The sequence below is a fragment of the Pseudarthrobacter kochi genome, from assembly GCF_055412805.1.
In genome coordinates this window covers 56280-110773 of record NZ_JBVAYV010000004.1, presented here as the reverse complement: position 1 = coordinate 110773, position 54494 = coordinate 56280, and the positions used below count along the sequence as shown (strand labels likewise).

Annotated in this window: 57 protein-coding genes and 2 pseudogenes (2 of these 59 cut by a window edge); 17 read left to right on the top strand and 42 right to left on the bottom strand. The window is 68.6% G+C overall.

Annotated elements, in window-relative coordinates; genetic code table 11:
• A protein-coding gene (locus tag ACZY0Y_RS03710) for an aminotransferase-like domain-containing protein (protein WP_463956844.1) crosses the window boundary here: on the top strand, positions 1-375 show its final stretch. The gene continues 918 nt to the left of window position 1, outside the view; 375 of the gene's 1293 nt are visible here — the last part of the coding sequence; its start codon lies beyond the left edge, outside the window; the stop codon is at positions 373-375.
• Positions 376-427: 52 nt separating this feature from the next.
• Positions 428-859 carry a universal stress protein gene (locus ACZY0Y_RS03705; RefSeq protein WP_463886465.1) on the top strand — a complete coding sequence of 144 codons (432 nt, stop codon included), beginning with the start codon at positions 428-430 and terminating at the stop codon, positions 857-859.
• Positions 860-990: 131 nt separating this feature from the next.
• Here the strand turns inward: ACZY0Y_RS03705 and ACZY0Y_RS03700 are convergent, their stop codons facing one another.
• Positions 991-1317: a YegP family protein gene (locus ACZY0Y_RS03700; RefSeq protein WP_463956843.1), complete on the bottom strand. Its 327-nt coding sequence runs from the start codon at positions 1315-1317 to the stop codon at positions 991-993.
• Positions 1318-1456: 139 nt separating this feature from the next.
• Positions 1457-3055, bottom strand: coding sequence for an AMP-binding protein (locus tag ACZY0Y_RS03695; protein WP_463956842.1), 1599 nt, complete (start codon positions 3053-3055; stop codon positions 1457-1459).
• Between the two features lie 219 nt (positions 3056-3274).
• Between ACZY0Y_RS03695 and ACZY0Y_RS03690 the strand changes: the two genes are divergently transcribed.
• Entirely contained in the window at positions 3275-3613 is a 339-nt protein-coding gene (locus ACZY0Y_RS03690) for a hypothetical protein (protein WP_463884241.1), read from the top strand.
• A gap of 129 nt (positions 3614-3742) precedes the next feature.
• On the opposite strand, the gene ACZY0Y_RS03685 is transcribed toward ACZY0Y_RS03690, so the two are convergent.
• From ACZY0Y_RS03685 to ACZY0Y_RS03670, 4 genes are all read right to left on the bottom strand, one after another.
• Complete coding sequence (locus tag ACZY0Y_RS03685; RefSeq protein WP_463956841.1) at positions 3743-5230, bottom strand: dihydrolipoamide acetyltransferase family protein; 1488 nt, start codon at positions 5228-5230, stop codon at positions 3743-3745.
• Between the two features lie 53 nt (positions 5231-5283).
• Positions 5284-6264: an alpha-ketoacid dehydrogenase subunit beta gene (locus ACZY0Y_RS03680; RefSeq protein ID WP_463956840.1), complete on the bottom strand. Its 981-nt coding sequence runs from the start codon at positions 6262-6264 to the stop codon at positions 5284-5286.
• Positions 6264-7511 carry a pyruvate dehydrogenase (acetyl-transferring) E1 component subunit alpha gene (gene pdhA / locus ACZY0Y_RS03675; RefSeq protein WP_463956839.1) on the bottom strand — a complete coding sequence of 416 codons (1248 nt, stop codon included), beginning with the start codon at positions 7509-7511 and terminating at the stop codon, positions 6264-6266. The genes ACZY0Y_RS03680 and pdhA overlap by 1 nt, the downstream gene beginning before the upstream one ends.
• 147 nt (positions 7512-7658) lie before the next feature.
• On the bottom strand, positions 7659-8777 hold the full coding sequence (locus ACZY0Y_RS03670; RefSeq protein ID WP_463884233.1) for a histidinol-phosphate transaminase: 1119 nt from the start codon (positions 8775-8777) through the stop codon (positions 7659-7661).
• Positions 8778-8874: 97 nt separating this feature from the next.
• Between ACZY0Y_RS03670 and ACZY0Y_RS03665 the strand changes: the two genes are divergently transcribed.
• Positions 8875-9261 (top strand): phage holin family protein, encoded by a 387-nt coding sequence (locus ACZY0Y_RS03665; protein WP_463956838.1) that lies wholly within the window; start codon positions 8875-8877, stop codon positions 9259-9261.
• 12 nt (positions 9262-9273) lie between these two features.
• Here the strand turns inward: ACZY0Y_RS03665 and ACZY0Y_RS03660 are convergent, their stop codons facing one another.
• A complete protein-coding gene (locus tag ACZY0Y_RS03660) occupies positions 9274-10707 on the bottom strand; it encodes a hypothetical protein (protein ID WP_463956837.1) in 1434 nt (477 codons plus the stop codon).
• Positions 10707-11033, bottom strand: a complete 327-nt coding sequence (locus ACZY0Y_RS03655) for a hypothetical protein (RefSeq protein WP_463956836.1) — start codon at positions 11031-11033, stop codon at positions 10707-10709. The genes ACZY0Y_RS03660 and ACZY0Y_RS03655 overlap by 1 nt, the downstream gene beginning before the upstream one ends.
• Before the next feature lie 161 nt (positions 11034-11194).
• On the opposite strand from ACZY0Y_RS03655, the gene purB reads away from it, so the two are divergent.
• The 4 genes from purB (at position 11195) to ACZY0Y_RS03635 (ending at position 14403) form a co-directional block, all read left to right on the top strand.
• On the top strand, positions 11195-12637 hold the full coding sequence (purB, locus tag ACZY0Y_RS03650; RefSeq protein WP_463956835.1) for an adenylosuccinate lyase: 1443 nt from the start codon (positions 11195-11197) through the stop codon (positions 12635-12637).
• The gene (locus tag ACZY0Y_RS03645; RefSeq protein ID WP_463956834.1) at positions 12634-13311 is read left to right on the top strand and encodes a histidine phosphatase family protein; all 678 of its coding nucleotides are present in this window, start codon (positions 12634-12636) and stop codon (positions 13309-13311) included. Before purB ends, ACZY0Y_RS03645 begins: the two co-directional genes overlap by 4 nt.
• 94 nt (positions 13312-13405) lie before the next feature.
• On the top strand, positions 13406-13909 hold the full coding sequence (locus ACZY0Y_RS03640; RefSeq protein WP_463884221.1) for a GNAT family N-acetyltransferase: 504 nt from the start codon (positions 13406-13408) through the stop codon (positions 13907-13909).
• 59 nt (positions 13910-13968) lie between these two features.
• On the top strand, positions 13969-14403 hold the full coding sequence (locus ACZY0Y_RS03635) for an acyl-CoA thioesterase (RefSeq protein WP_463956833.1): 435 nt from the start codon (positions 13969-13971) through the stop codon (positions 14401-14403).
• 47 nt (positions 14404-14450) lie between these two features.
• Here ACZY0Y_RS03635 and ACZY0Y_RS03630 read toward each other — a convergent pair whose 3' ends face one another.
• From ACZY0Y_RS03630 to ACZY0Y_RS03600, 7 genes are all read right to left on the bottom strand, one after another.
• A complete protein-coding gene (locus ACZY0Y_RS03630; RefSeq protein ID WP_463956832.1) occupies positions 14451-14843 on the bottom strand; it encodes a nuclear transport factor 2 family protein in 393 nt (130 codons plus the stop codon).
• An 86-nt stretch (positions 14844-14929) separates the two neighbouring features.
• Complete coding sequence (locus ACZY0Y_RS03625) at positions 14930-16120, bottom strand: 4-hydroxybenzoate 3-monooxygenase (protein WP_463884209.1); 1191 nt, start codon at positions 16118-16120, stop codon at positions 14930-14932.
• Positions 16121-16214: 94 nt separating this feature from the next.
• The gene (locus ACZY0Y_RS03620; RefSeq protein WP_463956831.1) at positions 16215-16994 is read right to left on the bottom strand and encodes an IclR family transcriptional regulator; all 780 of its coding nucleotides are present in this window, start codon (positions 16992-16994) and stop codon (positions 16215-16217) included.
• A gap of 79 nt (positions 16995-17073) precedes the next feature.
• Positions 17074-18237 (bottom strand): ABC transporter permease, encoded by a 1164-nt coding sequence (locus ACZY0Y_RS03615; RefSeq protein WP_463884206.1) that lies wholly within the window; start codon positions 18235-18237, stop codon positions 17074-17076.
• The gene (locus ACZY0Y_RS03610) at positions 18234-19406 is read right to left on the bottom strand and encodes an ABC transporter permease (protein ID WP_463956830.1); all 1173 of its coding nucleotides are present in this window, start codon (positions 19404-19406) and stop codon (positions 18234-18236) included. The genes ACZY0Y_RS03615 and ACZY0Y_RS03610 overlap by 4 nt, the downstream gene beginning before the upstream one ends.
• A gap of 1 nt (position 19407) precedes the next feature.
• On the bottom strand, positions 19408-20367 hold the full coding sequence (locus ACZY0Y_RS03605; protein ID WP_463884202.1) for an ABC transporter ATP-binding protein: 960 nt from the start codon (positions 20365-20367) through the stop codon (positions 19408-19410).
• A 123-nt stretch (positions 20368-20490) separates the two neighbouring features.
• Positions 20491-21540: an FUSC family protein gene (locus ACZY0Y_RS03600; RefSeq protein WP_463884200.1), complete on the bottom strand. Its 1050-nt coding sequence runs from the start codon at positions 21538-21540 to the stop codon at positions 20491-20493.
• Positions 21541-21757: 217 nt separating this feature from the next.
• Between ACZY0Y_RS03600 and mscL the strand changes: the two genes are divergently transcribed.
• Together mscL and ACZY0Y_RS03590 are read left to right on the top strand one after the other, a co-directional pair.
• Positions 21758-22243, top strand: a complete 486-nt coding sequence (gene mscL, locus ACZY0Y_RS03595; RefSeq protein ID WP_463956829.1) for a large conductance mechanosensitive channel protein MscL — start codon at positions 21758-21760, stop codon at positions 22241-22243.
• A gap of 62 nt (positions 22244-22305) precedes the next feature.
• The gene (locus ACZY0Y_RS03590; RefSeq protein ID WP_463884196.1) at positions 22306-23169 is read left to right on the top strand and encodes an ACT domain-containing protein; all 864 of its coding nucleotides are present in this window, start codon (positions 22306-22308) and stop codon (positions 23167-23169) included.
• On the opposite strand, the gene ACZY0Y_RS03585 is transcribed toward ACZY0Y_RS03590, so the two are convergent.
• The 10 genes and pseudogenes from ACZY0Y_RS03585 to ACZY0Y_RS03540 all read right to left on the bottom strand — a co-directional run bounded on the left by ACZY0Y_RS03585 (position 23156) and on the right by ACZY0Y_RS03540 (position 34932).
• On the bottom strand, positions 23156-25786 hold the full coding sequence (locus ACZY0Y_RS03585; RefSeq protein ID WP_463956828.1) for a WecB/TagA/CpsF family glycosyltransferase: 2631 nt from the start codon (positions 25784-25786) through the stop codon (positions 23156-23158). The two genes, ACZY0Y_RS03590 and ACZY0Y_RS03585, sit on opposite strands and share 14 nt — an antisense overlap.
• A gap of 9 nt (positions 25787-25795) precedes the next feature.
• The gene (locus ACZY0Y_RS03580) at positions 25796-26392 is read right to left on the bottom strand and encodes an acyltransferase (RefSeq protein WP_237394026.1); all 597 of its coding nucleotides are present in this window, start codon (positions 26390-26392) and stop codon (positions 25796-25798) included.
• A gap of 78 nt (positions 26393-26470) precedes the next feature.
• A pseudogene (locus tag ACZY0Y_RS03575) lies at positions 26471-26689 on the bottom strand (VanZ family protein); the annotation flags it as partial.
• A gap of 211 nt (positions 26690-26900) precedes the next feature.
• Positions 26901-28034, bottom strand: coding sequence for a DegT/DnrJ/EryC1/StrS family aminotransferase (locus ACZY0Y_RS03570; protein ID WP_463956827.1), 1134 nt, complete (start codon positions 28032-28034; stop codon positions 26901-26903).
• The gene (locus tag ACZY0Y_RS03565; RefSeq protein ID WP_463956826.1) at positions 28031-28690 is read right to left on the bottom strand and encodes an acetyltransferase; all 660 of its coding nucleotides are present in this window, start codon (positions 28688-28690) and stop codon (positions 28031-28033) included. Before ACZY0Y_RS03565 ends, ACZY0Y_RS03570 begins: the two co-directional genes overlap by 4 nt.
• A complete protein-coding gene (locus ACZY0Y_RS03560; protein ID WP_463956825.1) occupies positions 28683-29855 on the bottom strand; it encodes a DegT/DnrJ/EryC1/StrS family aminotransferase in 1173 nt (390 codons plus the stop codon). Before ACZY0Y_RS03560 ends, ACZY0Y_RS03565 begins: the two co-directional genes overlap by 8 nt.
• Positions 29852-30847: an NAD-dependent epimerase/dehydratase family protein gene (locus tag ACZY0Y_RS03555; protein ID WP_463884186.1), complete on the bottom strand. Its 996-nt coding sequence runs from the start codon at positions 30845-30847 to the stop codon at positions 29852-29854. The genes ACZY0Y_RS03560 and ACZY0Y_RS03555 overlap by 4 nt, the downstream gene beginning before the upstream one ends.
• The gene (locus tag ACZY0Y_RS03550) at positions 30844-31956 is read right to left on the bottom strand and encodes a Gfo/Idh/MocA family protein (protein WP_463884184.1); all 1113 of its coding nucleotides are present in this window, start codon (positions 31954-31956) and stop codon (positions 30844-30846) included. Before ACZY0Y_RS03550 ends, ACZY0Y_RS03555 begins: the two co-directional genes overlap by 4 nt.
• Before the next feature lie 17 nt (positions 31957-31973).
• On the bottom strand, positions 31974-33647 hold the full coding sequence (locus ACZY0Y_RS03545; protein WP_463956824.1) for a sugar transferase: 1674 nt from the start codon (positions 33645-33647) through the stop codon (positions 31974-31976).
• A 328-nt stretch (positions 33648-33975) separates the two neighbouring features.
• Positions 33976-34932, bottom strand: a complete 957-nt coding sequence (locus ACZY0Y_RS03540) for a diacylglycerol/lipid kinase family protein (protein WP_463956823.1) — start codon at positions 34930-34932, stop codon at positions 33976-33978.
• A gap of 230 nt (positions 34933-35162) precedes the next feature.
• On the opposite strand from ACZY0Y_RS03540, the gene ACZY0Y_RS03535 reads away from it, so the two are divergent.
• Entirely contained in the window at positions 35163-35402 is a 240-nt protein-coding gene (locus tag ACZY0Y_RS03535) for a hypothetical protein (RefSeq protein ID WP_160668729.1), read from the top strand.
• 6 nt (positions 35403-35408) lie between these two features.
• Here the strand turns inward: ACZY0Y_RS03535 and ACZY0Y_RS03530 are convergent, their stop codons facing one another.
• The 12 genes and pseudogenes from ACZY0Y_RS03530 to ACZY0Y_RS03475 all read right to left on the bottom strand — a co-directional run.
• On the bottom strand, positions 35409-36224 hold the full coding sequence (locus ACZY0Y_RS03530; protein ID WP_463884178.1) for an IclR family transcriptional regulator domain-containing protein: 816 nt from the start codon (positions 36222-36224) through the stop codon (positions 35409-35411).
• A gap of 47 nt (positions 36225-36271) precedes the next feature.
• On the bottom strand, positions 36272-36964 hold the full coding sequence (locus ACZY0Y_RS03525) for a 3-oxoacid CoA-transferase subunit B (RefSeq protein ID WP_463884177.1): 693 nt from the start codon (positions 36962-36964) through the stop codon (positions 36272-36274).
• Position 36965: 1 nt separating this feature from the next.
• Positions 36966-37625, bottom strand: coding sequence for a 3-oxoacid CoA-transferase subunit A (locus ACZY0Y_RS03520; RefSeq protein WP_160668726.1), 660 nt, complete (start codon positions 37623-37625; stop codon positions 36966-36968).
• A 3-nt stretch (positions 37626-37628) separates the two neighbouring features.
• Positions 37629-38840, bottom strand: coding sequence for a thiolase family protein (locus tag ACZY0Y_RS03515; protein WP_463884173.1), 1212 nt, complete (start codon positions 38838-38840; stop codon positions 37629-37631).
• Positions 38841-38925: 85 nt separating this feature from the next.
• The gene (gene pcaC / locus ACZY0Y_RS03510) at positions 38926-39405 is read right to left on the bottom strand and encodes a 4-carboxymuconolactone decarboxylase (protein ID WP_463884171.1); all 480 of its coding nucleotides are present in this window, start codon (positions 39403-39405) and stop codon (positions 38926-38928) included.
• Positions 39402-40220 carry an alpha/beta fold hydrolase gene (locus tag ACZY0Y_RS03505; protein ID WP_463956822.1) on the bottom strand — a complete coding sequence of 273 codons (819 nt, stop codon included), beginning with the start codon at positions 40218-40220 and terminating at the stop codon, positions 39402-39404. Before ACZY0Y_RS03505 ends, pcaC begins: the two co-directional genes overlap by 4 nt.
• A complete protein-coding gene (locus tag ACZY0Y_RS03500) occupies positions 40213-41763 on the bottom strand; it encodes a lyase family protein (protein ID WP_463956821.1) in 1551 nt (516 codons plus the stop codon). Before ACZY0Y_RS03500 ends, ACZY0Y_RS03505 begins: the two co-directional genes overlap by 8 nt.
• Complete coding sequence (gene pcaG, locus ACZY0Y_RS03495) at positions 41760-42326, bottom strand: protocatechuate 3,4-dioxygenase subunit alpha (protein ID WP_463956820.1); 567 nt, start codon at positions 42324-42326, stop codon at positions 41760-41762. The genes ACZY0Y_RS03500 and pcaG overlap by 4 nt, the downstream gene beginning before the upstream one ends.
• A gap of 7 nt (positions 42327-42333) precedes the next feature.
• Positions 42334-43230, bottom strand: coding sequence for a protocatechuate 3,4-dioxygenase subunit beta (gene pcaH, locus ACZY0Y_RS03490; protein ID WP_463884164.1), 897 nt, complete (start codon positions 43228-43230; stop codon positions 42334-42336).
• Positions 43231-43284: 54 nt separating this feature from the next.
• Positions 43285-44922 (bottom strand): sugar phosphate isomerase/epimerase and 4-hydroxyphenylpyruvate domain-containing protein, encoded by a 1638-nt coding sequence (locus tag ACZY0Y_RS03485; protein WP_463956819.1) that lies wholly within the window; start codon positions 44920-44922, stop codon positions 43285-43287.
• A complete protein-coding gene (locus ACZY0Y_RS03480; RefSeq protein ID WP_463884162.1) occupies positions 44922-45803 on the bottom strand; it encodes a shikimate dehydrogenase in 882 nt (293 codons plus the stop codon). Before ACZY0Y_RS03480 ends, ACZY0Y_RS03485 begins: the two co-directional genes overlap by 1 nt.
• A 213-nt stretch (positions 45804-46016) precedes the next feature.
• Positions 46017-46463 (bottom strand): annotated as a pseudogene (locus tag ACZY0Y_RS03475) (ATP-dependent DNA ligase); the annotation flags it as partial.
• A gap of 238 nt (positions 46464-46701) precedes the next feature.
• Between ACZY0Y_RS03475 and ACZY0Y_RS03470 the strand changes: the two are divergent.
• Entirely contained in the window at positions 46702-46938 is a 237-nt protein-coding gene (locus tag ACZY0Y_RS03470) for a hypothetical protein (RefSeq protein WP_463956818.1), read from the top strand.
• 245 nt (positions 46939-47183) lie between these two features.
• Here the strand turns inward: ACZY0Y_RS03470 and ACZY0Y_RS03465 are convergent, their stop codons facing one another.
• Genes ACZY0Y_RS03465 through ACZY0Y_RS03455 form a run of 3 tightly spaced genes read right to left on the bottom strand, consistent with a single transcriptional unit; the run spans position 47184 to position 48886 of the window.
• On the bottom strand, positions 47184-47471 hold the full coding sequence (locus ACZY0Y_RS03465; protein WP_463884157.1) for a MoaD/ThiS family protein: 288 nt from the start codon (positions 47469-47471) through the stop codon (positions 47184-47186).
• 6 nt (positions 47472-47477) lie between these two features.
• On the bottom strand, positions 47478-48626 hold the full coding sequence (locus ACZY0Y_RS03460; RefSeq protein WP_463956817.1) for a WD40/YVTN/BNR-like repeat-containing protein: 1149 nt from the start codon (positions 48624-48626) through the stop codon (positions 47478-47480).
• Between the two features lie 59 nt (positions 48627-48685).
• On the bottom strand, positions 48686-48886 hold the full coding sequence (locus tag ACZY0Y_RS03455; protein WP_463884245.1) for a hypothetical protein: 201 nt from the start codon (positions 48884-48886) through the stop codon (positions 48686-48688).
• Between the two features lie 164 nt (positions 48887-49050).
• Here ACZY0Y_RS03455 and ACZY0Y_RS03450 point away from each other — a divergent pair, with 164 nt between their 5' ends.
• The 4 genes from ACZY0Y_RS03450 (at position 49051) to ACZY0Y_RS03435 (ending at position 52983) form a co-directional block, all read left to right on the top strand.
• Positions 49051-49563, top strand: a complete 513-nt coding sequence (locus ACZY0Y_RS03450) for a universal stress protein (protein ID WP_463884153.1) — start codon at positions 49051-49053, stop codon at positions 49561-49563.
• Between the two features lie 295 nt (positions 49564-49858).
• Positions 49859-50206 carry a metal-sensitive transcriptional regulator gene (locus tag ACZY0Y_RS03445; protein WP_463884151.1) on the top strand — a complete coding sequence of 116 codons (348 nt, stop codon included), beginning with the start codon at positions 49859-49861 and terminating at the stop codon, positions 50204-50206.
• Between the two features lie 67 nt (positions 50207-50273).
• Entirely contained in the window at positions 50274-50504 is a 231-nt protein-coding gene (locus ACZY0Y_RS03440) for a heavy-metal-associated domain-containing protein (protein ID WP_463884150.1), read from the top strand.
• Positions 50505-50622: 118 nt separating this feature from the next.
• Positions 50623-52983 carry a heavy metal translocating P-type ATPase gene (locus tag ACZY0Y_RS03435; RefSeq protein ID WP_463956880.1) on the top strand — a complete coding sequence of 787 codons (2361 nt, stop codon included), beginning with the start codon at positions 50623-50625 and terminating at the stop codon, positions 52981-52983.
• A 34-nt stretch (positions 52984-53017) separates the two neighbouring features.
• Here ACZY0Y_RS03435 and ACZY0Y_RS03430 read toward each other — a convergent pair whose 3' ends face one another.
• A complete protein-coding gene (locus ACZY0Y_RS03430; protein WP_160668693.1) occupies positions 53018-53290 on the bottom strand; it encodes a DUF2277 domain-containing protein in 273 nt (90 codons plus the stop codon).
• A 174-nt stretch (positions 53291-53464) separates the two neighbouring features.
• On the opposite strand from ACZY0Y_RS03430, the gene ACZY0Y_RS03425 reads away from it, so the two are divergent.
• Entirely contained in the window at positions 53465-53728 is a 264-nt protein-coding gene (locus ACZY0Y_RS03425; RefSeq protein ID WP_024367935.1) for a hypothetical protein, read from the top strand.
• Between the two features lie 63 nt (positions 53729-53791).
• Here the strand turns inward: ACZY0Y_RS03425 and ACZY0Y_RS03420 are convergent, their stop codons facing one another.
• Positions 53792-54494, bottom strand: the 3' portion of a protein-coding gene (locus tag ACZY0Y_RS03420; protein ID WP_463886010.1) for an EamA family transporter. Its footprint extends 317 nt past the window's final position; 703 of the gene's 1020 nt are visible here — the last part of the coding sequence; its start codon lies off the right edge, out of view — the gene reads right to left on this strand; it ends in the stop codon at positions 53792-53794.

Genomic DNA, 54494 nt, shown 5'->3' with positions numbered 1-54494 from the left:
CAGATGCTGGTCTCCGCCTACCTCCGGGACTACGACTGGCGCGGCCAGATCGAGACTTACCGGGGCCTGTACCAGGAGCGCTGCAACGCGATGCTCGCCGCCCTCGACGAGTACATGCCGCCGGGCCTGAGCTGGACCCGTCCCGAGGGTGGCTTCTTCGTCTGGGTCACGCTGCCCGAGGGCGTGGACACGTACCCGCTGTTAAAGAAAGCAATCGATGCCGGAGTGGTCTTCATTCCGGGCGCGGCATTTACACATTCCGCCGAACCGTCCAACAAGATCCGGCTGGCTTTCAGCGCTGTTCCGCCGGAGTCCATCCGCGAAGGAGTCCGCCGGCTGGCCCCTGTCCTGCTGGAAGCCATCGCGGCGCGGTAGCCTGAACCAATGGCGGATGGCCGCAGACGTGCATTGACCTCAAGGAGCATTCATGACCGGAATTATTGTTGTCGGCGTCGATGGCAGCGAAACGGCCCTTAAAGCCGCGCACACCGCGCTTGACCTGGCCGCCTCGCTCGGGGCCACACTGCACGTGGTCAGCGCGTTCGACAGCGACAGGACCGAGGTCTACGTCAGCGGCAGCGACAAGTGGATCGTCTCCGACGCGGGCGACGCCGAGAAGGTCGCCCGCGGCGTCGCGGACAGCCTCCGCACGCCCGCCGTCAACGTTACCTATGCCGCTGCCCGCGGGAAGCCGGCCGAGGCCCTGATCGACGAAGCCGCACGCACCGGGGCCCAGCTGATCGTCGTCGGCAACCGGCGGATGCAGGGACTGGGCCGCGTGCTCGGAAGCGTTGCCAACTCCGTGGCCCACAACGCACCCTGCGACGTCTACATCGCGAAGACCGACGCCTCCGCCTAAGCACGTGCCACGGCCGTCTGCGCTGGCAGTTGCGGGAGTTCCCTGGCACCAGCCAGCGGTATCCGCTCACCCCCAATGGTGATCGGCAGCCACCGGCCGGGGCATCGCGTGGCGGCGGTCATGGCAACCCGTTACGGAAGCGGCGGCGCCTGGTCCGTCTGGTCCGAGATGTGTGAGGTGGCCGCGCATTCCCGAACGGCCTCGACACCTCTCACCGCAGCCGCTTTGTCCTGGTAGGTGCTGGAGAGGGCCAGCACGGCCCCGTTCCCGTCAAGGATCCGGATGAGGAACCCGCCCCCATCAGCACGGACGAGCTCGAACTTTCCTGGCGTGGAGGGGCTGCGGACTTCGGCGACCTGAACGGTGCCGGACCCGGCCGGGTCCGGCACACGCGGGGCGGCGCGAAAAGCCTGTGTGAGTTTGGCGGCGGAAAGCAGGACGGGGGAAATCTTTGGCATGGTAGCTCCATGATGAGGTGCCTAAGGCCGCGTCCTGACCTTCTCCTGACTATACGCATCCAGGAAGGACGCCCGGGATTCGCTGCGTCACAATCGTCGTCTGCTGCACCGGTTTGGCTGTGCACGCCCCGCTCCCGTCCTACCCGGAGGCTGCCCCTGCCGTCTTGAGCATCCGGCGCAGGATCTTGCCGGAGGAGGACTTCGGCACGGCGTCGATGAACTCGACCCGGCGGATCTTCTTGAAGGGCGCCACCCTGGCCGCCACGTAGTCCATGACCGCGGCCTCGTCGAGCCGCACGCCCTCCTCCCCGGGCTGGCGCACCACAAAGGCCATCGGCACCTCCTGGCCGTCGGCGTCGGACGTTCCGATCACCGCGGCATCCGCGATGCCGGGGTGGGTGAGCAGCAGCGCCTCAAGTTCCGCCGGCGCGATCTGGTAGCCCTTGTATTTGATCAGTTCCTTGAGCCGGTCCACGATCGTGACGACGCCGTCGGCCCGGACGGTGGCAATGTCCCCGGTATGCAGGAAGCCGTCGGCGTCGAGGGTGTCCGCCGTTTCCTCCGGCCGGTTGAGGTAGCCGAGCATGACGTTCGGTCCGCGGCACAGCAGGTGTCCGGGGGCGCTGACGCCTTCCGGCGGGACCTCAATCTCCTCCCCCGTGGCCGGATCCACCAGGCGGCAGTCCATGTTCGGAACGGTGTAGCCCACCGAGCTGACGGGCACGTCGGTGGCATCCACCGGGATCAGGTGGGACACGGGGCTCATCTCGGTCATGCCGTAGCCCTGCAGCACCCGGCAGCCCAGGCGTTCGGCGAGCTTCGTGCCGAGCTCGCCGTCGAGCGGGGCAGCACCGGAAAGTGTGGTGTGCACGGAGCTGAGATCGTAGTCGGCGACCATCGGGTGCTTGGACAGGGCCACGGCCACCGGCGGCGCGATGAACAGGTAGCTGCACTTCTGGTCCTGGATGATCCGCAGGAACTCGGCCAGCTCAAACTTCGGCATCGTGACCAGGCAGGCCCGCTGCCGCAGCGCCAGGTTCAACAGGACGGTCAGCCCGTAGATGTGGAAGAACGGCAGCAGCGCCAGCAGGCGGTCCTCGGGAGTGACCTTGAGCAGGCCGCGGGACTGCTCGGCGTTCGCGATCAGGTTCCGGTGGCTGAGCATAACGCCCTTGGGCCGGCCGGTGGTCCCGGAGGAGTACGGCAGCACGGCCACGTGGGTGGCGGAATCGAAACTGACCTCCGGCGCCGGGGCGCCGGAGGTCAGCAGGTCCCGCAGCGAGGGGTGGCCGTCGGCGCCGTCGAGGACGACCAGCCGGTCGGCCGGGATTCCGGCCCGGGCGGCGGCTTCCCGGGCAGCGGGGAGCAAGGCGGACACGGTGAACATCCACTGCGCGCCGGCGTCGGCCAGCTGGAGGGCGATCTCGTCTGCTGTGTACAGGGAGTTGACGGTGGTGACGGTCGCGCCGGCCCGCAGCAGCCCGTGGAAGACGACGGCGAAGGCCGGGACGTTCGGGCACAGGATCGCCGCGACGCCGTGGACGCCCAGGCCCTGGGCCGCGACGGCTCCGGCCAGGGCATCGATCTGGGCCACGAGTGTCCGGTAGTCCGTCTCCGCGCCGCTCACCCCGTCGACGAGGGCGATCCGGTCCAGGTCGGCCTCCTCCAGGCCACCGAAGAGGTACTCGTACAGGCTCACGTCGGGAATGTCCACATCGGGGAACGGGCTCGAGAACACGCAACATCTCCTTTGATCCGCGTCCGCCCCGCTGGCGGCGGCTGGTGCCACTCTAGTGCCGCCAGCCCGTCCTGGACAGGACCCGGGTTGAGCCGCGTCACGGCGCCCAGTGGGTAGCCTCACGCGGATTCCGGCCCGCGGAAGCGGTGGGCAGGCGATAAAATTGGATGTGCCCCCAAAGGCGTGGACATCCAACTTTTCACAGTTCAGGGGATGAAAATGCCTACTCTTCAGCGCCGTCAACTCGTTGGCCACGATATTCTCCTGGCCCGGCACGGCAACCACATCAGCGCCATGCGCGTGGACCGCCAGGCCGGCCGGGTCATCGCATACCTGGACAACGGCTCCACGGACAGCGCCCCCAACATGATCTCCCCGGGGCTCCGCATGCCCGAGACCGTCCGGAGTGTTCTCCGTGACGACTGGAAGTTCTTCGCCCTGGTGACCGCGTGCACCTCTGGCTTCGCCGCCGTCCTGGTCGCCGCCACTGTCGCCCTGGCCGGGATCAGCGGAGATCCGGGCATGACCGCGTTACTGTCCACCTACCCGGGCAGCTAGTAACGCAGAGCCCCTCGCGGCGCTCCAGCCCAGTTACTGGGGGCCGGAGCCCCTTTCTGCCCCGGCGAGCCGCGGGATTCCGCGGGCACGGGGTGGCCAGGGCAGAAACAACTGGGCAGGAACGTCGCGTCAGTCCAGCAGCAGAGCGGGCTCTTCCAGGATCGCGGCGACGTCGGCCATGAAGCGTGCCGAGAGGTCGCCGTCGACCACCCGGTGGTCGAAGGAACCGCCGAGGGTGGTGATCCAGCGCGGGATCACTTCGCCGTCAAGGACCCAGGGCTTCTGCTTGATCGTGCCGAAGGCCACGATCGCCACCTCGCCGGGATTGATGATCGGCGTGCCGGTATCGATTCCGAGGGCCCCGATGTTGGTGACGGTCAGTGTGCCGCCCTGCATCTGGGCGGGCTGGGTCTTCCCGGCCCGGGCGGTGGTGGCGAGGTCGTTCAGGGCCAGGGCCAGCTCCTTGAGCGAGAGATCCTGCGCGTTCTTGATGTTCGGGACCATCAGGCCGCGCGGCGTGGCGGCGGCGATTCCGAGGTTCATGAAGTGCTTGACGTGGATCTCGGCGGAGTCGCTGCCGTCTGGGTTGTCCACCCAGGTCGCGTTGACGCTGGGGTTCCGTGCCGCGGCCCAGATGACCGCCTTCGCCAGGATCAGGAGCGGGGAGACCTTGATGCCTTCGAAATCACGGGAGGCCTTGAGCCGCTTGACGAACTCCATGGTCCGGCTGGCGTCGACGTCGACGAAGATGCTGACGTGCGGGGCGGCGAAGGCCGACTCGACCATGGCCCGCGCGGTGGCCTTGCGGACGCCCTTGACCGGGATCCGCTCGATCCGCTGTTCCTGCGGGCGGCCGGTAGTGCCCCAGAAGGTGTCTGCCTTGTCCACCTCGGCGTCGCGCTGCGCCTGGTAGCTCACCAGGTCCTCGCGGGTCACTTCGCCGCGGGCGCCGGTGGGGACGACGTCGGACAGATCGATGCCGAGGTCGCGGGCGATTTTGCGCACGGGGGGCTTGGCCAGGACCCTGCTGACCAGGCCTGTGATGGCGCCGCCGAGGGTGGGCCGTTGATCGATTGCATCAGCCGGGGCCGCGCGCTCCCCGTGGGCGACGGCCTCCGGGCTGATCCAGATGTCGTGCACCTCCACAGGCTCGACCGGCGGGACGGTTCCGGCGACGGAGGCTGCCGAAACCGCCGGTTTGGCGGCCGGAGCGGCAACCCGCCGGCGGCGCTTGACGGCGTCGGCCTTGGGACCGGAGCCCACGAGGGGACCGCCGGCCGGTTCGCCGGCGTCGGACGTGTCCGCCTCCAGCTTTCCGTACAGCGGAGCGGCGGGAGCCGCGTCGGGAACCGGTGCAGGGACGGCGTCGGAGGTCGCGGCGTCGCTCACGCTGATGATCGGGGTCCCGACGTCGACCGTCAGGCCCTCGGGGACGAGCAGTTCAGTGACGGTGCCGGCGAACGGAGAGGGCAGTTCGACGAGGGATTTTGCCGTCTCGATTTCGCACAGGACATCGTTGATGGCCACCGTATCGCCCGGTTTGACCTTCCAGGCGACGATCTCGGCCTCGGTCAGTCCTTCGCCCACATCGGGGAGGTTGAACTTATGCAGAGTCATGTTGTCCTTGGTGGGAGAAGGCGCCTCGACGGGAGGCGGTCAGAAAGGGCCGGTCAGTAAGACAGGGCACGGTCCAGTGCCTCGAGGATGCGGTCGATGTCGGGGAGGTAGTCTTCCTCCACCTTCGCCACCGGGTAGGGCATGTGGAAGCCTCCGACGCGGATGACGGGCGCCTCAAGCGAGTGGAAGGCACGCTCGCTGATCCGGGCCGCGATTTCGCCGCCGATCCCGCCGAAGGTCGGGGCCTCGTGGGCCACAATCAGCCGGCCCGTCTTTTTGACGGATTCCGTGACGGTGTCGAAGTCGATCGGCGAGATGGAACGCAGGTCGACCACCTCGACGCTGTGGCCGTCCTCGGCCGCGGCGTTGGCAGCGGCCAGTGCCACCGGCACCAGCGGGCCGTAGACCACCACGGTGGCGTCGGTTCCCTCGCGGAGCACGTGGGCCTTGAAGGGGTCCACGGACGTTCCGGGGGATTCGGTGTCGACCTCGCCCTTGAGCCAGTAGCGGCGTTTGGGCTCGAAGACGATCACAGGGTCCTGGCAGTCGACGGCCTGCTGGATCATCCAGTAGGCGTCATGCGGGTTGGACGGGGTGATGATGCGAAGGCCCGCCGTGTGGGCGAACAGCGCCTCCGGGGACTCCGAATGGTGTTCGATCGAGCCGATGCCGCCGCCGTACGGGATCCGGATGACGACCGGCACGGTCAGGTTGCCGTTGCTGCGGGAGTGCATTTTGGCCAACTGCGTGGTGATTTGGTTGAAACCCGGGAACACGAAGCCGTCGAACTGGATTTCACAGACGGGCAGGTAGCCGCGCAGGGACAGGCCGATCGCGGTCCCGATAATGCCGGACTCCGCAAGCGGTGTGTCCACGACGCGGTCGGCGCCGAACTCGGCGAACAGGCCGTCGGTGACGCGGTACACGCCGCCGAGGGGTCCAATGTCCTCGCCCATGAGCAGGGCGCGGGGGTTGTTGGTCAGCGTTGCGCGCAGGCCCTCATTGATGGCCTTGGCGATAGTCATGGTGGTCATCAGTTGGCCGCACCTTCCGGCTGGACTGTTGCGTCGTCGGCGAATCCTGCGCTGTACTCCTCGAACCAGGCCAGCTCCTCGGCCACCAGCGGGTGGGCCTCCACGTAGGTGTTGGCGAAGGCGGTCCGGATGTCCGGGGTCTCCAGGTCGTAGGTGGTCTTGCGGACGTAGGCGGCGAGATCGTCGCCGTCGGCCCTGACCTGCTCGAAAAACGTGTCGTCGGCCAGCCCCTGGGCGCGGAGGTACTTCTCCAGGCGCTCCAGCGGATCCTTGGCCCGCCACCGGGTTTCCTCGGCGGATTCCCGGTACTTCGTGGGATCGTCGGCCGTGGTGTGCGCGCCGACGCGGTAGGTGAAGGCCTCAATCAGCACCGGTCCCTCGCCCTGGCGGGCACGTTCCAGCGCCCACTCGGTGACGGCATGGACAGCAATCACGTCGTTTCCGTCGACCCGGATGCCGGGGAATCCGTAGCCTTTGGCCCGGTTGGCGAGCGGGATGCGGGTCTGCACGGAGCTGGGAACGGAGATCGCCCAGTGGTTGTTCTGGCAGAAGAACACCACAGGCGCCTTGTAGGAGGAGGCGAACACCATGGACTCATGGACGTCGCCTTCGGAGCTGGCGCCGTCGCCGAAGTACACCATGACGGCGGCCTTGGGCTCCGTGGCGTGGCCCGCTGTTCCGTCCGCGAGTGCGGCGGATGCCGCGAACTTCTGGTCGCGCTGGATGCCCATCGCGTAGCCCACCGCATGCGGCGTCTGGGCTGCGAGGACCAGGGTGTAAAGGTGGAAGTTGGTGTCCTTGGGGTTCCAGCCGCCGTTGGACACTCCGCGGAACTGGCGCAGCAGTTCGGCCAGGTCCACGTTGCGGGTCAGGGCGACGCCGTGCTCGCGGTACGTGGGGAAGAGGTAGTCCTGCGGCTGGCTGGCCCGGCCCGAGCCGATCTGGGCGGCCTCCTGGCCGGTGAGGGGAACCCACAGGGCCAGTTGGCCCTGGCGCTGGAGCGCCGTTGCCTCCACGTCGAAGCGGCGGATCTTAGCCATGTCGGCATAGAATCCGCGCAGTGTCTCCGGGTCAAGCCGCTCGGCGTATTCCGAGAACACGGGATCAGAGCCGAGCGTGCCGTCAGGAGCGAGGAGCTGCACCATCGGCTCCACGGGATCACCCAAACGGGCCTCGGCTTCTGCTTCCAGCCGGTCCTCAATGTCGGTTCCGTCGAACTCGGTAGAGGGCAGATGTGTGGCGCCCATACCGTCTCCTTGCTTGCCGCATCCGAATGCGCCGCGATCGCTGGGATATATGCCGGACCGGTAATACATTCCCGGTCCGGCATATATTTTGGCTTACTCGTCCTTACTTTATCCGCAGCAGGCTGGCCGCGGCCGTCATGTTAAGCGCTAGGAACGCCGCGGCGGTTTTGTATAGATCGCACAGAGTTCGAGGAAGCGGGTGTTGGCCTCGGCCTCGCCGATGCTGACCCGCACCCCCTCGTTGGCGAAGGCACGCACGGAGAGTGCCCGCTCCCCTGCCAGGGCGGCGAATTCCGCACTGTCGGCACCGAGATTGAGCCAGACGAAATTGCCCTGCGCCTCCGGCACGAACCAGCCAAGGTCCCGCAGTCCGGCGGTGACCCGGTCCCGTTCGTCCACGAGGCTTTGTACCCTTTCTACAACCTCGCCGAAATGCTTCAGCGAGGTCACCGCCGCGGTCTCGGCGATCTGGGAGACCGAGAACGGGGTGGCCGCGACGCGCAGGTGCTGCGTGAGGTCCGGGTGGGACACGCTGTAGCCCACCCGCAGCCCGGCCAGGCCGTGGGCCTTGGAAAAGGTCCGCAGCACCACGACATTGGGGTACTTCCGGTACATTTCAATGCCGTCGACGGCGTGCCCGTCGCGGACGAACTCCTGGTAGGCCTCATCGATGACCACCACGACGTCGGACGGGACGGTCGTGAGGAAGCGCTCGGTCTCCTCGGTGGTCAGGATGGGCCCGGTGGGGTTGTTGGGGGTGCACAGCAGGATCATCCGGGTCCGGGCCGTCACGGCGGCTGCCATCGCGTCGAGGTCGTGCCGGCCGTCCGCCGTCAGCGGGACCTGCACGCTCTCGGCGCCGGCGAGCCCCACGCTGATGGGATAGGCCTCGAAGGACCGCCACGCATAGATGACCTCGTCGGGCTTGCCGTCGTCGTTCTGCCCCGCGAAGGTGGCCAGCAGCTGGTTCAGCGCACCCAGGCTTCCGGCGCCGGTGACGATGTCCTCCGCGGGAACGTCCAGGAACCCGGCGAGCGCGCTCCGCAGCTTGCTGCTCAGCGGATCCGGGTAGCGGTTGAAATCGGTCTGCGCCGCGATGGCCTGCTGCACTGCAGGGATCGGGGGCAGCGGGTTTTCGTTGGAGGAAAGCTTGTAGCTGGCCAGACCCTCGACGGGGACTGGCGGTTTGCCGGCCGCGTAACGGGGAAGGAGGTCTACCACGGGACGGGGCCGGATGCCCCCGGCCGTGTTCTCTGATGAAGTCATGCCAACTAGCCTACTTCGGGTCCCCGCCCCCATCGCCTGCCGCGATAAGGGGATATGGTCCCTGCCGTTCCCGCCGGGCGTATGACAGCATGGGGCCATGCGCTCATTCATCGTACGAGTCATCATCAACGCGCTGGCCCTGGCAATCGCGTGCTGGATCCTCACCGGCCTGGATATTTCGATGGCGGGCAACGGCACGCTCAGCATCACACTGGGCTACCTCTTCGTCGGCTTGATCTTCGGCCTCGTCAACGCCTTCGTCAAGCCCATCGTCAGCCTGCTCTCGCTGCCGATCACCATCCTTACCCTGGGCCTTTTCACGGTTGTCATCAACGCCGGAATGCTCTACCTGACGTCCTGGATCAGCAGTTACACCACCGTGCACTTCACCATTGACGCCTTCTTCTGGACGGCGGTTTTCGCCGCGCTCATCATCAGCGCGGTGTCGCTCGTGGCCAGTTTCCTTCCCGCGCTCGACCGCTAGGAACTGCGCGAGTCAGGCCGCGGGGCGCTGGGTGCGGTCCGCGGGTTGTTCTCCCGGGTTGCGCCGCGGCCCCGGAGCCATGGGCCGCCTCGACGATGGCATGGCTTCGCGCCGGAGCGAGAATCGAGTCACCGTGGCGGTTCCGCCGGCGCCGACCACGGCCGCGAGCGCGGCACTCGAAGCCTGAAGCGAAGGATCCCGGCTGGCCGCCACCTCCCGGGCTCCGTCGGCATAGCGTCCCAGGTCGTGTCCGGGCCCCAGGCCCGGCTCCAGCCATTCGCGTCCGGGGACCGGAGCGGTCAAGGTGACGCTCACCCGCTCCTTCGTGTCCGGGTTGGGCAGCCCGTCCGCCCCGGGCACCCAGTCCTGCTCATGCTCCAGGTGCAGGCTGCTGGTGCCGCTTCCCGGCTCGATGCCGCCCACCGGGGAACCTGCCGTGAGCACGAACTTCAGCTCGTAGTCGGCCAGGAATGCCTTGTCCCGGCCGAGGTTCATGGCGTGGATGCCGCCCTGGCTGTAGCCGACCGCGGCCACCTGATCGCCCGCCTCGGCGCCGGCCTCGGCCAGGGCCTGGCGGATGGCCGCGGAGGTCTCGGCCGAATCGTACCCCAGGCCCTCCGCGATGCCGGCGGCGTCAAACGGGTTGGTGCCCTGCGGCAGCCCGTCCAGCTGCGTTCCGGGGATGATCACCACCCAGGCCCGGCTGCCGTTCTCCCCCACCTGGAGGACCTCGATATCACCGCTGTTCCGTCCGACAGCCTCGGCCCGCAGCAGCAGACCGGCCGGTGAGACGTCGGCCTCCTCCGTGCGGGTTTCCCTGCCTGCGATCCTGACGGGCCGCGGCCGCAGGAACTCCAGGCCCGGCGAGTCCGTCAGTCCGCGGATGGTGGAACGGACACTGGCCGCACTGGCCGTTCGCACTGCCGCGGCGAGGCCGTGCGGGAGGCCGAGAAGCAGCGCCAGCCCCGCAGGTGCCATGGAGAACCCGTCCTCCACCGTGTCGCGGACGGTGACGGGAGGAAGGCCGAACAGACCCCACAGCGGCCCGTACCCCGGCCCGGCCCGGCCGATCCGCAGGAGCAGATTGTTGCGGTCCTCGGCGAACTCGTACTCGCGGTGACTGGCCCTGACCTCGCGGCAGAGACGCTCCAGCTCCATCCGGACGCGGCCGAGGTCCCTGCCTCCCTCCCCGACGGCAATGATCGCGTTGCTGCCGGTGGAGTACGAGTCGTACTGGTACGGGAACAGGGCGCGACGCACGGCCTCCACCTCCACTTCCGCGGCCGCCAGATCCTGGACGATCCTGTCCAGCGCCGATGCCCCGGCCAGCAACTCCTCGAACTGGAAACTGAGCCCGCCCACTCCGCCACGGATCCGCAACGTCCCGTCCACGGGGGCGGCGGGGACAGGGGCTCCTCCGGAGCCGGCCGGCGAAGCTTCGGCCATCAGTACCCCGGCCGTCCCGGGGTCAGCGCCACGCTTGCGGCATGGCGGAGCACAGCCGCAACAGCCTCCTCCAGGGCCGCCCGGCTGCGTCGCAGGGATGCGGCCTGCAGGGACAGCGCCGTCCGGTAGGCCCGGCCGGCCGGGGACTGCCAGCCCTGAAGTTCCACGCTGACCAGGTGGGCCAGCACGGCGTCGGCGCGGTCAGCGCAGGCAGCCACCCGGGCTGCAAGCTGCTGGACCTCGTAACTGCGCGAGGCGCACGCAGCAGCATCGGAGGCCACCAAAGACCCCGTGTGTGCGCTCGTCCTGGCTGTCCCGCTGGTCATACCACTGACGTTAGGGGCACCGGTGGACGGGCTGAAGCTCCCCACTCAGCCATGTGGACAACTGCCGGTGGAACCGGGGCCGCAGCGGGAGGGACCCGGTGCGGAAGTCACATGGTTCAGCGCGCTTAAGGCCCGGCGGGACTTCGTGAAAGAATCGGGGCATGCCTGAAACTGCCGCCACAGCCGATACCCGCACGCCGTCCGGACGCCTGGCCCTCGCCGCGTCCCCACAACAGATCGCGCTTGGCCCGCTGGACGGCCGGTACCAGTCCGCCGTCGCGCCGCTGGTCGACTATCTCTCCGAGGCAGCCCTCAACCGCGACCGGGTCGCGGTTGAGGTTGAATGGCTCATCCATCTGACCTGCAACAACGTGCTCCCCGGCGCCGGCCCGCTGAGCGCCGGGCAGCAGGAGAAGCTGCGCGCCATCGTCACCGGGTTCGACGCCGGTTCGGTCGCCGAACTGGCCGAGATCGAAGCCGTCACGGTGCACGACGTCAAGGCGGTGGAATACTACATCGGCCGCCGCCTGCCCGGCATCGGCATCGAACACCTGACCGCCATGGTGCACTTCGGCTGCACGTCCGAGGACATCAACAACCTTTCCTACGCCCTGGGCATCAAGGGCGCCGTCGAGGACGTCTGGCTGCCCGCGGCCCGGCAGCTCGTCGCGCAGATCGGCGCCATGGCAGAGGCCAACCGGGCCGTGCCGATGCTCTCCCGCACGCACGGCCAGCCCGCCACCCCCACGACGCTCGGCAAGGAACTGGCCGTCATCGCGCACCGCCTGACCCGCCAGCTGGACCGCATCGCCCGGACCGAATACCTCGGCAAGATCAACGGCGCCACCGGAACCTACGCCGCGCACGTGGCCTCGGTTCCCGGCGCCGACTGGGAGCACGTCGCCAAGAGCTTCGTTGAAGGCCTGCGCCTGAGCTGGAACCCGCTCACCACGCAGATCGAAAGCCACGACTGGCAGGCGGAGCTGTATGCCGACGTCGCGCGGTTCAACCGGATCCTGCACAACGTCTGCACGGACATCTGGAGCTACATCTCGATCGGCTACTTTGTGCAGATCCCGGTCGCGGGCGCCACGGGCTCCTCCACCATGCCGCACAAGGTCAACCCGATCCGCTTCGAAAACGCCGAGGCCAACCTCGAGATCTCCTCCGGGCTGCTGGACGTCCTGGGCTCCACGCTGGTCACCTCCCGCTGGCAGCGCGACCTCACCGACTCCTCCTCCCAGCGCAACATCGGTGTGGCGTTCGGCCACTCGCTGCTCGCCATCTCCAACGTGGCCAAGGGCCTGGACCGGCTCAAGGTCGCCGAGGACGTGCTGGCCGCGGACCTCGACACCAACTGGGAAGTCCTGGGCGAGGCCATCCAGATGGTCATGCGCGCCGAGGCCATCGCCGGCGTCGAGGGCATGGAAAACCCGTATGAGCGGCTCAAGGACCTGACCCGCGGGCAGCGCGTCGACGCGGCCCGGATGCGGGAGTTTGTCCAGAGCCTGGGCCTGTCCGCCGACGCCGAAGCCCGGCTGCTGGCGCTCACCCCCGGAAAGTACACCGGCATCGCGGACAAGCTGGTGGACCACCTCACATGAGGCTCCTGCTCATCCGCCACGGCCAGACTCCCGGAAACGTCCTGGGCCAGCTGGACACCGCCCACCCGGGTCCCGGGCTGACCGAGCTCGGCGAGCGGCAGGCGGCCGCCCTGGCGCGGTCGCTGGCGAATGAGCAGATCGACCTTCTGTACGCCTCCACGCTGATCCGCACCCAGATCACGGCCGCGCCGCTTTCGACCCTCCGCGGCCTGGAGATTCAGGTGCTCGAGGGCCTGCGGGAGATCGAGGCCGGCTCGCTGGAGAAGCTCACCGACAAAGAATCGCACCTGCGCTACTTGGGCACCGTGTTTGGCTGGGCGGGCGGGGAACTGCAGCGCCGGATGCCGGCCGGACCCAGCGGGCACGAGTTCTTCGAACGGTTCGACGCCTCGATCGCGCGGATCGCCGACGCCGCATCCGCGGAGAATGCAGGCGGCGGCGGGACGGTGGCCGTGGTCAGCCACGGGGCTGCGATCCGCGTCTGGGCAGGTCTGCGGGCCACCAACCTGGAAGCGGGTTTCGCCGCCCGCCACGTCCTCGCCAACACCGGGATCGTGGCGCTGGAAGGGGATCCCGACGCCGGCTGGCGGCTCATCCACTGGGACGACAGTCCCGTGGGCGGCCTGGCCCTGGTGGATCCGACGGCGGAGGACCCCACCGGCCGCACGCTGTAGCGGATTTCTCCGAACCCTAACGCGCAGGAAACACGGCCGAAACCGGCGTTGCCTAGCGTTATCCTGCATAACCCTTCGGCGAAGCGAGGCAGCCATGCAGACCAACCCGCGGCTCAACATCCGGCAGGTCACCTGGGCCAACCCGGTGGGCGCGGACCTCCGCGCAGCCCAGCAGGCCGAGCTTAACGCCCGCTTCGGCACGGACGACCACGAACCCGGCCCGCCGCCGTCGGAGGCTGACACTGCCGTGTTCCTCGTCGCCCACGACAAGGCGTCGGGGCAGCCGGTGGGCTGCGGCGGCCTGCGCATCCTCGACGCGTGCACCGCCGAAATCAAGCGGCTCTACGTCCTCCCGTACACGCGCGGTTCCGGGGTGGCCAGCTCCATCCTCGCGGCCCTGGAAGCGCATGCCCATTCCCTCGGCATCACCTCCATCACCGCCGAGGCCGGCTCGGTGCAGACGGACGGCCGGCAGTTCTACGCGAACTCGGGCTTTGTCCCGGTGCCGAACTTCGGGCCCTACATCGGGGTGGAGCATTCCTATTGCTATGCGAAAGCCATCGACTCGCACAGCGCCGCGCACACCGCCATGGCCTGAGGCGCGTCCGCCGCCGTCACACAGGACCCGTACGTCCCGCCGTCGGCTAATCTCGCACTATGGAACCGGCGGACATCACCTTCCGCACCCGCAAGTGGGTGCGGCCCGAAGACCTGAACGCGAACGGCACGCTGTTCGGCGGAAGCCTGCTGAAATGGATCGACGAGGAAGCGGCGATTTACGCCATCCTGCAACTCGGCAACGGCCGGGCCGTCACCAAGTACATTTCCGAAATCAACTTCGTCAGCTCGGCCGTCCAAGGCGACCTGATCGAGATGGGGCTGACGGCCACCCGCTTCGGCCGGACCTCGCTCACCATGCGCGCCGAGGTCCGGAACATGATCACCCGGCAGAGCATCCTCACGATCGAGGAAATTGTCTTTGTGAACCTCGATCCGCACGGCAAGCCCGCGCCGCACGGGTACACCGAGATCACCTACGACCGGGACCGGATCCCCACGCACCACCTGACGGAGACGCGCGGGGAGGGCTAGGGTCCAGCCGGCGGCGGTCCGCGGGCACACAGCGGTCAGCGCTCACCCTAGGCCCAGAACTGGTCTGCCTGGCCCGTGTCCTCGAAGAACTCGCGCCCCTCAGTGACCTTCCCGTCCCGAACCACGAACGTGATCACAGCGGCCATGTCCAGGGTCTTGCCGTTGGCCTCTGCGCGGGTTTGTTGGATCGCGACCGTGTGGTCTTCCCCACCGACGAGGTCCTGGAGATTGGCCTGAAAGGTTCCTTGCGTGCGGGCGCCAAGTTCACCGAAAGACGCCAGGATGGCGTCGCGGCCCTGCTTGGCCCCCGACAGCACGCCGCTTCCGGCAACGTGCCGGACTGCGTCCTCCGCGAACAGCTCGCTGAGGCTCGCCATATCCCCTGCGTTGAAGGCCTCGAACCCCCGCCGGACCAGGTCAACATTTTCTGCGGCTCCCATCTCGGGCACCCCTGCGTCAACTTTGTCGGGTATTTCTTGGGACGGCTTAGGGCTATTCCTGGCTCACCGGCGTGTCGATGAAGAATTCAGTGCGCGCCCGGCCACCCCGTGTAAGCCTCGGCCAGGTAGGCGCGGCCGTGGCGGGACAACACCACCGAGTTGAGCTCGCCGAGCTGGCGGGCGCGGGCGAAGTCGTCGCCGTCGGCCGGGGTGTGCAGCATGGACGTCATCCAGTAGGAGAACTGCTGGGCCTTCCAGACCCGGTCCAGGGCGCGGTCGCTGTAGGCATCCAGGAGCACGGTGTTTCCGGTCTTGTAGAAGCTGTCGAGGCCCTCAAACAGCACCGTGACGTCGTGCAGCGCGAGGTTCAGGCCCTTGGCTCCGGTCGGCGGGACGGTGTGGGCGGCGTCGCCGGCGAGGAAGAGCTTGCCGTGCCGCATCGGGGCGTGCACGAAGCTGCGGAACTTCAGGACGGTCTTGTCGATGACCGGACCCTCCTTGAGTTCGAAGCCGTTGCCGTTGACCCGGCTGCGGAACGCGTCCCAGATCCGGTCGTCGCTCCAGTTGTTGACGTCCTCGTTGGGGTCGCACTGGAAGTACATCCGCTGGACGGTCTCGGTCCGCTGGCTGATCAGGGCGAAGCCGTTCTCGGAGTTGGCGTAGATCAGTTCGTCGGAGCTGCGCGGGGCCTCGGCCAGGATCCCGAACCAGGCGAACGGGTATTCGTGGAAGTACCACTTGCGCTGGGCCTCCGGGATCTGGAAGCGGCTGTGGCTGCGCGAACCGTCCGCGCCGGCGATGAAGTCAGCGTGCAGCTCCCATTCCACTCCCTCGGCATCGGTGAACCAGACCTTCGGCTTGCCCTCGAGGTCGTAGATGGTGGTGTCGGTGACGCTGTAGCGGACGTCGCCGCCGTCCGCCTGGCGCCGTGCGGCGAGGTCGAGGAAAACATCGGTCTGGGGGTAGAGCCAGACCGACTCGCCGACGAGGTCCTGGAAGTCGATCCGGTGGCTCTCGCCGTTGAAGCGCAGTTCGATTCCGTCGTGCCGGTCGCCGTCGCGCAGGACGCGGTCCGAGACACCGCTGTCCACGAGCAGGTTCACGGAGCCGTGTTCCAGGATGCCCGCGCGGACGGTTTCGGAGATTTCCTTGTGGCTGCGGATCTCGATCACGGTGGATTCGATGCCTTGTTTGGCCAGCAGGTGCGAGAGCATCAGCCCTGCCGGGCCGGCGCCCATGATCGCGACCTGGGTGGTGATGACTTTGCGGTTTGCCATGGTGTCCTCGCTTCGTTGCGGGGCCGGGACTGCTGGGCGTCCGGGGCCGGGTGGATTCTCTGGCTACAGTGTGCGCCCGAACACGTGACGGCCGTTACAGCGATTCCGCTGAATGGAATGCCGGCGTTGCTGCCGGGTCATGCAGCTGCCGCCCGATCCCGCGGGCAGCCGTCTGCAGGGCGGGGACGAGCGCCTGGAGCCGCATTTCACGCAGGGGAACGACGACGCCGAGCGCCGCCACGGTGCGCTTCCTCGCGTCCTTCACGGGGACGGCAATCCCCCAGGTGTCCGGATCCACAACGCCGGCGAGCTGCGCAAAGCCGTGGCCGGCCGTCTCCTGGAGCAGGGTGCGGAGGTCCTCCCGCTGGACCTTCCCGGCGGGATCGTGGAACTGCAGAAGATACTCGGACTGGACCGCGGCGGGCTGGTTGGCCATCAGCGCCAGCCCGGCAGAGGACACATGCACCGGCATCCGGCCGGCGATCTGGGCCCGGTTCGCGACGGAGCCGCGGCGGGACAGCCGCTCGACGAACAGCGCCTCCCAGCCCTCCAGCACGGCCAGGTTCACATTCTGGTTCAGCACCTGCTGGATGTCCTCCATAAACGGCATGGCCGCCTGGCGGAGGGCCAGGGTGGGCGAATTCCGGTTCACCAGCTCCCACAGGCGCAGGCCCAGCCGGACGGATCCCCCGCTGCCCAGATCCAGAAGCCCGTGCCCGGCGAGCTGGCGGACCAGCCGGTGGGCTGTGCTCAGCGGCAGGCCGGCCCGGTCCGCGAGTTCGGAGAGCGGCAGCACGGTGACGCCCTCGGGGAACGCGGAGATCACCCTGACCACGCGGTCCACCACGGAGTCCCCGGTGCCGGAGTTAGCCATGGCCGCCTCTTCCGTTGAATGGATCCTGCGTCCACTCTACGCCGCCGGCCCCAATGCGGCCCCAGGCTTGGCACAGGCGCTACAGGGCGCGGCTGAGGCTCCGCCGCAGCAGCCAGGCGCCCAGCACGAGCAGCGCCACAGCCATTCCCGCGAGCACTCCCAGCTGCGGCAGGATGTCGCCGAGGGTGCCGTCGCGGCGCTGGATGGCGGCGAAGGCGTCATAGGCCCAGCGGTGTGGGGTGACGTAGGAGATCGTGGCCAGCGTTTCCGGGAAGAACTCGGGCGGCACCATGCAGCCGCCCAGGCCGCCCAGTACGAGTCCGCCGCCCACGCCCACACCGGCGGCCGCGGTGTCATTGTCGATGACCGAGCCGACCATCATCGCCGCGGCTGCCGCGACGGCACAGAAGAGCACCAGCACCAGGGCTGACAGCCACAGATTGCCCCAGTCGACGCCGAACAGCAGCGCGGTGCCGGCCATGATGAAACCGCCCTGGACGAAGGCAATGGCGAAACGTCCCAGCGCCTGCCCGGCCACGACCTGGCCGCTGGAAACCGGGGCTGACATGACCCGTCCCACCACCCCGAACCGCCGTGCCTGGATCAGTGTGGCCGCACCGGTGAGGGAGCTGAGAAACACAAAAAGCAACAACTGCTGCGCGGCGCCGAGATCGAACTTGCCCAGCCCGCGGAACTCCTGCGCCATGTCGTTGGTGTCGACGATTTCCACGGTCGGCACCGCTACCTGCGCGGCCGCCTGGTCGAGGGCCGGGCGGGCCCGATCCTCGGGGATTCCGGCGCCGGCCAGGGCAGCGACCTGGCTCCGCTCCAGGCCCACCGCCTGCACGGCGGTGCGGACCTGCTGCAGAACGGCCTGCGCGGAGGATTGCGACGCCATCACAACGTCGAGCTCCGCCGGCCGACCGGCGTCGAACGCCGCCCCGTCGGCATCGTCCAGGAACAGCCCGACGTCGGCGCGCCCGCGGCTGAGGTCCGCCCGCGCGGCGTTTTCGCCGCTTGCGGTGACCACGACGCCGGCTGACTGCAGCTTCGCGGTCAGGGCCTGCGCGAGTGCACTGCCGGGCCCGGCGATGGCCACCCGGGCCTGGCCGCTGCCGGCACCGAACTGCGAACCGAGCAGCAGGATCAGCAGGAGGGGAAAGATGAAGACAAAAAAGATGTTCGATTTGTCGCGCAGGAAGCGCCGCAGTTCCACTGTGGCGATCGCGAGCATGGCGCTCATGCCTGCGCCCCCCGGTCCGGCAGGATGCGGGAAAGGAGCAGGCCGGCCGCGGCGAAAGCCAGCATCACCGCGACCGGCCCCGCCACGTCCCCGAGGCTTCCGCCGCCGGCGGAGATCCCGAGTCCCCTAATGAACGCCCCGATCGGGTTGAGGTCCAGCAGCGTGGCGGCGAAGCCGGTGCCCTGGACCGGGAAGAAGGCTCCTCCCGCGATCCCGAGCACCATCGCCAGGATGGACTGTGCCACGTTCGCCTGCTCGGCCGTCCGGACCAGCCGTGCGACCACGAACGTCAGGCTGGTCGCGGCCGTCACCACGGCGAGGATCAGCGCGGCCACCACGGGCGGGGAGCCGAAGGAGACGCCGAACAGCTGGGAGCCGGCGGTGAGCAGGACGGTGGTGGCAACCACCCCCAGGATGAATCCAGTGCAGGCCTTGGCCGTGATCACTGTGACGCCGGTGACCGGCATTGACCGCAGTCGGGCCAGGGTGCCCTGTTCCCGTTCCGCGAGGAGCCCCAGCACGCCGAAACCGACCGTGAACATCAGGAACAACCCGGCCTGGCCGGCCACGAGCGTGCCGCGGAGCGAGAGTTGTTCGGCGGCGGCCTGCCCTTCGGCCAGGGTGAGCAGCCGCGGTCCGGCCGCGGCCTGCTGCGCCAGCGCCGCGAGCTCCTGGTGCGGCAGCCCGGAGATGCCGCCGGCGGCCGCGGTTACCGTTCCCGCGGCGAACTGGTCCAGGACCGCCTGGACCGCCGAGATCAGCACGCCGGTTTCCAGGCTGGCGCCGTTGCCCTCGACCAGCTGGACCGAGGCGGCCTGTCCGGACAACACCGCGTCGCTGAAGCCCTCGGGAACAATGATGCCGAGGGCGGCGCCGCTGGCCTGGGTTTCGCTGCGGACGTCTGCGGCCGGGACCCGTTTGACGGTGACGTCCATGATCTCGAGTGAATCGACGGCACCGAGCAGCGCGGCACCCAGCTGGTCGGCGTCGTCTGCGCTGGCGACGACGGTGGCCGGCTTCAGGTCAACGGTGTCCCCGCCGAGGCCGCCAAACACCAGGCTCAACACCCCCATCAGCGCGAGCGGGACGATGAGGGAGAAGATGAAAACAGACTTGTCCCGGACGCGCTGTCGGAGGTCGTTCGCGACCATGGTCCACAGGCCGTGCATCTCAGTCCCTCAGCGCTTTGCCGGTCAGGTGCAGGAAGACGGACTCAAGGTCGGGCCGGACGATCTCCACGGACGTCACGGACATCCCGGCCTGACCCGCGCCGGTCACGATCCCCGCGAGGGCAGTGGGTCCGTCGCTGACTGTAAGCGTCAGTCCGGCCCCGTCGTTGTCGACGTGCTGTACGGCCGGCAGCTGACGAAGGGCCTCCGCGGCCCGGGCCGTGCTGCCGCCGCCGCGGAGGTTGATCCGGTCCACGCCGCCGGTGAGCGTGATCAGCTGGCCCCGGGTGCCCTCGGCCTGGATCCGGCCCTCGTCGATGATCGCAATCCGGTCGCAGAGCCGCTCGGCTTCCTCCATGTAGTGGGTGGTGTAGAGGACCGCCATGCCTTCGACGGAGAGCTTTTCCACGGATTCCAGGATGGAGTTGCGGGACTGCGGATCCACCCCGACGGTCGGTTCGTCCAGGATCAGCAGGGTGGGCCGGTGGAGCAGGCCAATGCCGATGTTCAGCCGGCGCTTCATGCCGCCGGAGTACTTCTTGGTCAGGTCGCCGGCACGGTCGCTGAGCCCAATCAGCTCCAGCACCTCGTTGGTGCGCTCGGTGAGCCCCTTGCCGGTGAGTCCCTGCAGCCGGCCGAAGAACTTCAGGTTTTCCCGGGCGGTCAGGTCCGGGTAGATGGCCAGTTCCTGCGGGACCAGGCCGATGGCCCGCTTGGCCTCCGTCTCGGAGGGGTTCATTCCCCGGCCCGCCACGCGGACGGTTCCTTCGTTGGCGGGGATCAGGCCCGCCACCATGGAGATGATGGTGGTCTTGCCGGCGCCGTTGGGGCCCAGCAGCCCGAAGGTTTCCCCGGCGCGGATGCGGAAGGAGACACCGTCGACGGCGGTCAGGTCCCCGTATCGCTTGACGAGCCCGCTGACGTCCAGCACGTCCTTGGTCAAGGTCTCCACAACGTCCACAAACACTCCCCAAGTCCCGGTGCACACAGACGTGACCAAGCCTAGCCTTTCGTGCGGGATTCCGGCGGGACAGGGCCCTTGGACCCCCTGATGCCCATCAGCGGGGGTGCGCCGGGTGTATGCCTAGGCGACCGGCCGGGCGCGCAGCCGGCGCCATACCGTCGGGGCCAGCACCACGGCCACGCCGACGGCGGCGCCAATGACGGTCTCGAAAATCCGGTCGCGCAGCAGGATGCCAGGAGCCGCGGGAACCACCAGGAGGGTCGAAATCAGGGCCAGCGGCGTGACGAAGATCTGGGCCAGGACATACTGGCGGGCGATGAACATCTCAGCGCCGAACTGGCAGGCGGCGATCACGAGGACGGTCTGCCAGGGTGCGGGCTGCAGGAGCAGGATCCCCGCGAGCAGCACCAGCCCGATCGCCGTGCCCACGATTCGTTGCAGCCCGCGGCTGACCCGGTGCCGTGTGGAGTGCCCCACGAGCGGGACGACGGCGGCCACCATCGCCCAGTAGTTGTGGCCGAAGCCCAGCCGCTCACCCGCGAGAGTTGCAAGGGTGCCTGCCAGGCCGGCCGCCACAAGGTAGCCGGCGCTTTCGAGCAGGGCTGCCCGCTTTTCGGCCGGGCTGAGCGGGGTGCGGGCCGGCCGGATCCACGGCGTCCGGCGGCCCCGGACCACGCGGGAGGACATGCCGATCAGCAGGGAGAAGGCGACAGTCAGTACCGCGACGAGCATTCCCTGCCACAGCGGCGGCTGGTTGGGGATGGACGCGATCGCGGCGAAGGCAAAGATGTGGAACAACGAGCCTGCCGGGCGGAGCCGCCACCAGGCGACGATCAGCGAGCAGACTCCGGCCACCAGTGTGGTCGCGAAGACCTGGAGCCAGAGGGTCTCCGCAGCCGGAAGCCCGGCGCGGGCGGTCAGGGCGGCGAGCAGCATCACCACCACCATCAGTGCCCCGGCGCGGAGTTGCAGGCCGAAGCGCTTGGCGTGCGGCTCGTTGCGGCCGTAGATCCCGGTGAAGGCGCCGAAGGAGGCGAAGATCGCCAGGTCCAGGCGGTCCAGGAACAAGAGTGTGATCAGCGGGACAAAGACTCCGACGGCGCAGCGGACGGCGACCTGGTGGTCCTTGTTGCCGGGAGCCATGGTGAACATCTCGGCAAGCATCTTCACGGGTGGGAGGCACCTTTCTGGCAGTCGGATTGTTACGACGGCGGCGCTGGCATCCACCCTTAATCCTATGCCGGAAGCGCGCCCGCCCGGCATCATTATCCATTGAGCGGAACCGGCCCCGGCCGGGAGACAAGACGGCGGAAGTGATAGCGTCTAGCGGTTGATCCCCGCGCCCGGAACACGGCGCACAAAGTCATTCAAGGCACCCGGAGGACCCATGCTCAAAGGATTCAAGGACTTCATCCTGCGCGGCAACGTGATCGAACTGTCCATCGCAGTCGTGGTCGGCACCGCTTTCACCGCCCTGGTCGGCGCGTTCACCTCGAACATCGTGAACCCCATCATCGCGGCGGCCGGTGGCGTCGAAACCAACGGCCTGGGTTTCCCCATCTGGCCGGGGAATGAGAAAACCTTCGTCAACTTCGGCGCGGTCATCACAGCGTTCGTCACGTTCACGATCACGGCCGCCGTCGTCTATTTCATCTTCGTGGCCCCGATGAACCGGATCAACCACCTGGTGAAGAAGCGCCTGGCCACTGCGGAGCCGGAGGAGAAGCCGCTCCCGGCGGACACCGCCCTGCTGGCCGAAATCCGCGACCTGCTGATGCAGCTCGCCGGCCCGGTCCACGGACCGGCATCCGGCGACGACCCGGAGCAGGCCGGTGAACGCACCGTCGAGTCCGCCGGCCAGCGCAGCCGCTAGGCCGAACAAAAACGTCACCGGCCGGCAATAGGCCCGTAACAGCGGCCGGGCATCATGGGACCATGAAGCCCTCAGCCCGTGGCAGAAACCACGGCGGACCACAGGCCCCGGCGGCCTCCGAGCTCAGCTGCGAGGTCTGCGGCCAGATGCCCGAACCGACCAAGACCCGGCTGACCCTGGCCAACATCGCCGTGATGCTGCCGATCGAACTGCTGGTCCACGCGGCGGTGGTGGGGACGCACCTGCCCTATGTGGGCAAGGTCCTGGTCCTGACACTGACCGCCACCATCCTGGTCATCTGGGTGGCGGAGCCGTCCGCGGCGCGGATGCTCCGGCGCTGGCTGCACGCCCCCGCCCTGCGCCACCGCAGCCGGCTCGGCGCGGCACCGGCCCTGTGGCGTGCCCGCACAGTATTGGCGGACCGGCCCGGTTCACTGCAGAAACTCACGCGGTCGCTGGCCGGGCTGGACACCAACATCCTGAGCATCCATGTCCACCCGGTCGACGGCGGTGTGCTGGATGAGTTTGTGCTGTCCGCGCCCGGCGGGCTGCGTGAAGCGGAACTGCTCGCAGCGCTGCGTGACGGCGGCGGCAACGACCCCCACGTCTGGCCCACCACAGCGCTGGCCATGGCCGACGGGCAGACCGGGGCGCTAAGCCTCGCGGCCAGGATCGCGGCCAACCCCGAGGAGCTGCCGCTTGCAGTCGCTGAACTGCTGCACGCGCGGATCGTGGCCGGGCCGGATGCGAGCACCGCCGCTCCGGCCGCGACGGACGGAACCGTGCTGAGGATCCCGACGGCCTGGCACGGTCCCATCACGTTTTCCCGTCCCGGCGAGCCGTTCACGCCGGCGGAGTCCGCCCGGGCGCACCGGCTGGCCGAGCTCGCCGAAATCCTCGCGCACCGCCCCGTCACGAGCCGTTGACGGCGGGCTTCCGGGTGCTTGTGTCGCGTTCCCACACCCCCGGGCGTCCGCTCCCGCGGCGGCCGGCCAGGGCAAAGGCCACGTACACCAGGGCATGCGCAGCGGACAGCGGACCACGAATTGACCGGCCCACCTCGACCAAGGTGCGGCCCGCCGTACTGTGCCCGCCGCCCTGCCCGGCGTTCGGCCGGGCGTTTTGCTCGGCGTTTCCGCGATAAACGCGACGCAGCACGGCCAGCTGGGCCCCCGGCGTCCGGGGCGGGTGAACCACGACGGGGTCCACGTCGAGAACGGCTTTTTCCGCCGGCCCGAAAAGGCGGTCCACGAACAGATCATCCGCGGTCAGATCGGGGAACTGCTGGAAACGCTGCCGGCCCTCGTGGGAGAGGCCGTACACCCCGCCTCCCCACAGCCCGATCCGGGCCGATGGAAGGCCGAGTTTGGTCCGGTAGTACGAGCGGATCAGCGGGTGCGCGTCCTGAAGGTCGAAGCGGGCCGCCGGTCGCGCGGCCAGGAGCCGGCCGGTGCTGAGGGCATCGAGCACGTCATGCACCGCGCCCGGACTGATCTGCACGTCCGCATCAAGGTAAAGGCGCGGCCAGTGCGAAGCGGCGGCGTCTCCCGCGTTGAGGGCGGCGGCCTTGGACGACTGCCCCTGTTCCAGCACCGTCACGCCCTCGAATCCGCGCGCGATACCGGCGGTTTCATCGGTGCAGCCGTTGCAGGCCACGATGACCTCCAGTTGCCTGGTTGCAGCCAACGGGGCCAGCGGGGCGAGCGTCCTGGCGATCACGGCCGCTTCGTTGTGCGCCGGAATAATCACCGATCCGTGCGGGATACCGCTGGTGTCCCGGCGGTTCCCGGCATCCTTGCTTGGGCCGGGCAGGGCAGTCCAGCTTGCCTCGTCGAGCACCGTGCGCAGCACTCCCCTGCGCTCCGGTTTCCAGCACCGCAACAGCTCGGAGAGGATCACGGCCGCACGGAACACCGCGGAGTACGCCGGGGAATGGTACTTGCGGATGTAGCGGATCCGGTTGACTGCCATCAGGGCGTTCAACCCTGGGGACTTGCCGGAGCCGCCGCCCTCATGGGTCATGGCCGCCGACGGTTCGTACCAGACCGACCCGCCGCAGATCCGCAGACGGCGGAAGAAGTCCGTTTCCTCCGAGTAGAGGAAGAATGATTCGTCCCAGGCCACGGAATCCGCGAGGGGCCTGCTGACCATCAAGGCGGCCCCGCTGGCCCACTCAACGGTGTGCGCGTGGGCGTAGCTCTCCGGGTGGAAATCCGTCGACGCCAGCCATCCGGGGCGGCCTGGCGCCCTCCGCCCGCAAAGGGCATCGCCAAGTGCGCGGCTGACGCCCGGCTCGCGGTGCAGTGTGGGGCTGGTCCTCCCGGCCCCGTCCTGGATTTGGGGCACCACCGCGCCCGCCTTCGAGGTGCGCATGCGGTCCAGCATGGCCTTCAGGCAGCCGCGCCCCACCGTGAGGTCCGGGTTGAGGACCACAATGGTTTCGGAGTCGCCGACCCGCCGCAGGGAGGCGTTGATGCCGGCGGCGTACCCCACATTTCCGCCGGTTGCGAAGGCGAGAACGTCCGGGTGGGTGGCCCGAACCAGTTCGAGGGTGCCGTCCTGCGAGGAGTTGTCGGCCAGCAGCACGCGAAGCGCCAGGTCGGCCGTCTCCGCCCGAAGACCCTGCAGCAGGGCGCCAATGTCGCCGGCATTGTTATAGGTGACGATGACGACGGCGGCATCCGCAGGACCGTCCGGTCCGGTGAACAGCCCGGGGGTTCGGGGGGCGGGCCCGGCAGTGGCCGCGGGAAGCTCCGGCGGCACGGCGTACGAACCGGTTCTGAGCTTCAGATAGGCGGGCGGTCCGTCGAGCAGGTAGCGGCGGGCGAGCCGCCTGGGTTCCAGTGCCAGGCGATAGCCCCATTCGAGGCCGCGCCGGCTGACCCACTCGGGGGCGCGCTGCACCCGGCCGGCGAGAAAATCCACGGCAGCGCCGAAAGCCAGGAGGACCCCGACTCCGGTGCGGGCGCCGTAGCGGTTTATCCAGAGCTCCTGGCGTGGTTTTCCCAGGCCCACAAAAAGGATCTGCGTGCCGGAAGCTTCGATCTCGGCGGCGATTCGTTCGGAGTCGGGTGCCGAGGCCAGTTCACTTCTGGCCGGTGACCACATCCCCGCCACCCGCAGCCCGGGGCGCTCGAGGGCGATCTTCTCCGCCAGCCGGCGCTGGTTGTCTTCCGAGCCGCCCAAAAATCCGACTTTCAGGCCGAGTTCCTCGGCCCGGGTCAGGAGCGGGGAGGCCAGGTCGCTCCCGGCGAGCCGGGGCCAGCTGTGTCCGGTGAGCCGCTGCGACTGGGACACCAAAGGGGCGCCGTCGACCAGGTGGAGCCACTCCACGACGCTGCCGGGATCGGCGTGCAGGGTTCCTGACCAGCGGCCTCCGGTGCCGAAGTGGTTGAGATGGTCCAGGTTGACCGAGGCCACGGCCAACGGCGGTCGCCTGCGGTCAGCGGCGCGCCGAAGGATGAGCTCCAACGCAGGTTCGGGCTCCATCAGGTCCACGGGCGTTCCGCCGAGGACGACTTTGCTGCTTTCCGGTGTCTTCATGACTCCCCCTCAGCCCGCCTCGGCGGGCGCCAGTTGACCGTTGCTCTCGACGTACCGGCGGCCCGTGACGGGGCACAGCCAGCGGCCGGCGCCGTCCTGTTTCAGCGGGTGCCCGGCCTCACCCACCCAGCCGGCCTGCCGGGCCGGCACGCCGACGACCACCGCATAGTCCGGTACGTTCCTCGTGACCACCGCCCCGGCAGCCACGGTGGCCCATTGGCCGATGGACACAGGGGCAACGCAGACGGCCCGGGCGCCGATGGAGGCGCCCCGGCCGACAGTCACCCCCACGGCGTCCCAATCCTCGGAGCCTTTCAGCGTTCCGTCGGGCGTGATCGCCCGGGGGTGCAGGTCGTTGGTGAGCACTGCGGCGGGGCCGACAAAGACGCCGTCGCCGAGGCGGGCCGGTTCGTAGACCAGCGCGTAATTCTGCAGCTTGCAGTTTGAGCCGATGACGACGCCGGGACCCACGTAGGCGCCGCGGCCAATATTGCAGTTGCTGCCCACGCTGGCGTCCTCCCGGACCTGCGCGAGGTGCCAGATCCTGGTGTTCTCCCCAACGACGGCGGTTTCGGCGACGTCTGCTGTAGCGGCGATGGTTTTCATAACACTCCTCCTGGACGCGGGTTCCGTGCCGGGATCCGGCGCTGCCGCCCGCGCCGGGTGTGTCCGGATGATCCGGATGGCCGCGGCACCGAGCACGGCACCCAGGGTGTTGTTGACAACGTCCCCCAGGCTCGCCGTGCGCTGGCTCAACGCGAGGTACTGGACGGTTTCGATCGCGGCTGAGATCAGCGCACCGGAGACCGCCGCCAGCCACCACCGGCGGGTGGGCAGCAGCAGCGCGACGATCACCCCCAAAGGGACAAAGAGGAGGACATTGGCGGCCCCCTCGATGTGCATGTACGTGATGCCCGATGTCAGGGGGTACCCCCGCACAGCGTCGATGACGTCTCTTAGCAGGCCCGCCAAGGGGCGGTCCACCGGCGACGGCCAGGCGCCGATAAACGCGAGGCCAATCAGGTACAGCACCAGCGCGATGAGCAGGATCCCCCGGCGTGCCTTCGCATTCATCGTCTGGTCTTCACGGGCAGGGGGCCAGGATTCCGGACTTTCACGGCCGACCTGAGGCTGCCCGCAGGTGGTCCGCGACGTACTGCTGCTGCACCTCGCTGATGTGCGGGAACATGGGCAGCGACAGGATCCCCCGGGCGGCCCGCTCCGCGACCGGAAAGGAACCGGGACCGAGGCCCAACCCCCGGTAGGCGCCGCTGAGGTGCACCGGGACCGGGTAGTGGATGCCGGCGCCGATACCTGCTGCGTTCAGGGCCGCCAGTACGCGGTCCCGTGCCGGGACACGGATAACGTACAGATGCCAGACATCGGCGTTGCCCGGGGCTGTGCGGGGAAGCTCGACGCCGGGCAGGTCCGCCAGCAGTTCCGTGTACCGTGCCGCGGCCTTCCGCCGTCGTTCGTTCCACATGGACAGCCTGCGCAACTTGGCGTTGAGCACCACCGCCTGGATGGTGTCCAGGCGGGAGTTCATGCCAACCGCGTCGTGCTGGTATTTCCGCTCGCTGCCGTGGGCGCCAAGCATCCGCACCCGGGCGGCGACGTCGTCGTCGTTCGTCACCACGGCGCCGGCATCCCCGGCGGCCCCGAGGTTCTTTCCCGGGTAGAAGCTCGTGCCGGCGGCCAGTCCCAGCGTGCCGGCGAAGCGGCCATGGCGGGAAGCACCCTGGGACTGGGCGGCATCTTCGACAATCACGGCGCCGCTGGCCGCCGCGATCGGTGCCAGGCGCTCGACGAAGGCGGTTTGGCCGAACAGGTGGACGGGCATGATGGCCTGGGTCCGGGGTGTCACAGCCTCGGCCACCCTGTCCGGATCGATCAGCAGATAGTCCGGATCGACGTCGACGGGCACCGGCAGCGCACCGATCCGGCTCACGGCCTCGGCGGTCGCGATAAACGTGTTGGCGGGGAGGATGACTTCCCCTCCTGCCCTGACCCCGGCGGCACGGAGTGCCAGTTCCAGGGCGTCCGTGCCGTTGGCTACCCCCACGCAATGCCCGGCGCCAAGGAACCGGGCATACGCCTGCTCAAATTCGGCCACGGCGGGGCCCCCAATGAAGGAGGCCTGGGCGAAGACCTCCTTGAGCCCGACCTCGACTTCGTCGGCGATCTCGTCCTGCTGGGCGCCCAAGTCAACGAAGGGGACGGAAAGCCGGCCGGTCACGGGCCGGGTCATCGTCCACCACCGGCTGCAGCCGCTGACGGTTCGAGCACCCGTGCCGGGACCCCCGCCCAGGTCTCCCCGTCGGGCACGTCGCCCAGGACGGCGGCGCCCATGCCTATCCTGGTTCCGGCCCCCACCCTGGTACCTTCACGGACGGACGAGTTCATGCCAAGGTAGGCCGCGCGCCCGATCCTGACGCCGCCGCCGAGGCAGACGCCGGCAGCGAGGGTGGCGAAGTCCTCCACGACGTCGTCGTGGGTCAGCGTCACACCAGGCATCATCACGACGTGGCTCCCGACTGTGATTCCGGCGGTCAGCGTGACATTGCCCAGCAGGATGCTGCCGGGGCCGATGTCGCAGCAGTACGGGACCCGCACCGAAGGATCGACAACGGTCGCGAAGCGGTAGGCCGGGAAGCCCAGCCCGGCGAGCCGGGCGACCACCCCCTCACGGGCCCGCCCGGCGCCGATACAGACAACCACACGGGCTTCCTGGTAGCGGAGGGCGTGGCTGGCGGGACCCAGGATGGGGGCGCCGTCCAGGACGGAGCCCGCCCTGAGTTCGTCGTCGTCGAGGACGCCGACCACATCGAACTGGCCGTTCTCGCGGACGCAGGCCAGGACCTCGCGGGCAAGGCCGCTGGCGCCGATTAAAAGAAGCTCAGTCATCGCTTTTCCCCGCAGCCTTCATTATCGAATCGATGACCCGGGCCTGGTCGCCCAGGGTCAACTGGTGGTAGACGGGCAGGATCACGGTGTTGTCTGTGAGCCGTTCCGTCACCGACAGGTCCGCCCTGCCGGTGTCCCGCCCGGCGTAGGCGGGCTGCCGGTGCGCCGCCATGATGCCCCGCCGGGCGGAAATCCCGTCCCGGGCCAGCCGCTCCAGCAGTTCCTCCCGCCCGAGGGCGAAGCCTGGCATCACTTCGAACCAGAAGGACTGGAAATTGCTGGTGCCGTACAGGGGGTCCTGGCTGAAGCGCAGTCCCTCGACCCCGGCCAGCGCCTTCCGGTAGGCGGCGGCGATTGCCCGGCGCCGGGACACCGCTTCGCCCAGCCGGTCCAGCTGTACAAGCCCGACGGCGGCCTGCATGTCCGTCATCCGGTAGTTGAAGCCGATCTCCTCGTACTCCTCCGCAGGTGCCAGGACGGTGGCGTGCCGATCGTTCGCCGAGACGCTCATGGCGTGTTCGCGGAGCTTCCGGGCCCGGTCCGCCCAGGCCGCGTTTTGGGTGGTCAGCATCCCGCCTTCCCCGGTGGTGAGGATTTTGCGGGGGTGGAAGGACCAGGCGGCGAGCTCGGCGCCTGCCCCCACCGGCCGGCCACGGTATGTGGAGCCCGCCGCGCAGGCTGCGTCCTCGATGACGGTGATACCCAATCCGTCACAGAGGGCGCGGATCGGATCCAGATCGACCGGCATGCCGCCCTGGTCGACCACAATCACGGCGCGGGTGGCTGGAGTCAGGGCGGCGGCGAGCGTCCGTACGGACACGTTCCCGGTGTCCGGCTCGACGTCGGCAAAGACCGGCCTGGCGCCGACGTAGGTGACCGCGTTCGCGGTGGCGATGAACGAGAGGGACGGCACCACGACGTCGTCGTGTGCTCCGATGCCGGCCACCTTCAGGGCCAGGTGCAAGGCTGTGGTGCAGTTGGAGACCGCGACGGCATAGCGGGCCTGCTGCGTGCCGGCGAAGGCCTCCTCGAAGCGCGCCACGCGGGGTCCCTGTGCCACCCAGCCGGAGGCGATCACTTCAGCTACTGCCTCGGCTTCCTCGGCCCCGAGCCAGGGCTTCATCACGTTGATCCGGCTCAGGGTGTGGTCCCGGCTGATAGTCACCGCGCACCTCCGACCCTGGCATCCGCGATCTCGGCGCGCAGCGGCCGCCACCAGTCGACCAGTTCGCGCAGCCCGTCCTCGAGGCCGGTTTCGGCGCTGAACCCGAGGTCGCGCCGGGCCGCTGCGGTGGCCGCCTGGCGCCGGACGACGCCGTTGACGGCCCGTTCGGGGCCGTGTTCCACATGGAGCTCCGAATCCATCGCCCGCAACAGCGCCTCTGCCAGTTCCAGCAGGCTTGTCTCGGCACCGCTGGCGACGTTGTACACGCCCTCGACCACCCCGCTGCCCGCGGCCAGGATATTGGCCCGGGCCACATCCCTCGTGTGGACGAAGTCCATGGTCTGCTGCCCGTCGCCGAAGATCAGCGGCGGCAGCCCGTCCTCGATGCGTTCCATCCAGCGGACCAGGACCTCGGTGTACAGGCCATGGACGTCCATCCGGGGCCCGTAGACGTTGAAGTAGCGCAGCAGCACATAATCCAGGCCGGACATCGCACGGAAGCTGCGGGCCATGGCCTCGTTGAAGGACTTGGCTGCGCCGTAAAACGTGTCGTTGTTGTGGTGGTGATGGCGTTCCGACGTCGGGAAGGTCTCGGCCATGCCGTAGACCGAGGCGCTGGAGGCCGCCACGAGCTTGCCGACCCGCTGGGCGGACGCGGCCTCGAGCACGTTGAACGTCCCGTCGACCAGCACCTCGAGGGCCAGCCGGGGTTCCTCGGCGCACTGGGTGATCCGGATGGCGGCCTGGTGGAAGATGATGTCCTTGCCGCGGCTCAGGTCGTGGACCAGGTCCCGGTCGCGGAGGTCCCCCTCGACGAGGTGGACCCGTCCGCTGGCAATGGCCGGGTCGAGGTTGGCCCGCCTGCCGCGGACCAGGTTGTCCAGCACGTCGATCCTGCCGGCTCCGGCGTCGAGCAGATGGTCCACAACGGTGGAACCGATGGTCCCCGCCCCGCCGGTGACCAGTACCTGTGCACCCTGCAGCATACTCATGAGCTGACCTCCAGCTTCGCTTCATTGCCGACGACGATGCTGGCCTTCCCGTCCGCGCTGAGGCTGTCGCTGACGGCCTCCAGCACGGACAGCACCCGGAGGCCGGACGCGCCGGAAGTCCGTGCGGGCCGCTGCTGCCGGATGCTGTTGGCGAATTCCGCCACCATCTGGCCCAGCGCCTCATGTTCGGGCAGCGCGGGCGACCAGGTGTCACCCAGCCGGTAGGAGATAGCCGAGGCGGTCCGGTCGGCCGCGGACCGCGACTGCCGGTCCAGGCTGACTCCGCGGTCGTAGACACTGAGCCGCTGTTGGGGATTCAAGTCATCCCAGACCAGGGTGCGCCGGGACCCACCGACCACCAGCTGGCGGATCTTGGTCGGGCTCAGCCAGTTCACGTGGACATGGGCCATGGCGTCGTTGGGCAACGCGAACGTCAGGTGACCGATGCAGGCACGGCCGGTGCCCAGGGGATCCGCGCCGTGCGCCGCAACCTCCACCGGCCGCAGCCCGTCGGGAAGGATGAAGTCGAGGATGGACAGGTCATGCGGGGCGAGGTCCCAGAAGACATCCACGTCCGGCTGCACCAGTCCCAGATTGATCCGGACCGAATCGATGAAAAGAATGTCGCCGAGCGACCCGTCGGCGATCAGTTCCCGGATCTTCAGCACGGCCGGGGTGTAGCAGTAGGTGTGGTCCGCCATCAGGACCAGCCCCCGTTCGTCCGCTTCCTCAACCATCTCGAGTCCGCGGAGCCGGCTGTCGGCAAGTGGCTTCTCGACCAGCACGTGCTTGCCTGCCTGCAGCGCCGTCAGGGCGATTCCGTGGTGGGTGTGGGCCGGCGTCGCGATCGCTACGGCGTCGACGTCGGCCAGGTCCAGCAGTTCGTCGACGGAGCTGAAAACGGGAACCCCGCCCTGGGCCGCGGCGAGCTTGGCGGCCCGGCGCCGGTCAAGGTCCACGATTCCAGCCAGCTCCCAGTCGGGACTGGCGTTGAAGTTGCGCGCCAGGTTAGGCCCCCAGTAGCCCGCACCGATGACGGCTGCCCGCAGCGGCACGGCGTCCGCCGCCGGGTTCCGGCCGCGGGAGTACCCCGAACGTGTTTCATTCATTGTGTGTCCTCACTCCGTTAGTACGCGCCCGCAGGCATGCACATAGCCCTAAAAGTGCGCCACATGATGATGACGTCACCCATGATCGACCAGTTTTCGACGTAGTAGAGATCCAGCCGCACGGCCTCATCCCAGGGCAGGTCCGAGCGGCCGTTGACCTGCCACAGCCCGGTAATGCCCGGTTTGATCAGCAGCCGGCGGTGCGTGTGCCGCTCGTAGCGGCCCACCTCGCGCTGCAGCGGCGGGCGGGGTCCGACCAGGCTCATTTCGCCCGACAGGACGTTCCAGAACTGCGGCAGTTCATCCAGCGAATACCGGCGCATCCAGCGTCCGCAGCGGGTAACCCGGGGATCGTTGTGCATCTTGAACAGAACGCCGGCGCCGTCGTTTTGCCCCCCAAGCCCAGCCAGCGCGGCCTCGGCATCTGTGACCATGGACCGGAATTTCAGCATCCGGAACGGTTTTCCGGCCTTGCCCACCCGCTCCTGCCTGAACAGGACAGGACCGGGGCTGTCGCGTTTGACGATGACCGCCAGGACGAGAAAGAGCGGCGACAGCAGCGTCAGGGCAACCGCGGCCACCGCAATGTCCAGGAGCCGTTTGAAAGCATGCTTGGCGCCGCTGTACCGGGGCACATCCACGTGCATCAACGGCAGGCCCTCCACCGGCCGCCAGTGGATCCGGGGCCCGGCCACGTTGGTCAGGGACGAGGCGAGCACCAGTTCCGCTTTGTGCTCCTCCAGCCCCCAGCCCAGTTCGCGGATGTACTGGTTGCCGCCGGGTACCGGGCCGGCCACGATGACCGCCTCCGCCCCGCAGCGGCCAACCGTCCGGACGACGTCATCGGTGGAGGAGAGGACCGGCACCCGGCGGCCGTCGACGTCGAACGACGTCCCCCGCCGCCCGCCGAGCAACGACACACCCAGGATCTCGTAGACGGCGCCCGACTTCTTGGCAATCCGCTTGAGCACGTAGCGCACGTCCTCGGCCTGGCCAATGACAATCGCCCTGACGAGGTACTGCCCCAGGGACTGGCGCGCGTTGTACCAGCGGCGCGCAATCCAGCGGCTGCCCGGCAGCAGGATGAGTCCCAGCGGGAGTGAGACCAGGTGGAACGCCGACGCCGGCTGGACGCGGAACGCCACGAGGCCAACAGCGAGCAGCCCGAAGACCGCGCCGCTGGCAGCGGCGACCCGCTTGTACTCGCTGGTCCCGGCTCCCAGGATTTTCGGGTCCCTCGTGCGGTAGAGACCCAAGGCCGCAACCCACATCGCGCCGAGGATCCCGCCGATGAAAGCTGCGTTGAGGTCAGCGGGGCTTCCGGCAAAGGGCTGGCCGCCATCGAAGCGGACGAGGAATCCAACGACGACGCAGACGACGACCAGCAGGGCATCTGTGCCACGCAGGAGTCGGCGCAGGAACCGCGCCCATTCCCGGCCGGAGAGCCTCGCCGGGGCCGTTGTGGTGGCGGGTGTGGCTGCGGGCAGCCCCGGAGCGTCAGCCGTGGTGCGTCCCGCGGTGGTCCGCAGCCGGGGGACAAAGGTTGCGGGAGCGGCGTGGGATGCGTGGGACGTGTGCACGGCGTGGGATGCGTACGCGAGGTCTGCCACCGTCCCACCGGTGGGGGCGGCGGTGTGTCCCGGGCTGTGGAGGGTCAGGCCGAGCGGCACGCCCTCCGTCCGCGGCGTCACCGGCACCCTTTCGGGCACGCGGTCCGCGGGCCGGCGGACGCTACGTCCGCACAAATTATGGATGTTCGGTCATTCGGCCGAACATCCGGGGCGACAACGAACCAGCGTGCCATTGCGGCTCCCTCCAAAAGGCAATTGGCTGCATCGTTTGATGCCTGAGCCAATCCAAGTTGGTAGGGGATACCCCGGTCACGAGTGGTTGATACTTGCCTTTGCGAACCACCCTTCGGGGCCTTGCCCGGGTAGTACTTGCTACCCGGACGCGGCCGCCCCGCGCTGGCACCGGAAATCGGGAGGCAAGTATCGCCGAACGCCGCCGGAGGGTATTTTAGCTGGTCATACGGATCTTCAGGGCATCCCGCTCGACGGCAACGGCGAGATGCGTTCCGGTGCCGAGGTGGTCACCGTCCAGCTGGAACTCCTGTTCGTGCTCCAGGGTGATTTCGGCGGACGTGCCCTGGAAGTATTCCACCGATTCGGTCTCGCGCTTGTTCCGGCCAAAGATCCCGGCGACAACCCCCAGCCAGCCAAGCCGCCCGTGCGGGGCCAGGATCAACAGGTCCAGCGCGCCGTCGTCGACCTTGGCGTCCGGGAAGATTTCGACCCCGCCCATGATCCGGCCGCAATTGCCGATCATGACGCTGCGGATCCTGCGGCGGACCGGTTCCCCGCCGTCCACGCTGATCCTCGCCTTGACCGGTTTGCCGGGGAGCTTGCGGATGCCGGCCTCAACGTACGCGAGCCAGCCCATGCGGTCCTTCAGCGCGTCCACGGTATCGGCCATGATGGCGGCGTCGTACCCGAGGCCGGCCATCACCAGGAACACCTGTTCCTCGTCCGAGTGGTCCAGGGTTGCCTTGACGACATCGATGGCCCGGTCGCTGCCGTTGAGCACGTCGTAGCAGGCGGAGACCGGATCGGTGATGTCCACGCCGAGGTTGCGGGCCAGGAGGTTTCCCGTTCCCAGCGGCACGAGTCCCAGGGGCGTTCCGGTTCCGGCGAGCACCTCTGCGACGCAGCGCACGGTGCCGTCGCCGCCGGCGGCGATCACGACGTCGACCCCCGCCTCCAGCGCCTGGCGTGCCTGGCCCGTTCCCGGGTCTTCGACCGTGGTTTCGAGCCAGAGCGGCTCGGCCCAGCCCTGTGTTTCACAGAGCCGGAGGACCGCGCCCTGGAGCGCCGGGCCACCGGATTTGGCAGGGTTGATGACCACGGCGGCGCGCCTGGGCTGAGTATTGCCCTCAGTCGCGGTGTGGCTGTCAGGCGCGGAATTGTTCTCTGGCATGGCGTCCTTCGAGGGCAGGGTGGCGTGGGGTGTCCCGGATTGAAATCCTAGCGGGATTCCGCGCGTAACTTCCGCAGCCGGGACGCGAACCGTGGACGTCCGCCCGCCACGGTCACTAGACTGGCCATGCTCAACTACTGGAGCCTGCCGGCGTATGCCAACTGCCGGGCGGGCCGCCTGTCCGGATCAGCCTGGCAGGACGCGCTCCAGGGGGCGGGAAGCGGGAGCACATGTCCGAAGCACAGGAGAACTACTCGGCTGAGGCCGAGGCGTCCAGCATGGATCCCCATGATTGGGGCCGGGCCATGGCGCTGGCAGTCACGCGGCTGGCAGAGCAGATCGCCCCGGCGGACAGCGAGGACATCCATGCCTCGCTCGTCGGCAAGGACCTCTACCTGAAAATCCGCGACGACGATGCAGGGGTCACCATCACGGTATCCACCGCGCCGGTGCAGGGCCCTTCCAGCTGAGGGCAGCTAGCGTCCGGAGGTCAGGTCCGCGGAGATGAGTTCCGCGGTGGCCACTGTGGCCTCGCGCACCGAGTCCAGGTAGGCCTCCGGGTCCGGCCGGCTCGCAACCGACTGGGCCTGCAGGGACACGTTGATGGCGGCGACCACCTTGGGGCCGTCGTGGACCGGCGCGGCGATGGACATCAGCCCGGGCTCCAGCTCCTGGTTCAGCAGGCACCAGCCCTGGGCCCTGACCCGGGCCAGCTCCGCCAGCAGCCCCTCCCGCGTTCCGATGGCCAGCGGCGTCAGGGGCCGGATTTCCGTCCCGGCAAGGTACTCCTGCAGTTGGGCGGGCGGCAGGGCCGCGAGCAACACCCTGCCCATCGAGGTGGCGTACGCCGGGAAGCGGGTGCCGACGGTGATGCCGACGGTCATGATCCGGCGCGTCGCCACGCGGGCGATGTAGGCGATGTCCGCGCCCTCCAGGACGGCAGCCGACGTCGACTCCCCCAGATCGAGGGACAGCTCCTCGAGGTGCGGCTGGGCGAGCTGTGGCAGCGACAGACCGGACAGGTACGCGTAGCCGAGCTGCAGCACCTTGGCTGTCAGGGCGAAGATCTTGCCGTCGGTGCGGACGTAGCCCAGCTCCACGAGGGTGTACAGGAACCGCCGGGCGGTGGCCCGGGTCAGGTCCGTCCGGGCCGCCACCTCGGTCAGCGTCATCTTCGGGTGGTCCGTGTCGAAGGCGCGGATCACGGCCAGGCCGCGCGCCAGCGACTGCACATACTGGTCACTGGCCGCTGGCGCGCCACTGGTCCTGGCGCCCTTTGCTGCGTCAATCATTCCCATGCCTCTCGGTCCCGCACCACTTTATCCGTGCAGGCGGATTCTCAGTTTCCGACGGCGGTCGCGGCCCTGAGCGGCACCGGAACCATTTCCTGCAGCTCCTCGAGCGTGCAGCCGAAGGTCTCGCGGACCTCCACGCCGTGCGGGCCGGTCAGGAAGACGGCCTTGTCCGTGTAGACCCGGGTCACGCAGCCGATGCCGGTGAGCGGGTAGCTGCATGCCTCGACGAGCTTGGAAACGCCGTCGCGGGTCAGGAGGGTCATCATGACGAAGACGTCCTTGGCGCCAGTGGCGAGGTCCATGGCCCCTCCCACGGCCGGGATCGCATCCGGGGCGCCCGTGTGCCAGTTGGCGAGGTCGCCGGTGGCGGAGACCTGGAAGGCCCCGAGCACGCAGATGTCCAGGTGCCCGCCGCGCATGATCGCGAAGGAGTCGGCGTGGTGGAAGTAGGACGCGCCGGGAAGTTCGGTCACCGGGATTTTTCCGGCGTTGATGAGGTCGCCGTCGATCTGGTCCCCGGTGGCTTCCGGGCCCATGCCCAGCATCCCGTTCTCGGTGTGGAGCGTGATGTTCTGCTCCGGCTCGAGGTAGTTGGAGACCAGGGTGGGCTGGCCGATGCCGAGGTTCACGAAGGAGCCGGGCTTGATGTCCCGGGCCACGAGGCGGGCCAGGTCATCGCGGCCCAGCGGCTTGTCGGATGTCTGAATGCCCGCGTGGCTGTTGGACTGGCTGCTCATCTCAGGCCACCTTCACAATGCTGTTGACGTAAATTCCGGGGGTCACGATAACCTCCGGATCAAGGCCGCCCGTGGGGACGATCTCGGACACCTGGACGACGGTGTGTTTGGCCGCGGCGGCCATAATCGGGCCGAAGTTCCGGGCGGTCTTGCGGTAGACAAGGTTGCCTTTGCCGTCGGCTTTGAGCGCCTTGATGAGTGCGACGTCGGCGTGGATGGGGGTTTCGAAGACCTGGCCGCGGCCGTCGAGGATGCGGGTTTCCTTGCCTTCGGCCAGCATGGTGCCGTAGCCGGTGGGGGTGAAGAAGCCGCCGATCCCGGCGCCCGCGGCGCGGATCCGTTCGGCCAGGTTGCCCTGCGGGACGAGTTCCAGTTCGATCTCACCGGCGCGGAACCTGGCGTCGAAGTGCCAGGAGTCGGACTGCCGCGGGAAGGAGCAGATCATCTTCTTCACCCGGCCTTCCTTGATCAGCAACGCGAGGCCCTGGTCGCCCTGGCCGGCATTGTTGTTGACCACGGTGAGGTCCGTCGCGCCGCAGTCCATCAGCGCGTCGATGAGTTCGAACGGCTGGCCGGCGTTGCCGAAGCCGCCGATCATGACGGTGGATCCGTCCTTGATGCCGGCGACTGCCTCGCCGACGCTGTCTACGAAGTTCAGCATGTCCTAACCCTTTACTGTGCTGGTGGCGGTTGCCGTGACGTTTTCGAGGACGACGGCGAGGCCCTGGCCGACGCCGATGCAGATCGCGGCGACGCCCCAGCGTTCACCGGAGGCCTGCAGGGACCGGGCCAGGGTCCCCAGGATCCGGCCGCCGGAAGCGCCCAGCGGGTGTCCCATGGCGATCGCCCCGCCGTGCCGGTTCACGATGGCGGGGTCGATGCCCCAGGCGTTGATGCAGGCCAGGGACTGCGCGGCGAAGGCCTCGTTGAGTTCGACGGCGCCGACCTGGTCCCAGCCGATCCCGGCTTTCGCGAGGGCCTTGTTCGCGGCCTCCACGGGGGCGTAGCCGAAGAACTGCGGATCGTTCGCGTGCGCGCCGCGGCCCGCGATGCGGGCCAGCGGTTCCAGGCCGAGCAGGCCGGCGGCGTTCTCGGATCCCAGCCACGCCGCGGACGCGCCGTCCGAGAGCGGGGAGGCGTTCCCGGCGGTGACGGTGCCGTTGTCGGTGCGGAACACGGTCTTGAGGCCGGCGAGCTTTTCGGCCGAGGACCCGGCGCGGATGCCCTCGTCCCGGACCAGGCCGGTGCCAGGGACCACGGTGACGAGGTTGTCGTAGAAGCCCTCGTCCCAGGCCGCGGCGGCGAGGTTGTGGGAGGTGGCCGAAAACTCGTCCTGCGCGGCCCGGGTGATCCCGTATTTTTCGGCCAGCCGTTCGGTGGCTTCGCCCAGGGACACGGTCCAGTCCGGGTCCATGGCCTGGTTTACCAGGCGCCAGCCCAGGGTGGTGGAGACCAGGGTCATGTCCCCGGCCGGGTAGGGCTTCTCGGTCTTGGGCAGCACCCAGGGGGCGCGGGACATCGATTCGGCCCCGCCGATCAGCATCAACTCCGCGTCGCCGGTGTTGATCTGCCGGGACGCGATGATCGCCGCGTCCAGCGAGGACCCGCACAGCCGGTTCACCGTGGTGCCCGGGATCGAGACCGGCAGGCCGGCCAGGAGCGTGCCCATCCGGGCGATGTTCCGGTTCTCCTCGCCCGCGCCGTTGGCGTTGCCGAAGACGACCTCGTCGATCCGCTCGATGTCCAGCGCCGGGGCGCGCTTCACGATCTCGCCGATCACGTGGGCGGCAAGGTCATCCGGGCGGACCCCGGCGAGCCCGCCGCCGAACTTCCCGAACGGGGTCCTGACGGCATCGTAAAGATAAGCCTGGTTCATGATTTCCTCTAATTTCCGTCTGAGAATCCCAACTAGCCAGCAGATAAGGCCCGTTCTGAGGGCTCAAAACGGCCCCTGCTGCCAGCTAGTTGGGAGGGGTGGCTGCGTCAAGCGCTGTGTTGTCCATTTCATGGAACACCTGCTGGGCGGTCTTGAAGGCGGTGTTGGCGGAGGGAACCCCGCAGTAGATGGCGGTCTGCAGCAGGATTTCCTTGATCTCGTCCCTGCTCAGGCCGTTGGTGATGGCGGCGCGGAGGTGCATGGCCAGTTCTTCCCAGTGGCCGTGGGCCACCATCGCGGTGATGGTGACCGCGGAGCGCATCTGCCGGGTTAGTCCCGGGCGGGTCCAGATGCCGCCCCAGGCGATCCGGGTGATCATGTCCTGGAAGTCCTCGGTGAAGGAGTCCTTGTTGGCGTTGGCGCGGTCGACGTGCGCGGCGCCCAGCACCTCGCGGCGGACCACCATGCCGCCGTCGTAGATCTCCTGGCTGGTGGCGTCCGGCCGGACGACTCCATGCCGTTCCAGGCCGGTCCGCTCGGGGCCGGTATGCTCGGGGCCGGTCACTTGGCCGCTCCCCCGGACTCGGTCCAGGTGATCAGGGTCCGCAGCAAGTCGGCAACGTGGCCGGGTGCCTCGAACGGCGCCAGGTGTGCCACGCCTTCCAGGCTCACTGCACTCGCAGTGCCGCCGCCGGCGGTGATCCCTTCGACGATCGCCTCGGCGACGGACGGCGGTGCGACGCTGTCCTCCACGCCCGCGATGGCCTGGGTTGGAACGCTGATGCTGCCGAGTTCGTCCCGGACGTCATAGGCGGCGAGGGCTTCGCAGCAGAAGGCGTAACTGAAGCGGTCGGCGTCGCGCAGGCTGTGCAGCAGCCGGCCGCTGAGTTCCGGCTGGCGCTCCATAAAGCCGGGGCCGAACCAGCGCTGCGCCGAGCCCTGGATCATCACGGGCGTTCCCTGTGTGCGGACGGTCTCCGCGCGTTCCAGCCAGCCTTCGGGGGTGCCGAGCTTGGCACCGGTGCACTGCACGGACAGGCTCTTGAGCCGTTCACCGTGCTTGATGCCCAGCTGCAGCCCGGTGGCGCCGCCCAGCGAAACACCGGCGTAGTGGAATCTCGCTCCGGGGGCGATCGAATCAACCAGCTCGATGACGGCGTCCGCCAGTTCGGCGACCGTGAACGCCGCCGTCGCGGCCGGCGAGATGCCGTGGCCCGGCAGGTCCCAGGCGACGACGTCGACGTCGTTCCCGAGCAGGGCGCCTGCCTGGCTCCACAGCAGCGTGGACGTCCCCAGGGACGGACCCACCACAAGGAGGGGTTTGTCCCCCAGCGGGCGCTGGGGCGAGAGCAGTACTGCCTTTACTGTAGGTCTAGCCACGGGAGGCTCCGTTCAGGTCGAGGGTCGGTGATGGGTTGTGGGTTCCGGCGACGGTTCTTGTGTCGGTGACGGTGTTGGTGTCGGTGACACTGGCGCTGTAGTCCGGGTAGGCCGCGAGGATGCGGCGGGAGATTTCGGCGGCCTGGCCGAGGTAGTTGGCCGGGTCGAGCAGTTCCTCCAGCCGGGCGCCGGAGAGCAGCTCCGCCGGGACGGCGGCGCGGAGCAGCCGCCGGTACGTGCTGGCCTGTTCGTCGGCAGGGACCTGGAGCGTCTGGTCCACGACGGACTGCAGCCGCTGTTTGCCGTCAGCGCTGTTCTTATCCGCGACGTTCCCCGCCAGGAGGGGTGCGACGGCGGCCGTGACGGCTTCGCTGAGCAGCAGGGGTCCGGAAAGATCCAGGTTGCGACGCATGGCCTCGGGGAAGACCTGCAGGCCTTCGGCGAGTTCGCGGAGCTGCACGGCGGCGCCGAGGCTGAGGCGGAGGAGCTGGCGGAGGGCCGGCCATTCGCTGTGCCAGGCACCGTCGGGGCGTTCGTCGTTGAAGTTGGCGGCGGCCAGGTGCAGCTGCACGGCCTGGCCGGGCGCCTGCAGGGCGGCGCTGCGGACCAGCACGGACAGCACCGGATTCTGCTTCTGCGGCATGGCCGAGGACCCGCCGCGGCCGGCGGCGCGGGGTTCGGCGAGTTCGGCGACCTCAGGGCGGCTGAGGAACAGCACATCGGAGGCAATCTTGCCCGCAGCGTCGGTCACGGCGGCCAGGGCGTCGCCGAGGGACGTCACCGCCAGCCGGTTCGTTTGCCACGGCGCCGGGACTGCGGCGAGGCCGAGTTCCGCGGCGAGACTGTCGGAGAGCTCAAAGGGGGTGCGGCCCGAGCCCGCCGCCAGCACGGTGCCGGCCGCGAGGGTTCCGGCAGCTCCCCCGGTCTGCACCGGGAATTCCAGGGCCTCGAGCCGGCGCGCGGCGGCGGCGAGCCCGTGGAACCATTGGGCCGCCTTGAGCCCGAAGCTGAACGGCAGGGAGTGCTGGGTGAGGCTTCGGCCGACGCACAGGGTGTCCGCATGGAGTTCGGCGAGTGCGGCAAGCGCCGCCGTCGTTGCCTTGACCTCGGTGAGCAGTCCCGTGACCGCATCCCGGCACAGCAGCATGAGCGCCGTGTCGAGGACGTCCTGGCTGGTCAGCGAGGTGTGCACGGCTTTCACCGCACCGATACCGGCCAGGTCCAGGGCCTTGACGTGGCCGCGGAGATCCGCCAGCAGCGGGATCACCGGGTTGGCGCCACCCTGGGCGCGCACGGCAATGTCCGCGACGTCATAGCGGCCCACCTCGGCGGCGGCGGCGACCACCGCGGCCGAGCCGGCCGGAGCGAGGGCTGCCTGGTCCAGGACTGCAGCCCAGGCGGCCTCGACCCGGAGAATGGCGGCAAGGACGGCCCGGTCCCCGGTCAGCGCCGCCACGAACGGCGACGCCGACACGGGGCTCAGGAGGCCGACGTCGCCCTGCACGCCGCCCCCCGTCGCTCCGCTGGTTTCGCGGGAGGTCACGTCGAGGCGCCCTCGAAGTCGAGGAACACGGTCTCGCCCTCGCCCTGGAGACGGATGTCCCACGTCAGCCCGCCGTCGGCGTCGCGGCGTGCGATCAGCGTCTTGCGGCGGTCCGGGTCCAGCGAGGACAGCAGCGGATCCGCGACCAGCGCCTCCTCGTTCTCCGGCAGGTAGATCCGGGTGAAGAGCCGGTTCATCAGGCCGCGGGCGAAGACCGCGACGGAAATGAACGGGGCCGCGCCCTCCTCGGTGGGGCCGGGGTTGACCGTGGTGAACGTGAAGACGCCGGTGTTGCCCACGGCGCTGCGGCCGAAGCCGGTGAACGTGTAGCCGTCCCGCACGAGCGAACCTGTGTGGTGCGGAACGCTGCCCTCGGCGTCCGGTTGCCAGATCTCCAGGATCGCATCCGGGATCGGGTGTCCGGCGCCGTCGTACACGGTGCCCTGGAGCCGGATGGAGCCCGGCGTGCCCGGCGCCAGCAGCTCGCGGTCCTTGGTGTAGGGCAGTGCGTAGCCGTAGAACGGACCCACTGTCTGGCCGGGTGTCGGGGTGAGTTTACTCATGCTGGCCCTATTCATTCTCGTCTCCTGCTGCGCCTAATGCCTCGTTCTCGGTCCAGGTCCGCTTCGACCCGGTCAGGACGATGTCCCAGTTGTATGCCAGCGCCCATTCGGGCTTGGTCTGCTCGTGGTTGTAGGTGGCCACGAGCCGGTCCCGGGCGTCCTGGTCCACGATCGACTGGTAGATCGGGTCCAGCGGGAAGAGCTGGTCCCCGGGGAAGTACATCTGGGTGACGATCCGCTGGGTGAATTCCTGCCCGAACAGGGAGAAGTGGATGTGGGCCGGGCGCCAGGCGTTGAGGTGGTTCTTCCACGGGTAGGCGCCGGGCTTGATGGTGGTGAAGCTGTAGGAGCCGTCGGCGCCCGTGATGCAGCGGCCGACGCCGGTGAAGTTGGGGTCCAGCGGGGCCGGGTGCTGGTCGCGCTTGTGGATGTAGCGGCCGGCGGAGTTCGCCTGCCAGATCTCCACGAGCTGGCCGGCGACGGGACGGCCGTCGCCGTCGAGCACACGGCCTGACACGACAATCCGTTCGCCCAGCGGCTCGCCGTTGTGCTGGATGGTCAGGTCCGCTTCCAGCGCGTGCACGTCCATGTGCCCGAACGCCGGAGAGTAGAGCTCGATGGTTTCCGGGTCCGCGTGGTGCAGGTCCTTGGTGGGGTGGCGCAGGACGCTGCTGCGGTACGGCGCATAGTCCAGCCGGGGCTGGATCTCTGCCGGGGCACCGTTCTTGAGCGCCTGCGCGTAGGCCTCGCCGATGGCCTTCATCTCGGCACTGAGGTCCGCCTGCGACTCTGCGGCGGCGTCCAGGGGAGCATACGTCTTCGGTGCTGCCTCCGTGGTTTCGTCGGACACGTCCTCGGTGAGCGGATCCGCGTTGTAGATCTCAAGGTTGATTTCTTCAGGCACAGCAGCCTCCTTTCGTTGGGTGTTGATGGTGGTTGTGGGTTGTTGCCGGGCCGTTCAGGTAGTGAGGTTGAGCTGGTGCCGGTGGTCGTACTGGACGGCGTGCCGCACCGGGGCGTTCGGCGCCCCGTAGCCGTCGTAGGTTCCGCGACGCTCCACCATTTCGAAGAACACGCTGCCCACGGTGGCGGTGTACAAGTGCAGGAACTCGCCGTCGGCATCGCGGTCGTACACTTCCGCGTACGGCTGGGGTTCCAGGGCCAGGGCGCTGGTGTAGAAGAGGACGGCTTCGTCGAAGTGCTGCCAGGGCTGGGCCAGGTTGACGTGGTCAATTGCGGCGCTCTGCCCGGCTGCCGGGCCGGGAGCCGGGGCTGCCATTCCCTCGCCGAATTCGCGGGTCCACACGGCAGTTCCGTCGGGGCTGCCCTGGCACAGGAAGATCTCGGTGGAGTCCGGGGCGGCGAAGCCCTGGAAGATTTCCTCGTCGGCCTGGCTCTTGCGCGGCACGGCAGGGGCCTTGAGCTGCTGGGCCCGGGCCGCGGCGATCACGGGGGAACCGACGTCGAAGCCCAGGGCGGAAATTGCAGGTGCCATGGCGGCCTGGGAGTCGCGGGATTCCTGGGAGGAGTCTTCGTTGATGATCACGCGGGCGTGGCCCATGGTCCACAATTGCACACTCTTGGTCCGGTGGCGCCCGTTGAACGCGAACCCCAGCTGGCCCAGCAGGGTTTCCAGTCCTGCGGTGTCCGCGGCCCTGACCTCGGCGAAGTTGAAGCCGGCCGGCTCGGCCACCTGCGGGAGCGTGGCCAGTTCCATCGGGTAACGGCGGCGGCCGGCCGTGCGGGTACCGGCGCCGGCGGCGCCGTTTTCGGCGGCTGGAGCCGCGTCCAGCCATTTGGCGGCCTGCTCCTCGAGCCAGATCAGCGACCGAATCGCATCCACGGCGGTGCGTTCGACGTCGGACTGGCGGAAGACGTCGTTGAAGACCCCCAGGGACACCGGGCCGGTGTAGCCGGCCCGGACCACGTGGCCGAGGAATTTGGCGAGGTCGAACTGCCCTTCGCCCGGGAAGACGCGGTAGTGCCGGCTCCAGGACAGCACGTCCATGGACAGCTTGGGCGCATCGGCCACCTGGACGAAGAAGATCTTCTCCGGGTTGAAGGCCTCGATCGGGGCGGTGTCCCAGTCGCGGGAGAGGATGTGGAAGGAGTCCAGGCAGGTGCCGAGGTTGGGGTGGTCCACCGTTTCCACGAGCCGGTGGGCGTGCTCGTAGTCGTTGACGTATTTTCCCCAGGCCAGTGCCTCGTCGGCCACCTTAACCCCGTGGTCCTGGGCGAGCGCGGCGAGCTGTTCGGCCCGGAGTCCGTCGTCGTCAATGCTGGCGGTGGCAACGTTGGAGCAGACCAGGATGGTGTCCATGCCGAGGCGGGACATGAGCCGGAACTTGGCCTCCGCCCGGCGCAGGTTGGCGGCGAGCACGTCCCCGGGCACACTGTCGAAGTCGCGGAACGGCTGGTAGAGATCCAGGCCCAGTCCCAGGTCGGCGGCCATCTTGCGGACGTCCTCGGGGCTCAGCGGGGACGTGACGAGGTCCTGTTCGAAAATCTCCATCCCGTCGAAACCCGCGCTGGCGCAGGCCTGCATTTTTTCCCGCAGCGTGCCGGAGAGGCAGACGGTGGCGATTCCGGTGCGCATCAGGCGGCCACCTCTTCGGCGGCGACGAGTGCCAGGAAGTGCGCGCGCATCCGGTCGGCGTCGGCCTCGAGGCCGGTGAAGATCCGGAAGGCGTCGGCGGCCTGCCCCACGGCCATCCGACCGCCGTCGAGCACGTCGCAGCCCTTCGCCCGGGCCTCGCGGATCAGTCGGGTCTCGATCGGGCGGTACACAATGTCCGCGACCCAGTGCCGCGATTCCACCAGGGACATGTCCAGCGGGACGCCGGGGTGGGCGGCCATGCCCACCGGGGTGCAGTGCACCAGGCCGTCGGCCAGCGGCATCAGCTGCGGCAGCTCCGCCGTCGTCCGGGCGGTGACCAGCTGGTCCGGGAAGAAGCCGGCCAGTTCGGCGGCGCGCGCCGCGCAGCGGGCAGGATCGGTGTCCACCAGGTCCAGTTCGCGGACCCCGGCGGTGAGCAGGGCGTAGGCGACCGCGGAGCCTGCACCGCCGGCACCCAGCTGCACCACGCGGTTCAGCTTGGCACCCGGCAGGCCCGTGGCCAGGGCGGCCGCGAACCCGGAGAAGTCGGTGTTGTGGCCAATGAAGCGGCCGTCCCGGATGGTCACCGTGTTGACCGCGCCGAGGCGGCGGGCGTCCGGAGTGACCTCGTCAAGGTGTTCCAGGACCAGCTGCTTGCACGGGTGGGTGATGTTCAGGCCATTAAAACCCAGGCGGTAGGCGCCGGTCAGGAGCTCGCCGACGCTCTGGCCGGGGAGTCCCGGCTCGGTGAGGTCGATGGGGCGGTAGAGGTACCGCAGGCCCTGCACGTCGCCTTCGCGTTCGTGCATCAGGGGCGTAAGGGAGGGCATCACGCCATCGCCTATCAGTCCCACAAGATAGGACTCTGCTCGACTGCTCATCCCTATAGCTCCTTTGACAACGGCACTCGGCGGGCGGGGGCGCACGGGGCGCCGGCCGCCGGCCGGGTGATGGGGATTACATTACCGCAGTTGTTCACATGTTGCACGATTGTTCTACTAGCGAACAGAGTGTGACGGCCCTAGGCCGTCCGGCTCATCACTGGGGCAGCCGCGCGGACAGCTCTGCCGCCGCTGCCTGGAGCAGCGGGACCAACTCCCGGCGAGCACGCGTTCCAGCGCCGCGCGCCGCTCGGCAAAGGGCCGCCCGGTGAGGTCCTCGTTGTCGAGGGCCAGCAGGTCAAACGCGACAAAACTCGCCGGGGTTTCTTGGGCCAGCAGCCGGACCCGGCTTGCGGCGGGATGGATCCGTTGCTGCAGCGCCTCGAAGTCGAGCCGGTCCCCGGCGGCGCCAACGAGGATGATCTCGCCGTCGAGCACGCAGCGCGGCGGCAGGTTTGCCTTTAGCGCCTCGACGAGTTCGGGGAAGTAGCGGGTCAGGGGCTTGCCGTTACGGCTGCCGATCTCCACGTCCCCGCCGTCGCGGAAAATAATGGAACGGAACCCGTCCCACTTCGGCTCGAACATCACCGGGCCAGGAGGCAGGGAACTCACGGCCTTCGCCAGCATCGGCGCGATCGGGGGCATCAGCGGCAGTTGCATGGGCCCCATTCTGGTCCCGCCATCCGCTGCCCGCCAGTGGACGCAGGCAGGGACGGCCGGGGACGGTTTTCCTCGACAACTGGCCGGCCGGCCCGGCGGGGTGCCGACGCCGGTAACGGCGCCGGCGCGGAACGCTTACCCGCCTCTTACCGCGCCGAAACGCGGCGGCAACATTCGCACACGACACTGGAAGTGCCGGCAAGAGCAGGCACCATTCTCCAGTCCGGGAGGCCCCGCCATGTTGAAGGAAGCCAAAGCCCATGTAACCCGCGTCCGCGCCCTGGAACAGCTGCACCGCGGCGACGAGATCGAGGCGCGCCTGAAGGTCGGCCCCAACTACGACGACGTTGTGATCCGCCGCGGCAGCGTCCAGGAAACCGCGCCGGGAATCGGCGTGGTGTGGATCATGGACCGGCAGTCCGGCACCCGGAAAGCCATCAACGCGGACGAATGCAGCCTTTGGCGGGTCGCCTGAGGCGGTGTTCGGGCGGGGCGCACCGTCCCCACCGCAGCGTTCGAGCGGGGCCGCGGGCGTAGTCAGTATGGACTGGCCGCGGTCAGGGGCGGCGCCAGGCGGCTCATCCTGGGTCCGGGCGCGCACGTGCGTATCCCCGCCACGCGCGCCCGGCCCGAGGGGGCCAGCAGTTCCGCCGTGATCGGGCCGTTTTCCCGTCTTGGCAGGAGCCTTGCTGGACGTTGGGGAGTGCCGGCAGGCAAAGCCTAGCCGCCGGCCACGGACTGGATGATCAGGACCTCCTGCCCCGGGGACACCTCCGTGGCCAGGCCCTGCAAGCGGCGGATTTCATTCCCGTTGACGTATATGTTCACGTAGCGTCGGACCGCCCCGGTCTCATCCCGCAACCGCCGCGACAGGGCGGGGTACTCCCCCGTCACCAGGTCCAGCAGCCCCTCCACCGTCACCGCCGTTGCGGCGGGGGCAGTCAGGAAGGCCTGCCCGCCGGCGAGTGTCTGGAGCACACTGGGCAGCACCACACTGATCCCGGCCACGGCGCCTCAGGCTTTCACGGCAGCGCCGGGCGCCGCGGCACCGGGGACGGGGGCCGGGGACACCGCCGCGGCACGCACGCACAACACGTCCGGCAGGTGCGAGGCCACTTCGGCGAAGTGTCCCCCCTCGTCGGCGCTGGCGTAGACGCTGCCGCCGCGTGTGCCGAAGTACACGCCGGCCGGCTCCGCCGCGTCGACGCAGGCGGCGTCCCGCAGTACGGCGTTGAACTCCGCTCCGGGCAGGCCATTGTCCAGGCGCTTCCAGCTCGCCCCGGCATCCTCGGTACGGTGGACCGCCAATTTCCCGTCCGGCGGGATCCGTTCGCCGTCCGCCTTGAGCGGGATGACCCAGGCGGTGCCGGACCGGCGCGGATGCGTGAGCATCACGAAGCCGAAGTCCGCAGGCAGGCCTTCCGCGATCGATTCCCAGCTCTCGGCGTCGTCGTCGCTGCGGTAGACGCCATGATGGTTCTGCGCGTAGAGGCGGCCGTCAACGGAAGCATCGGCGGCGATCTTGTGCACGCACTGGCCGAATTCGGGATTGGGGTCGGGCATAAAATAGGCCGAGATTCCCTTGTTGCGCGGCTCCCAGGAGCTGCCGCCGTCGAGCGAGCGGTAGACGCCGCCGGTGCTCATCGCGACGTGGACCTTCTCGCCCGAGTGATCGACGACAATCGAGTGCGCCGCGGCACCGCCGTAGCCGGCCCCCCATTCACTGCGGTGCGGGTGGTCCCAGAGTCCGCGGTTGAGTTCGAAGTGTTCGCCGCCGTCGGTCGACTTCCAGACCGAGATCGGTTCGCAGCCGGCCCAGACGACGCCGGGGCGGGACTCGGCGTCGGGGTGGATCTGCCAGATGCGTTCGAGGGCAGCATCCGTGCCCTCGGGGAAGCGGATGGCGCCCTGCTCGGGCTCGTTCCACGTTTCGCCCAGGTCATCAGAGTGGAAGACGGTGGGGCCCCAGTGCTCGGACCGGACACCAACCAGGATCCGGGTCCGGCCGTCCCGGGTGTCGATGCCGATGCTGGGGACTTCGCTCATCAGGAAATGCGGGCCCGACAGGGACCAGTCTTTGCGGTCCGGGCTCGTCGCCAGCCAGAGGCCTTTTTTGGTGCCGATCGCCAGGACATAACTCTCTGCGGTAGCCATGCCCCCCATGCAACCACCCCGGATAGATGGCCGCAATGGTTTTTCGCCGTTTGGTTTTGTCCTGCTTTTCAGTCCACGAATTCGGACTGCGTCTCGATGAAATCCCAGTCGGCGTCGGTCAGCACCCCGGAAACGTCAGCCGGGTGGGGGCCGCCGGCTTCGGCGATGCCTTGCAGCACGGGCAGCGGCAGCTCGGACGCGCGCAGGTTTTCCCGCAGCCACTCCTTGCTCGCCAGATCCAGATCCAGCCACCACATGAAGATTTCCACGGCGGTCACCCTTCCTCGGTTCCTCAACGTTAGGCCGCGTACAGGAGGTGTTCAAGGGGGGCCTGGCTTTAGCGGCTGGCGGGCCGGGAACACGTCCGCGGACCGGGCTCAAGACTGGGGAGTAAGCCCCTGTTCCTGCCACGGGTCGGGGGACACAATTGAGTATGTCCGCCGAACGCCCGAGTGCGCCACCTCCCCTCGTGGTCGGCGTGCTCCCGGGACAGAGCCCCGAAGTGCTGCAGACAGCTGGCCCGCTGGCCAGCAAACTCGCCACCGAGCTGATCTGCGCCTACGTGGATGAGGCCAGCTACCTCGTGGAGTGGGATCCGGCGCGGTCGGCACACCGGCTCTCCCTGCACCCGGACATCGACAACGCCGAGATCCGGGCCGTGACCCAGGAGCTGCGCACCAGCATCGGCCTGGCCTGCGACCCCCTCGGCATCCACTGGAGCCTGCGGACGCTGGCGGGGGATCCGGCCCGGGCGCTTGGCAAGCTGGCAGCCGAGACCGGTGCCGCAATGATCATCGTGGGCACACCGGAACCCGGTCTGGGACACCGGATTTCCGCCGCCCTCAACGGTTCGGTGGCCGCGTGGCTCAGCCACCACCAGGACCATCCGATCCTGATTGTTCCGGTCCGCGCCGCAGTCCACCACCGGACAAGGCATGGCTCCTGACGCGGTGTCGTGCTGCGGGCCGGCCAGACCGTCCCGCCTAACCGGGCCCCCGAAAGTAAAGTGAAAGTAGTTATTCGGGGTGCTGGCTTTCTCCGGCTACAGCCACGTAAGCTTGAAGGCGTAGGCTAGAGATCGACGGCCCACCCAAAGACTGCTCCGGAGTGCGTATCCCCCAATAACGCACTCCGGAGCTCTTTTGTGTCCGGACCTTTTCCCCACGCCTTCCCCACGCGCGCCATCCAAATACCCCCGCGGGGTACTTGTGCTATACCCCTAGGGGGTATATGTTGGACTCATGAAACAGCCCGAAGTCCCCGTTGTGGCACCCGCGGACACAGAGCCGCACCAACAGCACGGCTACGCATCCAACAAGGACAACTACCTGCGGCGGCTGAAGCGGATCGAGGGCCAGGTGCGCGGCATCGCCCGGATGGTCGAGGAGGACAAGTACTGCATCGACATCCTCACCCAGGTCGCCGCCGTCACTAAAGCGCTGCACGCCGTCAGCCTCGGGCTGGTGGAGGAACACATCGGCCACTGCGTCGTCGGCGCCGCTTCCGAACCGGACGCCGAGCTTCGGGCTGAAGCCATCGACTTCAAGGTCAAAGAGGCCACCGATGCCATCGGACGCCTGCTGCGGTAGCGGCAAGACCACCCACCACATCACCGGACTGATAAACCACGCGCGGTCCAACTACTAGGAGCAAGCCATGAGCACCGTTTCCACCACCATCAACGTGTCCGGCATGACCTGCGGCCACTGCGTGTCCTCAGTCAGCGAAGAACTCGAGTCCCTGGCCGGCGTCGAGAAGGTCGACGTCGACCTCAACTCCGGGGGCATCTCCACCGTCACCATCACGTCCACAGGCGCCCTGTCATCCTCCGAGATCGGCGAGGCTGTTGCCGAAGCGGGCTACCTGGTTGTGTCCAACGAGGCCTGAGCACCGCCATACCCGCAGCGCACAGCACCAGACAGACCGACAGACAGGGAATGCCGTGAGCAGAGAGCAACTGCTGGACCAACCCGGAACCCGGGTAATCGAGCTCGATATCGAGGGCATGACCTGCGCCTCCTGCGTCAGCCGCGTCGAACGCAAACTCGGAAAGCTCGACGGCGTCACAGCCACCGTGAACCTTCCCCTGGAATCGGCCCATGTCACAGTCCCCGCAGCCGTCACCGACGCCCAAATCACCGCCACAGTAGAGGCAGCCGGCTACAAGGCGACAGTGCGCGCCCCCAAGTACCCAGCCACGGTGATTGACCCCGGCGCCGTCAGGACGCCAGGTGGAACGGTCGATGTGGACGACCACAGCGGCGCCGCCGGGGGCATGCGGAAGCGTGCGTCTAAGCGAGGCACGAGCGAGCACGCGGAGCATGTGGCCGGTGGAGTCGCGGTTGGTGACCATCCGGCGTCGGCCGTAGCCGCCAAGCTCCGCCCGCGCCTGGCCGTCGCGGCCACCCTCACCATCCCGGTGTTCCTGATTTCAATGTTCCCCGCCTTCCAGTTCGCCAACTGGGGCTGGACAGCAGGATCCCTGGCCCTGCCGGTGGTCACCTGGGCCGCCTGGCCGTTCCACCGGGCCGCCGCCATCAACGCCCGGCACTTCGCCTCCACGATGGACACGCTCGTCTCCATCGGCGTGACCGCAGCCTATGTCTTCTCGGCCTGGCAGCTTTTTGCGGACCCGCGGATGACGGCCCCTCCGCAGGGTATGGAGGGTATGGAGGGTATGGGCTCCGGCGGACTGTACTTCGAGGTTGCCGCGGTGGTCACCACTTTCCTGCTGCTGGGCCGGTACCTGGAGGCCAATGCCAAACAAAAGGCCGGAGATGCCCTCAAGGCCCTGCTGAACCTGGGTGCCAAGGATGCCACTGTCCTCCGGAACGGCCAGGAGCAGCAGATCCCGGCTGATCAGCTGGGGGTGGGTGACCTTCTGGTGGTCCGCCCCGGCGAGAAAATCGCGACGGACGGCATCGTCGTCGAGGGATCCTCCGCGGTGGACGCCTCGCTGGTGACGGGCGAATCCGTGCCGGTCGAAGTCGGCCCGGATACCCCTGTCACGGGCGCCACCATCAACACCTCAGGCCGCCTGCTGGTCCGCGCCACGCGCGTCGGAGCCGAAACAACGCTGGCCCAGATGGGCCGGCTGGTCGCCCAGGCGCAGACCGGCAAGGCGCCGATCGCGCGCCTCGCGGACCGGATCAGCGCGGTGTTCGTGCCGGTGGTCCTGGCCATCGCCGCGGTGACCTTTGGTGCCTGGCTGCTCGCGGCCGGCCCGGCCATCAGCGACGCCGAACTGCGCGCCGCGTTCACGGCCGCCGTCGCGGTGCTCGTCATCGCCTGCCCCTGCGCCCTGGGCCTGGCCACCCCCGTGGGACTGCTCACCGGGACTGGCCGGGGGGCGCAGCTGGGGATCCTCATCAAGGGACCGCAAGTCCTCGAGGACACCCGGACCGTGGACACCATCCTGCTGGACAAGACCGGCACCGTGACCAGCGGACACCTCGCCGTCGACGGCACCGAGGCGTTCGGGTCCTTCACCCCGGCTGAAGTCCTGCGCCTGGCCGGGGCGGTCGAGGCCGCATCAGAACACCCGATTGCCCGTGCGGTCGCCGCTGCCGCGCTTTCCGCCGAGCGCCACAGCAACGACGCCGGCGCCCTTCCCGCCGTCGCCGACTTTGGCTCCGCACCGGGCGGCGGAGTCACAGGAAAGGTCGGGGGCAGGGTCGTGACGGCAGGAAGGACGGGCTGGCTGCAGGAGAACGGCATCTCCCCCACAGCCGCACAGCTGGCGGCCTTCAGCTCAGCCGAAGGTTCCGGGGCCACCGCCATCTGGCTCGCCGTGGACGGGCAGCCGGCCGGAATCATCAGCCTTCGGGACACGCTCAAGCCGGGCTCCGCTGCCGCGATCCTGCGGCTCCGGGAACTCGGGCTGCGGCCGATTCTCCTGACCGGGGACAATGCGGCTGTCGCGGCGCAGGTGGCCGCCGACGTCGGCATCGCTCCCGAGGACGTCTTCGCCGGGGTGCTGCCGGCGGGCAAGGTCGAGGCCGTGCGGAAACTGCAGGCGGCAGGCGCTACCGTGGCCATGGCCGGCGACGGCATCAATGACGCCGCGGCACTGGCCCAGGCGGACCTCGGCATCGCCATGGGATCCGGCACCGACGTCGCCATCGAGGCCGCGGACCTGACGGTCATGGGCAATGATTTGGGGCAGGTGGCCCAGGCCATCGAACTGTCCCGCCGGACCCTGGCGACCATCAAGACAAACCTCTTCTGGGCCTTTTTCTATAACGCCGTCGGGATCCCGGTGGCTGCCCTGGGCCTGCTCAACCCGATGATCGCCGGCGCCGCCATGGCAGCCAGCTCCGTACTGGTCGTGACCAATTCGCTGCGGCTGCGCAGCTTCGGGAAGTAAGCCGCCTGGCTGCGTTCTGGCCGGAGCCGCATTTTCAGGCGGCGCCGAAGCGGACGGCAGCCCTGGCCTTCGCCTTGGCGGCTTCCTCCCCGCGGTCCTTTGCCGGAGCCTGGGTCACCAGGGAGTCGAGGAGGTGTTGCGTGGCATGTGCAATCTCGTGGACAGCCCGGTTGAAGGCCTCTTCATTGGCCTTCGAGGGCTTGGTGCTGCCGCTGATCTTGCGCACGTATTGCAGCGCGGCAGCTTCCACCTCGGCGGTGGTGGCGTGGGGTTCAAAGTTGTGGAGGGTGCGGATGTTTCGGCACATACCTCCATGCTAGGTGCCATTGCGCCCGGGATCGAGGGCATGGGGAGGGCTGCCCATCGACACTTTTTCGGCGGGCAGGATAGTTTGGGGGCATTGGATCTTCCGGAACAGCCGGGGGCCCTGGGGGATGCCGACCTGGCTCCGACCCGTTTTATGACTTGAGGAGATTTTCGAATGGCTATTTGGGGTGCAGACATTGCTCAGCTCAAGACTCTTGGGACGAAGCTGCAGCAGGGATCGTCGGAGATCGATAAGCAGAAGGCGGCACTGACCAAGGCGCTCGAAAGCACCGACTGGAAGGGCCCGGACGCCGACAAATTCCGCAGCGAATGGAACGGCACGCACGCGGCCCAGCTGGCGAAGGTCTCCCAGGCGCTGCAGGAAGCCGGCAAGCAGGCCAGCCGCAACGCCACCGAGCAGGAGAGCGCTTCCCGCTAGGCGGACGCGCTGAGACATCAGGCCGGCCCGGACGCACAGCGTCCGGGCCGGCCTTGTCATTGCCTACGGCACGGGCTCGACGTCGTTCGCGTGGTCGAGGGCGGCCGGCAACGCGGCCCCACCGGCGCCCGGCGGTGTCCTGAGCTCGTCCAGCCGGACCAGCACGACGCCGCCGACAATCAGCAGCCCGCCCATGAGCTGGATGGGGCCAGGCAGTTCACCGAGCAACAGCCAGGCCCAGATGACGGCGAACAGCACTTCGGTGAGCGAGACAAAGGAGGCGACCTTGGAGCCGAGTGCGCGCGCCGCCACAATGCCGGAGACGTAGGCGAGCACGGTGGCCAGCACGACGAGGCCGCCCAGGGCCACCCACCAGGGGGTGACCCAGGGGCCGAGGCGGGTGTCGGCTGTGCTGAACGCCATGGGAAGCAGGCCGGTTGCCGCGGCAAGCCACATGGTGACGGCGCCGACCATGAGTCCGCCGGAGGCAAGGACGATCGGCGGGAGAGTCTCGTTTTCCTTGGCGGTGATGAAGAAGTAGATTGCGAGGCAGACGGCCGCCGCGATGCCCCAGAGGACACCCACGAGGTCGATCCTGACGGCTCCGGTGAGGTCCAGCACCAGGACCAGGCCGCCCAGGGAGAGCAGGGTTCCGGCGATCGTCAGCGGGCGCGGGCGTTTGCGGCTGGCGGCCCAAAGCCACAGCACGATGATGACGGGCGCCAGGTATTCCAGCAGCAGGGCAACCCCGACCGAGAGCCTTGCC

Excerpts from the sequence above, each read along its gene's own strand:
- ACZY0Y_RS03705 (WP_463886465.1), top strand. The coding sequence starts at position 428 with ATGACCGGAATTATTGTTGTCGGCGTCGATGGCAGCGAAACGGCCCTT.
- ACZY0Y_RS03700 (WP_463956843.1), bottom strand. The coding sequence starts at position 1,317 with ATGCCAAAGATTTCCCCCGTCCTGCTTTCCGCCGCCAAACTCACACAG.
- ACZY0Y_RS03690 (WP_463884241.1), top strand. The coding sequence starts at position 3,275 with ATGCCTACTCTTCAGCGCCGTCAACTCGTTGGCCACGATATTCTCCTG.
- ACZY0Y_RS03685 (WP_463956841.1), bottom strand. The coding sequence starts at position 5,230 with ATGACTCTGCATAAGTTCAACCTCCCCGATGTGGGCGAAGGACTGACC.
- ACZY0Y_RS03680 (WP_463956840.1), bottom strand. The coding sequence starts at position 6,264 with ATGACCACCATGACTATCGCCAAGGCCATCAATGAGGGCCTGCGCGCA.
- pdhA (WP_463956839.1), bottom strand. The coding sequence starts at position 7,511 with ATGGGCGCCACACATCTGCCCTCTACCGAGTTCGACGGAACCGACATT.
- ACZY0Y_RS03670 (WP_463884233.1), bottom strand. The coding sequence starts at position 8,777 with ATGACTTCATCAGAGAACACGGCCGGGGGCATCCGGCCCCGTCCCGTG.
- ACZY0Y_RS03665 (WP_463956838.1), top strand. The coding sequence starts at position 8,875 with ATGCGCTCATTCATCGTACGAGTCATCATCAACGCGCTGGCCCTGGCA.
- ACZY0Y_RS03660 (WP_463956837.1), bottom strand. The coding sequence starts at position 10,707 with ATGGCCGAAGCTTCGCCGGCCGGCTCCGGAGGAGCCCCTGTCCCCGCC.
- ACZY0Y_RS03655 (WP_463956836.1), bottom strand. The coding sequence starts at position 11,033 with ATGACCAGCGGGACAGCCAGGACGAGCGCACACACGGGGTCTTTGGTG.
- purB (WP_463956835.1), top strand. The coding sequence starts at position 11,195 with ATGCCTGAAACTGCCGCCACAGCCGATACCCGCACGCCGTCCGGACGC.
- ACZY0Y_RS03645 (WP_463956834.1), top strand. The coding sequence starts at position 12,634 with ATGAGGCTCCTGCTCATCCGCCACGGCCAGACTCCCGGAAACGTCCTG.
- ACZY0Y_RS03640 (WP_463884221.1), top strand. The coding sequence starts at position 13,406 with ATGCAGACCAACCCGCGGCTCAACATCCGGCAGGTCACCTGGGCCAAC.
- ACZY0Y_RS03635 (WP_463956833.1), top strand. The coding sequence starts at position 13,969 with ATGGAACCGGCGGACATCACCTTCCGCACCCGCAAGTGGGTGCGGCCC.
- ACZY0Y_RS03630 (WP_463956832.1), bottom strand. The coding sequence starts at position 14,843 with ATGGGAGCCGCAGAAAATGTTGACCTGGTCCGGCGGGGGTTCGAGGCC.
- ACZY0Y_RS03625 (WP_463884209.1), bottom strand. The coding sequence starts at position 16,120 with ATGGCAAACCGCAAAGTCATCACCACCCAGGTCGCGATCATGGGCGCC.
- ACZY0Y_RS03620 (WP_463956831.1), bottom strand. The coding sequence starts at position 16,994 with ATGGCTAACTCCGGCACCGGGGACTCCGTGGTGGACCGCGTGGTCAGG.
- ACZY0Y_RS03615 (WP_463884206.1), bottom strand. The coding sequence starts at position 18,237 with ATGAGCGCCATGCTCGCGATCGCCACAGTGGAACTGCGGCGCTTCCTG.
- ACZY0Y_RS03610 (WP_463956830.1), bottom strand. The coding sequence starts at position 19,406 with ATGCACGGCCTGTGGACCATGGTCGCGAACGACCTCCGACAGCGCGTC.
- mscL (WP_463956829.1), top strand. The coding sequence starts at position 21,758 with ATGCTCAAAGGATTCAAGGACTTCATCCTGCGCGGCAACGTGATCGAA.
- ACZY0Y_RS03590 (WP_463884196.1), top strand. The coding sequence starts at position 22,306 with ATGAAGCCCTCAGCCCGTGGCAGAAACCACGGCGGACCACAGGCCCCG.
- ACZY0Y_RS03585 (WP_463956828.1), bottom strand. The coding sequence starts at position 25,786 with ATGAAGACACCGGAAAGCAGCAAAGTCGTCCTCGGCGGAACGCCCGTG.
- ACZY0Y_RS03580 (WP_237394026.1), bottom strand. The coding sequence starts at position 26,392 with ATGAAAACCATCGCCGCTACAGCAGACGTCGCCGAAACCGCCGTCGTT.
- ACZY0Y_RS03570 (WP_463956827.1), bottom strand. The coding sequence starts at position 28,034 with ATGACCCGGCCCGTGACCGGCCGGCTTTCCGTCCCCTTCGTTGACTTG.
- ACZY0Y_RS03565 (WP_463956826.1), bottom strand. The coding sequence starts at position 28,690 with ATGACTGAGCTTCTTTTAATCGGCGCCAGCGGCCTTGCCCGCGAGGTC.
- ACZY0Y_RS03555 (WP_463884186.1), bottom strand. The coding sequence starts at position 30,847 with ATGAGTATGCTGCAGGGTGCACAGGTACTGGTCACCGGCGGGGCGGGG.
- ACZY0Y_RS03550 (WP_463884184.1), bottom strand. The coding sequence starts at position 31,956 with ATGAATGAAACACGTTCGGGGTACTCCCGCGGCCGGAACCCGGCGGCG.
- ACZY0Y_RS03540 (WP_463956823.1), bottom strand. The coding sequence starts at position 34,932 with ATGCCAGAGAACAATTCCGCGCCTGACAGCCACACCGCGACTGAGGGC.
- ACZY0Y_RS03535 (WP_160668729.1), top strand. The coding sequence starts at position 35,163 with ATGTCCGAAGCACAGGAGAACTACTCGGCTGAGGCCGAGGCGTCCAGC.
- ACZY0Y_RS03530 (WP_463884178.1), bottom strand. The coding sequence starts at position 36,224 with ATGATTGACGCAGCAAAGGGCGCCAGGACCAGTGGCGCGCCAGCGGCC.
- ACZY0Y_RS03525 (WP_463884177.1), bottom strand. The coding sequence starts at position 36,964 with ATGAGCAGCCAGTCCAACAGCCACGCGGGCATTCAGACATCCGACAAG.
- ACZY0Y_RS03520 (WP_160668726.1), bottom strand. The coding sequence starts at position 37,625 with ATGCTGAACTTCGTAGACAGCGTCGGCGAGGCAGTCGCCGGCATCAAG.
- ACZY0Y_RS03515 (WP_463884173.1), bottom strand. The coding sequence starts at position 38,840 with ATGAACCAGGCTTATCTTTACGATGCCGTCAGGACCCCGTTCGGGAAG.
- pcaG (WP_463956820.1), bottom strand. The coding sequence starts at position 42,326 with ATGAGTAAACTCACCCCGACACCCGGCCAGACAGTGGGTCCGTTCTAC.
- ACZY0Y_RS03485 (WP_463956819.1), bottom strand. The coding sequence starts at position 44,922 with ATGCGCACCGGAATCGCCACCGTCTGCCTCTCCGGCACGCTGCGGGAA.
- ACZY0Y_RS03480 (WP_463884162.1), bottom strand. The coding sequence starts at position 45,803 with ATGAGCAGTCGAGCAGAGTCCTATCTTGTGGGACTGATAGGCGATGGC.
- ACZY0Y_RS03470 (WP_463956818.1), top strand. The coding sequence starts at position 46,702 with ATGTTGAAGGAAGCCAAAGCCCATGTAACCCGCGTCCGCGCCCTGGAA.
- ACZY0Y_RS03460 (WP_463956817.1), bottom strand. The coding sequence starts at position 48,626 with ATGGGGGGCATGGCTACCGCAGAGAGTTATGTCCTGGCGATCGGCACC.
- ACZY0Y_RS03450 (WP_463884153.1), top strand. The coding sequence starts at position 49,051 with ATGTCCGCCGAACGCCCGAGTGCGCCACCTCCCCTCGTGGTCGGCGTG.
- ACZY0Y_RS03445 (WP_463884151.1), top strand. The coding sequence starts at position 49,859 with ATGAAACAGCCCGAAGTCCCCGTTGTGGCACCCGCGGACACAGAGCCG.
- ACZY0Y_RS03440 (WP_463884150.1), top strand. The coding sequence starts at position 50,274 with ATGAGCACCGTTTCCACCACCATCAACGTGTCCGGCATGACCTGCGGC.
- ACZY0Y_RS03435 (WP_463956880.1), top strand. The coding sequence starts at position 50,623 with ATGACCTGCGCCTCCTGCGTCAGCCGCGTCGAACGCAAACTCGGAAAG.
- ACZY0Y_RS03430 (WP_160668693.1), bottom strand. The coding sequence starts at position 53,290 with ATGTGCCGAAACATCCGCACCCTCCACAACTTTGAACCCCACGCCACC.
- ACZY0Y_RS03425 (WP_024367935.1), top strand. The coding sequence starts at position 53,465 with ATGGCTATTTGGGGTGCAGACATTGCTCAGCTCAAGACTCTTGGGACG.